The sequence below is a fragment of the Flavitalea sp. genome, assembly GCF_035489435.1.
GTDB lineage: Bacteria > Bacteroidota > Bacteroidia > Chitinophagales > Chitinophagaceae > DATHKG01.
In genome coordinates, this window is record NZ_DATHKG010000082.1 from 1 (window position 1) to 45,907 (window position 45,907).

Consider the following 45,907-nt stretch of genomic DNA (forward strand, 5'->3'; position numbering starts at 1 on the left):
GAATCAAAGTTACCAGCTATCCGGTTATTGGAAAAGCGCTTGCAAGAATCCATTTGCAACAATCTTAACCAATCTTAGCTACCGAAATTTCGGTTGTGCATCATTGCATTTGCATTCTTTTCATCTAATTCGCAAGCAATCTGGTACCTGTGCTTTAAAAATATTTCCTATAGGGCCAAGGAAAAAATAACGATGGGTATTGCATCGATTGCTCGTTACAGCCTGGCAGTGATTCAACGCAGTAGTGATTCAGCGTTTTTAGGTGGCTGTGATTCAGTGTTTGCGGGTAGCAACGTTTGCGGGTTGCTACGTTTGCGGGTAACTGTGTTTGCGGGTGGCTACGTTTGAAAGCGGCCGTGTTATTTCTCCCAATCGAATGTAAGATCGGTTTGTACATTAGATCGGGCAGGGAATTGCAAAAATCAATATCAGCTCATTTGTCATCTACCGCTAATTAAGTGATTGGCTTATCCACAAGATTTAATGCTTATTGAATGATGGGACAACGAAGCCTGCTATATAGGACTGGTAAGAATTGTTATGTTAGTATGATATTCCCCCAAGTGGATGAGCTAGTTGGGAGCGGGATTGTGCCTTTGAGCGGCCTTCGTACCGTGGTCGAGTTACTGAAGCCGATCAGGGCGATACTGCAACCAGCACTTGAAAAAACCCTAACAAAGCTGATCAGGGCCCCGCAGAAGACCGGAGACAAGAACCACTCCCAGCATAAGCAAAGGTATTAACCACGGGACACAGCCGCAAAAAGGCACAATCCTGCTCCCAACGGTGCGAAGAAGCGACCAAAAACTGTCGCATAAGAATCCTGGTAACCAAAGAAAGCAAACCAGCACTTCATGCCGTAGTCGGAGTTACTGAAGCTGATCAGGGCAAAAAGCCGATCGGAGACAATCCCGCACGTGCGGGACATGAGCAAAGGTATTAACCACGGGACACAGCCGCAAAAAGGTACAATCCCGCTCCCAACGGTGCGAAGAAGCGACCAAAAACTGTTGCATAAGAATGCTCTAAAAACGACAAGCAAGAAAAGCAAAATGCAATTTTACCGACCAAATCTTTTCAGATTATAAGTAAAGCTGACCAGGAAATATTGCTGCAACACATCACTTTCAACATCTTCAATAAAAGTTTGTGATATATTACGATAAACGTTCGTGTTTTGTTTAAGGATGTCGTAAATCACAAAACGAAGCGTACCCTGCTCCTTTTTAAAGATTTTCCAATTGGCAGCGGCGCTCCAGTTCGTAACATGCTTGCGAAAACCCGGCGTGATCCTGCTATTATAATTGCTATTGATATCAGTTTCAAGTATAATCCTTTTGGTGACGTTGATATTAATATCAAGTGATAAGTTCTGTGTAATGCTGGAAGATGCCTGGCCAGTTTGCTCAAGTGAATACTTTGTGTCATTGTACCGGATTGAATAACGTGGGTTGATGTCAAACTTATTCTTCAATTCAAAATTCAGCCCGACATTTTGAGAGAGACCATAAGAATTGGCAAGATTCTTTATTTTATTACTGTACACCGTGTTTCTTCCGAGGTTCACGGATGAGCCCGAATTAACGCGAAGGGTCCACTGCTTTTTCTTCCAGTTTTTTCCATAACTTATATATAATGAGCCATTATAATTGCCGTTTGTATTTACCGGTCTCGAAATCTGTCTTCCAACCGAATCATAATAAACTTCCTGGATAATCTGATTCGTAGTGATGTTGTAGTTGGCCCCGCCATAGAGGAAGATCTGCTTTTCAATTTTCTGGGTGTTTATATTCAAATTGAAAGTATGCGTGAACGATGGTTGCAAGTCAGGGTTTCCAACTCTTATATATAGTGGGTTACGGTTATCGGCAACAGGTTGTAATTGCTGTAGCGTAGGTTGTTGATTTCTGCCATTGTAATTTAAACTGATATGATCTGTATTGTTAAACTGGTAAGCCAGGTTTGCAGCAGGGAATAAGTTTATAAAATGCTGGCTCATCAGGCTCTCCTTCGTAACAGAATAATTGTCCTGGCGAAGGAAACTGATGCTGTTACCAACTGAACCGCGTATTTTTTTACTGTTATAGTTCAGGGTTATTCCCGGGTTAATTGACTCATTCTGATTCCGGAACGAATTGGTTAGCAAGCTATCGGGTATATCATATTTACCAGAAATACTATTCAGGTTAAAAGTATTACGATAGGATAGGTTAGTTGATTTAGCATATCCGGTTCGCAGAATCAGGTTGAGATTTTTTGAAAAAGGTTCTGACCATGAGAAGGCCATATTCAGAGCCGAGCCACTATTATCATCATCACTGCGTTGATTCAGGCTGTCTGCTTCTATAGAACCCCCGATGTTAAATGTGTTAACCCCTATGTTGTCACTCAAGCCGGTATTTTTGTTGCCATTGTATCCCAGGCTCAGGGTAATACCCCGGCCTTTAGTATTCAATCTCCGGCTTATAAACATATTTCCATTCAGGCCTTTGCCTCTGTTATTGGTCAGGTAGTCGGTGTTGCTTGAGTTAATCAGGATCCCACCAAGCGTTTGGGAATATGCGTTATTATCGCTGTTTGAGCGGCCATCACGACTATTCAGCGCAACCTGGAAGTTGATATTTGTGACGCTGTCAATTTGAGCATCGCCATTAAGTGAAATGTTATGTCCATTGCTTTTATTGATATTCACATTCTCTGAAATATAATAGAAACTGGTATCAGGCAAAATATTTTCGCGTATACGTCTTGTCCGGTTCAACGTTGAACTTTCATTATAAAAATAACTCCCGTTTAATCTGAATTTCTTTCCTGCTTCAGTACTGAAATTTAATCCGGCAGAACCTGATTCAGTAATGCCGGGGCCGTTGTTACCACCTCCCCTGTTATTATTGTTTCTTCCACCTGAATTCATCCGGTTTGTATTATTTACATTACCGATAAAACTCAACTGGTTTTTGCCTTTAAAATAATTGACATTGGCAGCCGCATCATAGCGTTCCTTTGATCCATAACCAGCAGTTGCCCGCCCGAACCAACCACTCTTCTTATCTTTTTTAAGCGTTATATTAATTGCTTTGTCTTCAGTTCCATCTGTGGTTTTATTGAAGATGGCTTCCTTTGTTTTGTTGTCCGTCACCTGTATCTTATCAACAATATCTTTGGGAAGATTTTTTGTTGCCATTAGCGGATCATTCCCGAAAAACTCCTTGCCGTCAACTGTTATTTTTGACACTGTTTTTCCATTAACAGTGATGTTACCGTCTTTATCCACTTCGACACCAGGCAGTTGTTTCAGCAGATCTTCTACCACGGCATTGGTTTTCGTATTAAAGGATCCGGCATTAAATTCAATCGTATCTTTCTTGAAAATAATAGGAGGTTTTTCTGCAGTTACAATTACTTCATCCAATTCGGTATATGATTTCCCAAGTTTGATTGTATCGAATTTCAATTCCTTCTGCACTGAATCCAACTTGAATGTCTTTGCAACGGTACGATATCCATTATAGCTTATGATAACTTTAAAATTTATCTGTATAGGTACATTCTTAAGCTGGAAATTTCCCGCCTTATCAGACAAAGTGTAGTTCAGGAGTGAGGAATCTTTTATTTCAAAAACCGATATGGTTGCAGATTCAAGCGCTGTGCCTGATGTTGAGTCTGTTACAATTCCCCTGATTACGCCGGCCTGGCGCCTTTGCGCAGATGCAGAATATTCTGCTACCAGGAAAATTAAACTTATCAGGATCAGGCAACGCATTAATATGGAGCGGATAAGGTTAGAGAAGTGTGCAAATTAACCAGTAATACCGTAAAATTGTAATCTGGTTTAATTATCAAAAATGGGGGAAGAAAAAAATTATTCGCCGGAGATCATGGCACAAGTGCTGCAATCGCTGCCGCTGCATCGTCCAACGGAGATAAGATCCTATGCTGAGCTTTGCGATGAGATAAATCATCTTATAGTAGCGGACTTTCATTCACTTGTAAATATTCTTTACAGGATGGATGTGTCTGAAACCCGTATCAGTGCCGCATTATCCGGTCACCCCGGCACAGATTCGGCACAAATCATTGCTGACCTCATGCTTGAAAGACAAATTGAAAAGATAAAAACGCGAAAACAATTTAACAGCAATGGAGATATTGCAGAGGACGAAAAATGGTGAAGACTTCCTAAGTTTGCGTGATGAACCTGATAGAAGTGAAAAACCAGGTACAGAAGAAAGAATTTTTAAATCTACCAAAGAGACTATTTAAGAAAGATCCCAACTGGATAAGTCCGCTGGACTCTGACGTAGAGGCAGTTTTTAACAGTGACAAAAATGTTTTCTTCACTCATGGAGTTTGTACCCGTTGGATATTGCAAGATGAAAATGGATTAACAATTGGAAGAGTAGCCACCTTCATCAATTACAAAAAGTCAGATACGTTTCCACAACCGACAGGTGGCATCGGCTTTTTTGATTGTGTTGAAGATGAAGCCGCAGCACATTTTATTTTTGATCATTCAAGGGCATGGCTTGAAGCAAGGGGCATGGAAGCAATGGATGGTCCTATAAACTTCGGTGAAAATGACAAGTTCTGGGGCTTGTTGGTATTGGGTTTTACTCCTCCAAGTCTTGGCATGAACTATAATCCGCCTTATTACGAGAAGTTTTTCAATTCGTATGGATTCGAAAAACTTTTTGACCAGCTCACTAACCTGCTTGATGCCACCAGGCCTATGCCTGACCGGTTTAATAAAATTGCGGATTGGGTGATGAAAAAACCGGGTTATCGTTTTGAACATTTTAGTCAAAAGAATAAAGCCAGGCTATTCCGCGACTTCCAGGAAATATATAACGATGCCTGGTCAGTGTTTGAAAATTTTACCCCGATTGAACTGCCAACAATAGAAGAATCTTTCCGCCAGATGCGTCCCATTATGGATGAGAAAATAATTTGGTTCGCTTATTATAAGGACGAACCAATTGCTTTTATCGTTTGTTTGCCAGACGTAAACCAGATATTAAAACATGTTAATGGCAGGCTTGACCTGATTGGCAAGTTCAAATTCTTTTGGTATAAAAAATCCAGGGATATCAACCACCTTCGCATTATTATCATGGGATGCAAAAAAAGATTTATAAATCATGGCGTTGAATCAGCGCTTATCCGTTCATTGGGGAACGTAGTGTTGCCCAGGCGAACAATCAAAGGTGTGGAGCTAGCTTGGGTTGGTGACTTCAATTCAAAAATGCTTGCAATTCATAAAGCAACAGGCGCGGAGCTTGATAAGATTCATAGGACGTATAGATTTAGATTTAGTGGTAAGTTGTGAGTTGTAAGTGGTGAGTTGTAAGTGGTGAGTTGTAAGTGGTGAGTGGTGAGTTGAGTGATGAATTATGAGTGATTTAATGAATGTTGGACCATAAATAGCAAATATTTATTGAATGGGGCACAACCCCCGATACGGGGTTGACTTCGCATAGCCCGGGTTGCAACCCGAGAGACAGGGTGAAATCACGGGAAACAGGGTGAAACCACGGGGGAATTGGGTTGATAAAAAAAATCTGCATTATGCAAATAATATCAAATGCTGCAATGGATCCGATGGTTGATGGAAGGCAAATGGTATTTGTGCCGGGGCGATCAACTGCGATGATGATTGCATTATGTTTTTTTGTGTCGATGAGCTTCGGTCAGGCACCTGAAGCCGCAGATAAAATAATTGCTGACGCACAGGCAGTGGCTGCTAAAGAAAACAAAAACATTTTTGTAATCTTTCATGCTTCATGGTGTGGTTGGTGTCATAAAATGGACACTGCTATGAATGATCCTTCAATAAAAAAATATTTTGACGACAACTATGTTATAAGACATCTTGTTGTTTTGGAATCAAAAAGCAAGAAAAATCTTGAAAACCCGGGTGCCCTTGATCTGATGAAAAAACAGAGCGAAGAAACCTCAGGTATTCCTTTCTGGGTCGTGTATGATCAGCGCGGGCAAAAACTTTTCGATTCAAGAGAAAAATTAGCAAATGGCCAAACGGGAGAGAATGTTGGTTGCCCGGCCAGCGAAAAAGAAGTGGATCATTTTATCAATGTACTCAAGGCCAGTTCAAAAATTAATGAAGAAGGGCTAACGGCAATCAGGAAACGTTTCCGAAAAATTGAAGCGGGTATTTAATTCATAGTATTTGGTTCATGGTATTTGATTCATGGTATTTGATTTTCAAATGATTCAAAATACGGTACAGGATTTTTTTATTGTACATCATTAAGCAACTCATCAACTCTTACAGGTTTATATCCTTTTGCCTTAAGAAACTGCAATAATTTTTCCAGGTGATAATAGAATTTATCCGTTCGTGCGGGGTCAGTTCCTATGTGCATAAGCAGGATAAACCCGTTCAAACCACTGGGCGAGTTGGCTTCATAGTTAACTACAGAACTGAAAATCTCTTCACTGGTTCTGTATCCTTTCATCAATGGTGTTGTATAATCAGTGCTGGTTCTTGTACCGGAAGTAAAGTTTATTAACTGAAGAGAAGTTTTTTTTGTCCATGAAGCGATAGTATCATTGTACCATTCATATGGGGGCAGAAAAAACTTTGCGTCAGTTTTTCTGATACCAAAGGCGGCCATTTTTTTATAGTTTTCCGTCAAATCGTTGTAAAACATTTGCTCTGTAACCAACAGGCTGTCACGTTTCGTCCAATCACAATACAAAAGGTGTCGATCCGAATGTGGACCGAGATAATGATTAGCGGCTTTTATTTTTGAGATGAGGTTCCGGAATTTTCGATTTGCGTAAAAATTACCGGTCAGGAAAAATGAAGCTTTTGTATCATGTTCATTCAATGTACTGATAATATGTTCCCCTCCATCCGCAAACTCATCACCGGTGAACACTATAGCCATTTGTTTCGAGTTCGTGTCACCACGAACTATTGCACCATGGCTCCAAACTATTGCTCCATGATTTTTTACATATAAATCATTGCCAGGAACTACTTCTGCATGATCAGCGCTGAAGGCTTTTTTTTTAAAAGGTTTGTGGCCTGAGCTTCCATGGCAGCGAGCAGGTAAACCAGTGAAGCAGTACCATCCATAGTCGGTTCGTTGGTACTATAGTCTCCAAAATCATCGTGATAAACAACGAGACTGCTTTGGAAGGCCGCGTATTCATCAGGTTCATACAATTTTATCCCGATAAGATTATTGTATATACTGCCATAAACCGGGCCATCTACCAGTCCGCCATCGATCGGGTATTTTCCTATTTTTGTGAATGCAGAATGTGGATCAACCGGTGTGTCACCATGAGAGGGTAATCCGTATACCATACTGGTACCCCAGGGATTACATCCGAATAACCAATCGAAGTTCGACTGCTCCAGTTCTGCATAAGTCTGATCTCCGGTCATTTCACGGTACCAATAGCATTGTATTGCGAATGATGTAGTCAGATTGTTACTGCACCAGATAAAAGGAACACCACGGTAAAAGCCATTTTGTTTTGCCTTTGTCCATACTGATTCTATTCCTTTTTTATAATAGCCCTGTAGCTCTTTCTGTTTTTTGCCGGCAGAAAGCTTTGCAAGTTCATAGTGACCGAGGTTGATAAATGGATACCATTGGTAGTGGCTGGCTGTGTCTTTGCCCAACCATGGGGTTATCTTTTCTTTTTTTGCAAAACCTTCCGCCTCTCTCAGATATTTTGCATCTTTAGTAAGTGTATACATTGTTGTTGCAGCGAGCTCCATGTCATCGGTCCAGTTCGCTTCAGCATACACATATGGTGATAACACAGATGCTGTTTGTGCAAACCCTGGTTTGGCTTGTCCGAATGCATAAGCAGAAGCACTGCGTTTTTGAAGCAAAGAAGCATAAGCTGAATCCTTCGATTGCAACAGTTGATAGCCCAGGCCAAAGGCACTTGAATATTTTCCTGCTGTGGAAGCAGTACCTGTTGTGAGATTCATTTTCTTTCCTTGTTGCTGTGGTTTGCCTGAGAGGAAATAAACGGGTCGCTCATAACCTCTTCCATAAAATGAATCAAGCTTTGGAATACGCAGGCCACGATGGTCGCGATCGTCTCCCAGCTGGTTGAACATGATATTATCAGAAGGATGCATTTTTAACAACCAGTCCATGCCCCATTTTGCCTCATCTAATACATCTGCGGTACCATTGACTCCACTTAGTCCATTGCCCAGGTGTTTATCTGTAAACACTGATGGAAAATCGCGGTAAGCTGCGAGCAAATGATAAGTAGCATTTGCAGATGTGCTAACATATTGCAGGTAATCTGAGGCATCGTGCCAGCCACCGACGGCATCAATATGGGTGCTATCGGGCATTGGTCCATACAAAGTGTACCCATCGTACATATGACAGGAATCTTTAAGGAAAGGATTGAAACCGCTTCTCTGCTGTCGCATATATCTAAGACAAAAATCGGCTGCACCTTTATAAACATCCTGTGAGATAGTAAATTCAGGGGATGACACGCCACCAGCTACGATTACATACCTGCCCGGTTGATTGAATTCGGAAAAATTTAGTCTTCCGGTATTTGTAAAAGGTCCGTATGCACCAAACTTTTTTACCTGTTTAGATTGATAAACGGTTTTACCGCTTAACACATCAACTATCGTAAATTCAGAAACAGCCGCACCAACCTTAGAACACCACACTGCCACCTTTGTTCCTGAAGGTTTATACCCTAGCAGATTAATACGAATCCAGGCTTCAGGTTCGGCTGGCCCCCTAAAAGCAAAAAGGCCGAGGCAAATACTTATGGCTACAAACAATCTTTTCATATTGGACATAATAACGGAAGGCAAATAACAGAACGCATATAACGATAAATAACCGAAACTATAACTAAAATAAATATTCTAATAGTCAAAAACCCTGATAAATATTCTAATAATCAGAAACCCTGAATTTAGAAAGATCAGGTTTATGTTTTCTGTTTCTTTCGAGTTCATAGTCATAAATGATATTACCAATTTCTTTGAAAAAAGGGTAGCCGGTTTGTTCGTATTCGTATTTGTTATCATTCAAAATGCCATCGCTGTTCACATAAATGACACCACTGAGCATAAATTCAACCTTATTTTTGAAATCAACGATATATGCTACATCTGTAAGGAATCCATATGACCAGCCGGTTTTATTAAAAACCCTGATATGCGGCGGGATTTTCGATTTACCGGATTTAAACATAAAGAATTTTGTATAGCTATCGAAATATTCGCTTGTGTCGTAATTGGGATATGATGATTCGTGGGGCAGCATGCTCATATAACGATACAGGAATTTATAATCATCTTTATTCAGATAGAATCTTTTTTGTTCAGGCATCGATTCAGGGAATAATACGGTCTGCATCAGCTGCTGCAAATCTGCCAGGGGGGCATTATTATGTGTTGTAAAATTCATGGGCGAATCAATGAGCTTTTCATCGCGATCATAATAGGCATTGCCAATATAAATCTGCCGTTTAAAATCAAAAAGTATCTTATTAAATGCTGGTGGTTGTATGTAAATGATATTGCTATTTTTAATAAATCTTACCTGGTTCGTATGGCGGTTCTCATCCTCATTCATGGTAACGAAACGACGGGTAATTCTAAAATCTTTGTAACCCATCGCCCATAATCTTTCATTCATAAATTGCTGGCCGTTAAATTCATAAAGACGGTTATATGCTTCATTATCACTAACCAGGAATACTTTTTTTATATAATGTGCCACAGAGGGCAGACCAGACTCAGCGCTGGTGTCCTTCAATACATCAGTCTGACGTGAATAGCTGCTGTCGGTTAACATCCCGTTGTATTTATCTATTCCTTTTGAAGACAGTTGATTCATTTTCTCAAGGGCGAGGAAAGCGACGGGCATTTTTACCATGGAAGCAGGATTGAAATATTCATTTTTATCAACCCGGTAATTGAAATGGGTAAAAGTTGGCCTGTTTCGTTTATCACGGTCAATGCGGGTATAAATGAGCTGATACCGGAAAATTTCAGGTTTGGAAAGTATGGATTTCAAAGAATCCGAAGCTTTTGAATAGATCAGATTCCTCAAAAATGTGGTGTCCTGTGCCTTGGATATTGATATCGAAAATACAAGACTACATGTAACTGAAATTGCCCAGCCTGTTTTCCCCCTGAAAAAATTCATGCATTCTTTAATTTAAATTGCCTTAAATGCCAATCCCGCTAACTTTAGCACAATTTAAACTTTCAGGCGGATGAAACATCCCTATAAAATTTCAAAGAGTCATTTATGATTATAGATATAACTGATCTTTCGCTGGTTCAGCAACAGCGATATCTTCAACACGCCATTGCCCCAAGACCAATATGTTTTGCAAGTACAATTGATCATAATGGTGATGTGAATCTTAGTCCCTTTAGTTTTTTCAATCTTTTTTCAATCAAACCCCCGATAGTTATTTTTTCACCTTTAAGAAGAATGCGGGATAATAAAACCAAACATACCCTTGATAATCTGCGGGAAGTACCAGAGGTTGTTATTAATATCGTTGATTATGATATGATACAACGGGTGAGCCTCGCGAGTTGTGAATTTCCGAAGGGTACTAATGAGTTTATCAAAGCTGGATTTACGAGCGAACCAGCAACAATTGTGCGGCCTCCAATGGTAAAAGAAAGCAAGGTTAAACTTGAGTGCCGGGTTACCGAGATCCGGGAGTTGGGAACAGAAGGGGGAGCGGGAAATCTTATCTTATGCCAGGTAGTCAGAATGCATATTGATGATTCCATCCTGGATGAAAATGGGATGATCGATCAACAGAAACTTCAACTGGTTGCCCGTTTGGGCGGAGACTGGTATTGTAAAGTTGAAATTGCGAACCTATTTAAGGTGCCAAAACCAAATACACAAATAGGAATCGGGATTGATCAATTGCCCGAATCTATCAGGAAAAGCCGGATCCTTACAGGAAACAACCTGGCACAACTGGCTAACGTTAGCGCATTGCCCGTTATTGAACCTTCCTTTGATGATGACAAATTGAAAAGTATCTTCCAGTATTTTAGTATAAATCCCGACGAAATGGAAAACGAGATTCATTTGTATGCAAAACAATTGCTGGAATCCAACCAGCTGGCATCTGCCTGGCAGGTTTTGCTGGCCACCGCATAAGTTACCAGATAAGTTTGATGGCAAATACACTCAAACTGCCTGATAAGACCAGGAATTACTTCATAAATCCGCTGATACATTCGTTAAATTCTGAATAGACTTCTTTAATCTCCGCCTGATTAATCTGAGCTAAAATTTCATTAACTTACGAGAAGCGATATTTAAGTCGACCTTCCAGTTTATGAAGCGCATTCTTGTTTTTATTTTGCTGCTCTGCTTCATTCGGGCTACTGCTCAGCAAATTACTGATACACCCGAAGAGTATCTGCGAAAAGGCAGGAAGCTCGAAACTACGGCCTGGATACTGGTAGGTTCAGGCGTAACTATGATTACAGCAGGAACAATACTCGCTCTAAATACAGAATGGGGCGACCTGGACTATGATGATGCGTATCACGGCCGCCAGGAAACGATGAAGGCGACCGGGTCCGTGGTCCTGATCGGCGCAGGTGTTATTGCTTCAATCGGCAGTATCCATCTTTTTATCATGGCAGCTAAAAACAAAAGCAAAGCAGCTTCGTTTTCTTTTACCAATCAACGTTACCAGCTTCTGTCGCAGGGAAAGATTTCGACAGCTTCACTTCCTGCATTAACATTCAAAGTGAATTTATAGATCATTTCAAATCATCAATCAAAACCGGGATCCAAATACTTTTTTAAGGATAGCTGTTGTACGTGCAACGGGGTTTTCCCTGATATTGATTTCTTCCTTTTCAATCTGATCAAACAATGCATCAGTTGCTTTGCTTACAACATAGGAAGGCAGGTCAGGATTGATTTTATTAAATGTAGTTGGAATGTTATTATAGAGGTTTACAATTTCACTGTAGTATTTGGTCGCGCCTAATTTGTCTAGCGACTGCTTTACAGAAGGAGAGAAGGCAACCAGTAATTTTTCCCTGGTTTTTACCCTGAAATAATTGGTGGCAGCATTTCGCTCTCCTTTAATAATATTGAATGCATCGGTTATGGACATTTCCCGGATAGCATCTACAAATACTGGTTTGGCAAATCCTACGGCATCTTCAGCGGCCCTGTTGATCTGCAAAATGGCTTTGTCCACTTCTTTACCCAAGCCTACCTTCCTGAGTGTTGATTCGATTTTCTGAGCATCTGCGGGTAACAACACTTTATAAAAATCGTTTCCGAAAAAAGCATTCTCCTTATTCAGATTAAAAATTGCGGTGGTTACTCCTTGAGAAAGCGCTTCCCTGATTCCCTGGCTGGCCTCAGTTTCAGTTACCGTGCCACCGGATCCAATTGTACCGTTAGTCGGAAGAGTTGACAAAGTTTCACATCCCATTAAACAAAATAAAACTGCAACGAACAGTAGACTTCTAATAATCATAGTTGACATTTAATTATCATAATTCAGATTTAATAAGTTACGGACTGCATAAAGTGTACCTGCCTACGCTAAAGCTTCGGCAGGCAAAGCCCTCCTACGCTAAAGTTACGGTGGGCAAAGCTCTCCTACGCCAAAGCTTCGGCGGGCAAAGCTCTCCTACGTTGAAACTACAGAGAGCAAAGCCCTCTTTCCCAAAAGCTAATTCGGGCTTCGCCCGACGAAGCCTTGGCGTAGTCGGGAAATGATCTATTTTTGCAACTCAAATTTTTTAAATGCATCTATCAGAACAGGAGATCATCAGGAGGGAGAAACTTAAAACATTACAGGAAATGGGTATAGATCCGTTTCCGGCACCTACATACCCGGTTAATGCTTACGCAAATGATATAAAGCTTCGTTTTAGGGGAGAGGAAAATAAGGAAGAATTTGCTAATGTTTGCCTCGCCGGTCGGATTATGGGCGTTCGAGACATGGGAAAAGCTTCGTTTGCTGTTCTCCAGGATAGTTCCGGAAAAATTCAGATTTATCTTAAGCGTGATGAGATCTGTCCTGGTGAAGACAAGACCCTTTATGATAAGATCTGGAAACACCTGGTTGATATTGGTGATATCATCGGAGTCAAGGGATATATTTTTACAACCAGGACAGGTGAAACTTCTGTTCACGTAACAGAACTTCAGTTCCTGACCAAATCTCTTAAGCCATTGCCCGTTGTAAAGGAAAAAGAAGGCGAAACATTCGACCAGGTTACCGATCCTGAATTCAAGTATCGTCAGCGTTATGCCGACCTTGTTATAAATCCTGATATCAAAGAAACATTCCTCAAGAGAACGCGCCTGATCAATTCTATGCGCGACTTTTTGAATGAACGTGGTGCAATCGAAGTAGATACCCCGGTATTACAGGCTATACCCGGAGGAGCCGCTGCGCGTCCTTTCACTACGCATCACAATGCGCTTGATGTGCCCTTCTACCTGCGAATTGCAAATGAGTTATATCTCAAGAGACTGATTGTTGGCGGGTTCGACTGGGTATATGAATTCAGCCGCAATTTCCGTAACGAAGGAATGGACCGCACGCATAACCCTGAATTCACCGTTCTGGAATTTTATGTTGCCTATAAAGATTATATATGGATGATGGATACTACTGAACAGATGCTTGAGAAAGCCGCGCTTGCTGTGAATGGTTCCACCATCGCGATGGTTGGCGATAAAGAGATCAATTTCGCTGCACCTTATCGAAGGATTACCATGTACGATGCAATTAAAGAATATACCGGTGTTGATATTTCAGGAATGAATGAAGAAGAATTACGTGAGGTTTGCAAATTGCAACACGTGCATGTAGATAATACCATGGGAAAAGGAAAGATGATAGATGAGTTGTTCAGTGAAAAATGCGAGGATCATTTCATTCAACCGACCTTCATCATTGATTACCCTATTGAGATGAGCCCGCTTACAAAAAAGCATCGTTCGAAACCAGGGCTGGTGGAGCGTTTTGAACTAGTCGTTAACGGAAAAGAGATTGCTAACGCATATACGGAGCTAAATGACCCCATTGATCAGCGCGAACGATTTGAAGACCAGGTTAAATTAATGGAAAGAGGCGATGATGAAGCAATGTATATCGATTATGATTTTCTCCGGGCCCTGGAGTACGGTATGCCGCCAACTTCAGGAATCGGTTTTGGGATCGATCGTATCGTTATGATGATGACCAATCAACCGTCCATTCAGGATGTTCTTTTGTTTCCGCAAATGCGTCCTGAACAAATGGATTAATAAATATCAAAGAAATAAGTCGCGCATCAGTTTTTGGTCTGGATTTACGGCATATTTTGAAAAATCAGTTACGCCTTCTGTTTTAAGCACATCTTCATCAACAAAAAAATTGCCGGTGCATTCAAACGATGATTTTTTCAGAATGTAAAATGCGGCATCAGCTACTATTTCGGGATGCCGGCTCCGCTGCATTAAGAAATCACCACCAAGAAGGTTTTGAACAGCGGCTGTGGCAATTGTTGTTTGAGGCCACAAAGCGTTTGCCGCAATACGTGAGGGGCGCAACTCTTCGCTAAAGCCGAGCACCATCATACTCATACTGTACTTGCTGATTGTATAGGCAACATGTTTTCCGAACCAGGCCGGGTCCATATTTAATGGTGGCGATAAATTCAGGATATGAGGATTTAATGCTTTCCTCAGATGAGGGATGCAGGCTTTACTCATCAGGAAAGTTCCACGTACATTGATACTCTGAATAAGATCAAAACGTTTTGCTTCAGTCTTTTCTGTTTCTGTAAGGCTTATTGCACTGGCATTGTTTATTAGGATATCAATCCCCCCGAAAGTATCTACTGTTTTCTTAACCACATCATTAATACTTTCTTCAAACCTTACATCTCCCTGCAGCGGCAGACATTTGCCTCCTCCTGCTTTTTCTATTTCCTGAGCAGCAGTAAAAATGGTCCCTTCGAGTTTAGGATGAGCTTCGGCAGTTTTACCCACGATGGCAATATTAGCACCGGCTTTGGCGAGGCGGATTGCTATCGCTTTTCCTATTCCCCGGCTACCGCCCGAAATCAAAACTGTTTTATTTGCAAATTCCATATATCAGAAATTTAAGTATACGAACAAGAATGTACGACAATTTATTGACGAAGATTGTGAGGCGCAAGCCTTTATATGTTACCTATATTGTTACTGAAAAACTATCGTATAAATATAAGCGCTTTTAACTGGAAAGATATACGTCCCTTATACGGATTGACTGTTGGTAGAACTACGAGCAAACCAGTAAATCATGAATTGTTAAAATCCAGCATTAGCGCTCTTGCATCCGGCACACCACGGTATTATGTTTGTGATGTCAGATTGATTGATGCGTGAACAACCCAATATCCTGAAAAGCCAAATCAACATCCTAAGTAAAACCAATCCAAAGTCCAAAGAAAAACCAATGTTCCGTTTATCACTTAATCAGGCAACAATCCAAATGTCCCGTTTAGATCCAAATCCGTGAGAACTTAAAATTTGTACCTATTGATGACCAAACTATGTTGGTAAGGTTGTACAAAGTTCTTAAACAGCCCTCTGATCCGGGGCTGTTTTTTTTCTGCTATGCGAACACCTGGTTTAGTATCCCGGCAAGCCTTATCCCACCCTTCAACAATTGGCCGTTAAGCATTTCAAGGTTATCGAAGTTGTATTTATAACTAAGCTTTTGATTATCTTCTTTTATACCGGCATAAACTTTCCGGGATTGCAAATAGGTATCGAAAACCCATTCAGCAAGTGGTTGTTTTTGCCAGGCATCACGTTGTTCCTTACTGGTATGGTTAAGCGCTGCAGCATATTCCGTATAACTAAGTTGTTGAAATTCGACTAGTTGCTCATCCCAAACCCGGTGCAGGTTTGAAGGTTGATTGAACCATTGAACCCTGACCCTGTTTCCGCCCAAATCAGATAAACGCGCCACATGCATAGGCTGATGCAAATCGCCGACGATATGAATCAGCAATCGCAGATAAAGCAGCTTTTTTTCTGGTCCCATTTTTTTTGCTTTTAGACTATCAACGATCATGTTCACTTTCGTATAGGCATCAACGGCAGTATCGTTTTTTAATCTTTCTATAAACTGATCATGGTTCAGGGAGTCATTGATGTTTATAAAATGCCAGTTATATAAATAGTCATAAGCAGGATCTGATTTATAAAAGTCGGCCCAGTTACTGGCCATGGCAAGGGATTCAGTTCCAAGAATCTTTGCGATTTCCTTTCTCGCCTTCGCCGTCAGATGAAATGAGGCGATCTCACCAACTACCCGGTGACCAATCACCCCCCAGGCAAGACCCTGGAAAGGCAGATACAAAGCAACAAAGAGTATAAAAATGAATTTCAATTTTGATTCCCTGAACCTGGTTATGTTCATATATAAATTTCTTTAGTAAGTCTCGCAATTATTCTTTCTATATCATACCGAAGTTGTGTATCTCATGCCTGCTTTATATAATCAGGCCAGATCCATTGCTGGTTTATTTTGAAGAACATCTTCAATTTTCTTTATCAATTCAGGGGATAGTTTTTTTAATGTATCAAGCGCCTTGAGGTTATCATGCAACTGCGATGCTTTGGTTGCCCCAAGGATTGCAGATGTTACATTGGGATTATATATGGTCCATGCAATAGCAAGTGAAGCAAGTGTTACATCAAGTTCTTTTGCAATGGTAGCAAGGTTCTTAACCTTAGCAATTTTATCTTCCTGCACCCAGCGTTTTTTCAACCAGTCGAAACCTTCTATCGCCAGTCTTGAGTCTTCCGGGATACCATCGTTGTATTTTCCGGTAAGAAAACCTGCTGCCAGCGGACTCCAGATCGTGGTGCCCAGGCCAACGTTTTTGAAAACAGGCAGATAATCCATTTCCATCTTAAACCGCTCGAACATATTGTATTGAGGTTGCTCCATCACCGGCCCTATCAGCTTGTATTCCTGTGCAACACGATGTGCTTCCATTATTTCAGCACCACTCCACTGGCTTGTGCCCCAGTAAAGAATTTTTCCCTGTTGAATAAGATTGTGCATGGTCCACACAACTTCCTGTATTGGAGTATCAACATCGGGGCGATGACAAAAGTAAAGGTCAAGATAATCTGTCTGCAAGCGGGTTAGGGCTTCATGGCAGGCCTCAATAATATGTTTACGACTCAGCCCCGTCTGATTCGGCTTGCTGTCTTTACGGGATCCGAAATAAACCTTCGATGATAATAAATATGAAGTCCGATCCCAGTTTTTCTTTTTCAGAACCCGGCCCATCATGTTTTCGCTTTCACCAAAAGCATATCCTTCGGCATTGTCGAAAAAATTGATGCCATTATCGTAAGCTATGCCCATTAATTCATCCGCGCTGTTGTCTTCAATCTGTTTGTGAAAAGTTACCCAGCTACCATAAGATAAAACGCTCAGCTGAAGTCCTGATCTGCCTAGTCTTCTATATTCCATACCAATATTTTTTTGTAGTTATGTTTATTGCAATCCTTCTTCTGATGCATTTACACGCCCGCTGTTTCCATAGGTTTCTCTCCAGCTAAGATCCTGGGCCGCACGAAGGCCATTACGATGGTACAGGATATTTCCATTGCGTTGGTGCAGTTCGGCTGGTTTATCGGTATAAAATTCTTCCTTATTCTGATCCCACCAAAGCTCGCGCGATTTCAAGGTGTCACCTGATTGCAAATTAATCACCATCACGCTATCCTTTAAAAAGATCTTCTTTTGCGACTCAAAGTATTTGGCGTACATCGCATCAAGTGTGCTTTCGATTTTTATGGAATCATCATAAAAATCAACATGCAGGGAGTTGGGAAATTCCATGAACGACGAATCCGATCTATCTAATATATACCTCCGCATCAGTGGAGACAGTAACCGCGCTTTTACCTTGCCAGCTTCGCTGAGATAGCTTTCGATCTGCTTTGCTTCTTCAACACCATTTTTCTTCTGCCGGAGATTATCAACCTTTTTAAGATCGTTTTCACAGCCTGAAATAAAAAAGCAGCCTGTGATCAGTGCTGCAAATATTGTTGAACCTCTAAGAAATCGAGGCGAAAAACGCATAGTCATCGCATCCGTTAATAATATTTTCTTTTCACGAACCATATATCACTCAAATTCAGTCCAAGGGCGAGAGCAAAAAAGTTTTCACGAATCGTATTGGTCTTATCTCCTCTTTTTCCAAATTCCAGCGTCAGATTTATAACAGCGAATTGCTTGGTATAAGCTGGTGGGCGCATAGGCAGTCCCAGGCCTAAAGATACCGAATAAGTTGGCCGCTCCCCGTCTACATTCACATAGTCCGAACCAAGGTTGAAGCCGGCGCGGTAAGCGACGCGGTTCCAATAACTTTTAGCGTTAAAGGCGTTAGGAATAACCTGGCCACCCACATGTACCTGCCAGCTATTCTGAAGAAAATCTTTTTCTCCATAGAAGCGGTAATCAAGCCAGTTGGTTTGAGTAAAGTCTGCACCAAGCATCCATTTCGATTCCTTATCTACCATCAGGCCGAATCCGAAACTTGAAGGATATATGATCTTCCCACCGATTCCTTTCTCTCCATAAACACTATCAACCTGAACCGGCCCGTTTTCCTGCGGAATGAAAGTTTCATTGAGAACATCCTGGGAACCGTTCAATGTTTGTTGCAGGTTTCCAAATGCGCCAACATGAAGACGAGTGGTGTTTTTCAGCTTCACCGTGTACTGTAAACCCGCGTTTATTAGTGCTCCGCCATAACTGGTTTTCGTTGAATGGGCGGATTGGTAATATAGAACAGTGTCATTAAGCAACTGCTGGGCATTTCGGACGTTTTTTGATCCAAAAAGGTAGCCGAAATTGACTCCAACCCGTAAATTTTTGAATCCGAACCCCGTACCGGCAAAAACCTGTTGTGATCCACCATCGCCCTGGAACAAAGTCTGTACAGAATCCTTTAGTGTACCGTTATTTAAAAATTGTCTGCGTTCAATCTGGTAACTTACCCTTGTCATCGGCCGTAGTCCGAAAGCTAAACCCCAGTCCCTTTTGCGGCTAAGGGGAATACCAATAGTTACGTATGAAATATTAGGACTTGCTGAAGAAAATTTTCTGGGCGGGTCAATCGCCTTGAGAGTGCTCGTGTTTACTTCCAAACCAATATCAAGTACAGTCGCTTTGAGTCGGGAATAAGAAGCCGGGTTGGAAAAGTTCACTGACTGATAGTCTCCATAGGCTGCGGAAAAGCCACCCATGCCCCTGTTTATTATATTTTGAAAAGGAACGGGGGTACCCAGACCATATCTTGAAAAAGGAGAATTTTCAGTTTGAGCGGTTGCCAGCGAAACCCCTGAAAGGAACATAAATGCTAACAGCCTGATTTTCTTATACATTATCATACATTATTATACTCACAGATAGCATACAGACCTTTATAGATTAGATTGGGGTCTGCAAATATCTTCTTTTTTAGATGGCGGACAAAAAAGGTCGTATCACCCCCGGTTAAAACGACGTTAAAGTTGGTGTATTTTTCCTCATAACTCTCTATAATTCCGTCGATTTCCTTAGCCATGCCAAGTACGACTCCGCTCAAAATATTTGTGCGGGTGTCGTAGCCTACAAGGGGGAAATTCCAGTCTTTTTCTATTAATGGCAACAAATCGGTAAATGTATTCAGTGATTTGAACCGCATCTCAAGTCCCGGTGAGATACCTCCACCAAGAAACTGGCTGAACTTGTTTACAAAGTTGTAGGTAATTGCAGAACCCAGCCCAATTACCAGGTTATTCTGGCCGGGGAAAAGATCAACAGCAGCTACAACAAGCCCCAAACGGTCGGCGCCGATGGTTTCAGGTTTACCAACCGGTGTAGTGACAGGAATTTTGGAGAGATGAGTAAGTTTATGAAACCTGGTTTCTGCGGCCAGGATCCGCTCAAAGGCCGGATTGTGGTTTATAACCGAAGAAAGTAAGGTTTTTTCTGGCTTCCAGGTGTCCAGAATTGCTCTTAGGGATTCTTCGCTGTCATCCTCCATTACCAGGAGTTCCTTCATTTCACGGCCGACAAAAACCGCGCACTTCTTACGGGTATTGCCAAAATCAAAGCAGCAGCTAATGGTCATGATTGATTGATGATGATCCGACGGGCCGGGGCCTGCCGGAATTTTGTGTTTAAAGCGCGAAAATAAACTTTAAGCACATTTCTCAAAGATTTATATCGAGATCCAGCGGTGAGAGGTTTCGGAAATGACCGTTGAGCTTCACTTTTTCTTTTAAAAGCTCCATTTCCATCAGCATAGGGAGAACCTTCTGCAGATGACGTTTGATGTATTCCTGGCGCTGAATTTCCTGCATCAGGCCCAGTAACTCATATTCTTCATCGAGCGACATTCCGGCATGATGACCCACATCATAGGAATTAAGCTCTAAGTCCGGTTTCTTGAAATCTTTTGTAATATTCAGCAAACGATGGAGTTCCTTGATGCCTTTAACTATCTTCTCCATCAGGTCCCGGTTCGCTGTTACCATCATATTAGGAGGATAATTCACAATGGCGCCGCTGTATAATTTGTCGGGCACAAGTTTAATCATTTCCAATACACGGAATATCGCAAGGCCTTCCGTTTTTATGTCCATCTCTCCATTTTCGTAAACCTGCACTATTTCTGTGACCTGAACCAGGGTTCCCATTTCCTGGAGCTGATTATTCACCACAGCAGGCACTCCAAACGGCTTTTTAGCCTCAAAACTCTCTTTTACCAGTTGTTTATACCTTGGTTCAAAAATATGAAGTGGTAATTTTTCTCCGGGATAAACAACCAGTGATAATGGAAATATCGGAATGAAATTCGTCATCTATATCTATTCAGAACTAGCTTAACAAAAGTAAGAACCCTTAGGCACAAATTACTTAGTTTTACCAACGGGTTGGCACCATCCCCGGTACAAAGATTCAGCAGATGAAAATCTCAGGTTTTACTATTATTAAAAATGCATTACGGAATGATTACCCTATTATCGAAGCGATTACTTCAATACTTCCGGTAGTAGATGAAATGATTGTTGCCATTGGAAATTCAACTGATAAAACAGAAGAGCTCATCAGAAATATAGGTTCAGAAAAGATCAGGATTGTACATTCAGTTTGGGATGTAAGCCAAAACAATAAAGGCGGTACCATCCTCGCAGTGGAAACCAACAAAGCTTTTCAGCACATATCACCTGATAGCGACTGGGCATTCTATATCCAGGGCGATGAAGTATTGCATGAAAAATATCACGATTCTATAAGGCAGGCAGCTGCAAAATATAAAGATGATAAAAAAGTAGATGGTTTGCTTTTCAAATATCTGCATTTTTTTGGCACCTATGATTATGTGGGCGACAGCCGGCGCTGGTATCACCGGGAGGTACGGATAATCAGGAATGATAAAACTATTTCTGCATATCGCGATGCCCAGGGTTTCAGGCGGAATGGTGAAAAGATTAACGTGAAACCTATAGCCGCCACCATGTACCATTATGGATGGGTAAAAAGCCCAAAACAGATGCGTGAAAAACAAAAAAATGTGATTCAGTATTGGGAAGACCAGGAAGCCACAAAAAAAAGACTGCTCGCAACTGATATATTTGACTATAATGAATTTGATTCCCTTCAGCGTTTCTCAGGAACACATCCCCAGGTTATGAAGAAAAGAATAGCTGAAAAGAACTGGGAAATTGACATGGATATTTCCAAAAAACACTTCACAATAAAGGATCGATTCCTGTATTGGATTGAAAAAAGGACCGGCGTGCGTCTTTTTGGCTTCAAGAATTACCGGATTATCTGATTTTTCCACCATTCACTCAAAAAAAATTCCTCCTGCGCAACGCTTATCAGTTACAGGAGGTCATGGATCTATATTTGTCCATATAGAAACCGCGCACAAATACCAATGATCATTTTACCTTATTCTAAACAGTACCTTATAATAGACTAATCGACGGTTCTTTACAAACCCATCCCGTATATACGGGATGGGTTTTTTCATTTTCCCTGAAATTTAACGCTGAAGAAATCGGATTGAGGAGTATTTTTGCATTATGAAAAAGTGGGGTCGGTTTATAAGCATTTTAACTTTTTTCTTTTTCACTGCGATCTTCCAGTTGCAGGCTCAATGCTCTATTTGTACAAAAACCGCCCAGCAATTGGGTGAGGGTCCTGCAAGAGGCCTTAACGGCGGAATTTTATACCTGGCTGCAGCGCCAATCATGATCCTTGGTTTTATCGGTTACAAATGGTACCAGAGTAATCGTTCTTCTTAATTATTTTCTGATCTTTCCTCACGGGGCTTTATCTTGTATGCACCAAAATTATATGCGTATGAGATGGACAGTTTTACTTGCTTTTTTGCTTCCTTTTAACCTGGTCGCGCAGAAAATGCCGACCATTGAAGAAAAAATTACCAGTTACAAAAAATTACCCGGGTTTTTTAATTTGTATTGGGATGAAGTGCAGGGCAAGATATGGATGGAAGTAGATAAGACAGAAACGGAAATTCTTTATGCCAGTTCACTGCCAGCGGGCTTGGGATCGAATGATATAGGTCTTGATCGCGGCCGCCTCGGTTCCAGCAAAATCGTAAGGTTTTCAAAAACCGGTCGCAAACTGATGATGATCCAACCGAATTACGAGTATCGGGCTGTGACTGGTGATGTCCCTGAAAAAAGGGCAGTTGAACAGTCTTTCGCACAGTCCACCATCTGGGGTTTTGTAATTGAAGCGGAAACCGGTAACAGGTACCTGGTAGATGCTACTGACTTCCTTCTACGCGACGCCTTGATGGTTTCAGCTTCACTAAGGCGGATGAGACAGGGGAACTATAGTTTTGATAAAACCAGGTCGGCGATTTATCTAAATGGAACAAAAAATTTTCCATTGAATACGGAGATTGAAGCAACTATCACTTTAACCAGTTCAGATGGTGAAGCGGGTAATTTTCTAAGAGCAGTCACGCCATCGCCTGAAGCTATAACACTCAGAATGCACCACTCGTTCGTGCAGTTACCGGATAGTAATTACAGGCCGCGTGTTTTCGATCCGAGATCAAGCTTTATACCCGTTTCATTTTTCGATTTCAGTACACCAGTCACTGAGCCGATCGAAAAACAGTTTATTATAAGACACCGGCTTCAAAAGAAAAATCCTGCTGAAGCATATAGTGAGGCCATTAAACCTATCGTTTATTATATCGATAATGGAACTCCTGAACCGATCCGCGGTGCCTTGCTTGAAGGTGCCCGTTGGTGGAACCAGGCTTTCGAAGCTGCTGGTTTTAAAGATGGATTCCAGGTCCGTCTTCTTCCGGACTCGGCAGACCCGATGGACATCAGGTATAATATGGTCAACTGGGTACATCGTTCTTCCCGTGGCTGGTCATATGGAGCTTCAGTTGTTGACCCGCGTACTGGTGAAATCATCAAAGGCAATGTAACCCTGGGATCTTTGCGGGTTCGCCAGGATTACCTTATTGCAACAGGATTGCTTGCACCTTTTATCACCGGGGTTCCGGCAGATAACAAAATGTTGAAAATGGCTGTCGAGCGACTAAAACAACTCTCAGCCCATGAAATCGGCCATACACTTGGATTAATGCACAATTATGCTGCAAGTGTAAGCGACCGTGCAAGCGTGATGGACTATCCACATCCGACAGTAAAACTTGATGCGAATGGAGAGATCTCATTAAATGAGGCATATGATAATAAAATCGGAGCCTGGGATAAAGTAGCTATAACCTGGGGTTATAAAGAGTTTACAAATAATCCAGCTGAAAGTATTGAGCTTAATAAGATACTTACGGGGGCTGCGGGGCAGGGTTTGCAATTTATTTCTGACCGGGATGCCAGGAGCCCGGGTGGCTTACATCCCCAGGCTCATTTGTGGGATAATGGCAAAGATGCAGTTACTGAATTGAATGATGTGATGAAGATCCGTTCAAAAGCATTGTCCCAATTTGGTGAAAAAAACATCAGGACCGGGGTACCAATGGCAGTACTGGAAGAAGTACTTGTACCTATTTATCTTTATCATCGTTATCAACTCGAAGCTGTTACCAAGATTGTGGGCGGTATGTATTATACATATGCTATCCGCGGCGATGGTCAGCAAATAACAAAGGCTGTCAGTAAGGAAGAACAACTGAGAGCATTAAACGCAGTTATAAACTGCCTGGATCCCGGGAAACTGGTACTACCACAGCAAATCCTGAATATCATTCCCCCGAGGCCGGCAGGTTACGAGGGTGGTGTGGAAATATTTAAAAAACGTACAGGGCTTGCATTCGATGCGTTGACACCCGCAGAAACTGCAGCAGATCTGCCATTATCATTTTTGTTTGATGGTTCGCGGCTTACCAGGTTGATTCAATACGAATCAGGTTCTGATGGGCTTGGCCTTTCGGAAATGATTAAAACGCTGATCGATAAAACCTGGAAAGCACCTCGTAAAACGGGCATGCAAAAGCTGATTCAATTCCAGACTGAGCAAATCCTGCTCACCTATTTGCTTGCTTCGGGTGTAGATCAGGGCAGTTCAATACAAGCCAAAGCAGTAGTGCAGCTGAAAACAAAAGAGTTAAAGAATTACATCAATGCACAACTGAAAATTACAAAGGATGAGAATTACCAGGCCCATCTTGAAATGGCATTGGAAAGAATGAAGGCACCGGAAAAAGCAACCCCGACCATACATTCACCAATTCCCCCGGGCGCACCAATTGGTTGCGGTGATATGGACTAGCCGGGAGTTTCGTCAAGGGTTTTTACAAACCGGAACAGATTGAATCTTCCTTTTTTGAGTGCCAGCTCTATTGCTGATTTAATTTTCGATTTATCATAGCCTTTCATCTTCTGTTGTTGCAGCAGGTGAAAGGCTCTTTCTGCAAGTAGCCAGGATCTTTTTTCAGGAATGGAACTGTTTAGCTGGTGATGATTTATTTCATGTAACAGTTCATCAATACCATGCTTAGCCGAAGCAATTGTTTTTATAATTGGGGGATGCTTTTCATGTAAAGGAGTTGAAGTTTTCATCATCAGTTTCAGGTTCCTGGTAAATGTATCAGCTTCGGGCCGATCCGCCTTGTTTACCACGAAAATATCTGCTATTTCCATCAAACCAGATTTCATGGCCTGAACCCCATCCCCTGACTCAGGCACCAAAACAACAACAGTCGTATCAGAAAGCCCGGTTATCTCAATTTCACTTTGACCGACACCAACAGTTTCAACGATAATATGATCGAAAGGAGCTGTTTTTAGTAATTCGGTGATCTCGATAATCTTAGGATGAAGCCCGCCCAGCGAGCCACGGGTAGCAAGTGACCTGATATAAACTTCGGGATGGTTATACCAGTTGCTCATCCGGATCCGGTCTCCCAATAAAGCGCCAAGATTAAAAGGAGAAGAAGGATCTACACATAACACTGCCACTCTTTTTCCGGCGCCAATAAATTTTTCTATCAGTGCATCGACAATGGTACTTTTACCTGCACCCGGTGGACCTGTTATACCGGTAATTCGGATAGCATCATCAGGTGTCAGCGATTCCAGCATTATTTCGTAGCCGGGAGCTTCATTTTCAATCAATGAAATCGAACGGGCCAGGGATTTTATATCGCCACTTTTTATTGCCCCAAGGTATTTTGAATATGGATGAGTCACTAAGTCCTTGATTGATGAATATTCCATGCTCCGTTACTTTTTCGCAGCTGTGGCAATTAGGTACACAAACTGAAATTTGATAGCTTGCACTGTTCAAAAGATTGTTCGGACACCCGTCGCAAAATAACATCAAATTCAAGATGATTCCGGAAAATATTATCATTAGCAGAACAGACAGTATAGGGGATGTGGTGCTCACTTTACCGATGGCAAAGATTATCAAAGAGAAGTATCCGGATTGCAAGATTGCCTTCCTTGGCAAAGAATATACTAAGCCGGTTATACGCGCTTGTGCCTATGTGGATCAGTTTATCAGTCTGAATGATTTTATGAATAAACCGCTGGCTATTGCAGGCCGGCAGCCTCAATGTATCATTCATGTATTTCCGCATAAGGCAGTGGCCAAACGTGCGCGTGAGTTAAAGATCGCGTTAAGGATAGGAACAACAAACCGCCTGTTTCATTGGACAACCTGCAACAAACTTGTCAGGCTCAGTCGTAAGAAATCCGATTTGCACGAGGCTCAGCTTAATCTCAAATTACTTGCACCTCTTGGAATTACCGAAACATTTCCGCTTTCAAAAATCGGGGAGTCCTTTGGACTGGAGCGTATCCAGCCTCTGGGACCGACTTTGTCATCACTGGTTCATCCGGAAAAATACAACCTCATTTTGCATCCGAAATCGCAGGGAAATGGAAGAGAATGGGGTTTGAGCAATTTCATCGCCCTCATCAATTTACTCGAACCACAACGCTTCAATATTTTTATTTCGGGAACTGAAGCAGAACGGGCGATGCTTCAACCTGTTTTTGATCATGTTAAGGATCGTGTTACTGATATTACGGGTAAAATGGATCTCTACCAGTTTATGTCATTTATAAAAAGATGTGATGGACTGGTTGCCAGTGGAACGGGGCCATTGCATATCGCAGCTGCGCTTGGCAAAGATGCTTTCGGGATCTTTCCGCCGATCCGACCCATTCATCCCGGTAGATGGGCGCCTCTGGGTGAAAATGCAAAAGTTTTTGTTTCAGAAAAAAACTGTTCGGATTGCAGAAGATCTCCATCAGCCTGTCATTGCATGGCAGATGTTGAACCAGTCAGATTAATGGATGCTTTGGAATTAAGATTCCAGGCTAAAACCGGCTCTTCACGCTTTGTTTGAATTTTTTCCACTTAACCCTTCCCCTGGAATAACTGGTCTGAAGTTTATCGTTTATGCCAGGGTTGAACAAGGAGGATTGAACATAAACGGTATCGCTAAGATCCTGGTACCACATTGTATATGAGTTATCCCTCATCCATGTTTCAATCAGTAGAATATTGGGATTCACATAAGCCTTGGAATGTGTTTCAACTGATATAATTTTAGGTCTGCTAATCATCTTATCAATCACATACCATTCGCAGCCTTCGATATCTATACTGATCAGGTCTATATCACCTGTGTCTATTTCAGAAAACAACCTGCACTCGGTAGTAAAAACATCAGCATCATTTTGTTTATACCGGTCGTTAATTATTGCAGGTGTGGATTTTAATGCAGTTACGAAAGTCGACTGATCATATCTTGATAACTGAACCTGTCCATTACGATCAAAAATGGCCACGGGATGAACGATTACATTATCGTCTTTGAAATAAGTAACAATTTTTGCTGCTGTTATCGGGTCCGCCTCGACCAGGGTGGCCCGGATTCCTTTTTTTATAAAGTCTATAATATTTGAATATTCCGGAAGAAAGACACCCACCTCGCAAACATGGTTAAACGAGATATTTTTGTGAAGTAACTTCTTATATAATTTTTTCATCGGGAAAACTTAGTGTTGATGCAGAGGAAGGTACCTTTTTTTATACTGATCAAGGCAATTTACATAAAAAAAGCGGCAGTTTCCTGCCGCGTCGTCCGTCATCCCTGGTTCTCCGTATTGATTACTTTTCCCTGTTCAACAGATAACCAACAGACAAATTAAAAGTCCTGTTTTTTATTTTTGCAGCTTCGTGTTTATAAATATCTACAAAGCCTGACTGATAAGATAGGCCAGCAACAAAGCCGTTTGATAATTCAACACCTGCAAGCAGGTTGAAACCGAAATCACCTTTTTTGTAATCGTCATTTGTATCACCAAACATTTTCTTTGACTTTCCATTTTGCTCGATTTTGCCACCTGTCGCAAAACTTATCACAGGCCCTCCACCTCCATAGATTTTCCCGAAAGATAAAGGGTACTTGTAAACAACATTCAATGGCAAATCAATGTATGTCATATTGAAGTCTGTTTTTGTTCCGCTGTAAGAGCTGGTATGTTCAGCGCCTTTGCCTGTAAACATGATTCCAGGCTGTGCATATACGTTCTCCACAATCTTCGTGTCTGCAAAAACACTGATGTGAAATGTTGTCCTTGCTTTAGTGGATTGTTCATAATAGTCTTCATGATCCACCCTGTTTTGATTGGCAACAGTGAGACCACCCTTTATACCTAAATTTAATTGTGCCTTAGCCAATGTTATTGTAAAAAGTGCAAGTTTTAATATTGTTAATTTTTTCATGATAAAACTTGTTAAGAGAGTTATGAATTATGAGTTATGAGTTATGAAAAAGAGATATGAATGTCTTAGTGAAAAATGATGACTCATTGAAGAGTTACTTTTTCCGGGTCATCTCCCAGGTACCTCCGTTTGTTACACTGTGACCATAACCCCAGTTCCCGAGAATTTTAGCCAGCCCTTTGTTATAAGATCCAATGACTGAAAATTTTTCATTGTTGGCATTTTTGTAAGTGCCCTGAAAAATGTTGTCGCTAACACCCCAGATGCCTGTTCCGGCCACTGCTCCTGTTTCGTCAAGCCGGTTAAGCGTTCCGTTCGGTTTGATTTCGAAAGAATAAAAATTTGTACTGTTATTCGATTCAGTTACAGACTTGCCGGCCCAGACACCATCAAGTGAACTGGGAGCTGATGTTGAATCGTCGCTGCTTTTTTTAGAACAGGACACAAATGTTAATACAAGTGCCAATGAGAGAATAGTAAACTTGAAAAGTTTCATTGATTAAGGTTTTAATGATGATTTGAAATCGTTGATAAAACAAAGCTATCATCATAGCAAACCTTTTAAAAGATGTTTTGAGTATTTAGCAAAAATAAAAGTGCGTTTAACAACAGCAAGCCGTGATTTAATAATTACATGTTATAACGTTGATGAACAAGCGTTATTTAGTGATGAGTTATGAGTTATGAGTGAGTTATTTAAATTTTCAATGATGAAATATCTCATGACTCGTAACTCATCACTCACTCATAACTCATCACTCATAACTCATCACTCATAACTCATAACTCATAACTCATCACTCATAACTCATAACTCAAAAAAAATGACTCAAAGACAATGACTCAAAAAAAATAACCCCCGACGCCGGGGGTTATTTTTTTCTATCCAACTAAAACCAACTGAGAAAAAATTACTGATTATTTTTCTTTTCTTTTTTAAATGTTGTCCAGCCATAGCTACCAGCTGATTTCAAAACAACAATTTGATCTGCATCTTCCAGGGTGATGTAATAGTTTGTTTCATCATTGGTTGTGATCTCAAACAGATCTGTGATCCAGGAGTTCTTATGATTCTTTTTGATATCGGTCATAAGATTGATTGGCAACTGGCTTGTTGTAAGATTTCTTGTGATACCAAGTAATTCACCAGCATTAGAGTAGTAAGCAATCATAACCTGGTCATTTATCTTGAATGTTGCCTTTACATATTGCTTGCTATTTTCCCATTTTACTTCCTGGGCCTGGCTGAATTCTTTCTTGAACGAATTAACAGCTTTTGCATTTACAACTTCTTCATTGGTGTTTGCGAAAATATTACTGAGTGATAATGACAGTAACAAAGCGAGGGTTAAAATTCTGTGTTTCATTGTGTGTTTTTTATAAATGTTTTTTTAATTGTGTGGTTATGATAATATGACGACGTTCTTTTAAAAATGTTACAGCCTTTTTTTGCTTTTTATTTTTCTTTAACAAAATCAGTTGCTTTGCCGGCGGGAATAACTGATTTTGCTATTGTCATTCATATGTTTCTCATTGACGATGCAAATATAACACGAAGGTAAAGCTAAGGCAATCACATATAGTGGTGATATTTAGTAACCTGTTGCGGTATCCATGTAGCTTGCATTTCTCGCAATGCCCTGTAACTATTGACCACACTGCATTACAGGCATTGCTTGCAAGGTACAGCTGTAACGATCAGGTTGTCTATAACGTTGATTGAATTGTATAGTAAGGCGATCCAATTGTAGACAAGCATGATTGAATTGTCTATGGATATTTGTTCATCTGCATGTCACACACTAATCACATGTATCGAAACCGTACAGTTTCAACGTAGATAGTTTGCGCATGACATAACCCTACAAATTTATGGTCGATAGTTTGCGCATGACATAACCTTACAAATTCATCGTCGATAGTTTAAGCCTTATTTAAACTATAAAAATTCATAACCGGTACTTTGAGGATGATTTAAACCGTGCGATTGCTTTGCAGACATTACCTATGAAATAAACCGTTTAAATATGAGAGTCACCGTTCAACACTGGCCTCTCTATAGAACCAGGCGATTACTGAGTCCGAGAGTAATTATTACTAATAATTATTAATACAAAAAAGCGCCCCTGAAAAGGGGCGCGTATTGGTTGTTAAAGAAGGGGTAAAAAAGGGGTAAAAAATTTATTCAACGCTTAACTGCAAATCACCGGGAATGATGCCTGGTCAAAACCTGGAGAAAAGTTCCATAAACTCCTGGCGCCTGGAGCGGGAAATACTAACGGTTGTTCCATCATCCATTATCACATATCCACCCTCGCCCCGGACAAATTTTTTAATCCGGTTAATATTAATCAGGAACGAATTGTGGACCCTGAAAAAATCAGGACCGGAAAGAGCCTCGTCGATATCCTTTAATACCTTGGAGACCATGATTTTTTTACCTGTGCTCAACACGATATTGGTATAGTTACTTTCCGCTTCACAATAAATAATGTCACCGGTTGAAACGAAAATCATCCCATCATTGGTTGTAAGAGCAATACGCTGAACGGTTTGTTTTGGGGTTTGACGAATATTTTCAAGCAATAATTTTATCTGGTCCGGCGAAGGCGAGGATCTTTTTGCCTGCAACCTGCTGATCGTTTCCTTAAGGTCGTCCGGATCTACCGGTTTCAGCAGGTAGTTCAATGCACTGTATTTAAATGCTTTGATGGCAAACTGGTCATAGGCAGTGCAGAAAACCACATCAAAAAACAACTTATCAAATTGCTCCAGCATGTCGAACCCGTTCATATGAGGCATTTCAATATCCAGGAAAACTACATCCGGACGGTGGAGGTGGATCGCTTCCAGTCCCTTTTCTGCAGAGTTACACATTGCCTCGATCTTAACTTCGGGACAATAGGTCTTTAACAACCACTCCATCATTTCAAGGCTGTTGCTTTCGTCATCAATCAGAACACATTTTATCATATGATTATTTTGAAAAGCGTTTATTGTTTTAACAAGTGTTTGCTTTATTGTTTTCTGCATAAGAAGAAGTTTACAAAATCGGAATTTTTAATACCACTTTCGTCCCTTCTGCGGTTTCACCTTCCGTTTTAAGATCAATGATATCTACACTCGCAGTGAGTTCAGCATATTTATTAAGCAGGCTAAGCCTGTTTTCAGTTAGTTTCATACCCAGGGATTTCCGGGTTGTGGCAGATTTGCTTCTCAGCTCTTTTGCCTTTTCTCTCCCAACACCATTGTCCTCAATTACCACCTTTATCATGTTTTCCGACAATTTTGAGACGTAAATCAACAAATACCCTTCTGTTTCTTTATGAAGCAACCCGTGCCAGATGGCATTTTCAACGTATGGCTGGATGATCAGCGGAGGCACTTCCACACTATCAGCACAAACCGATTCATCAACCACAATACTGTAGGTAAATTTCTTATCAAACCTCAGCGCTTCCATTTCTATATAAAGTTTCAGCGCTTCCAGCTCGTTTGCCAGGATCACATTTTTATTATTTGAGTTGTCAAGAATCAGGCGGATCAGTTTTGCGAACCTGGTAAGATAAAGGGAAGCGGTTGCCTGGTCGCTCTTGACAATATACCTGTTGATCGAATTCAGACAATTGAATATGAAATGCGGATTCATTTGAGCCCTGAGTGCCTGCATTTCAATCTCAGCCATTTTGTGCTGGGTGTCCATAAGAATTGCCTGCGCCTTCTCCCTCTCCTTTTCTGCCCTGATCCTGATGATCTTATTAGCACACAAAGATGCAATAGTGTTAAGAATAGACAAATGCTTTTGAGTAAAGAACCCTTTTATTGAGTGTTCGCAGTCTACAACGCCAAGCACTTTACCATCGGAGATGATTGGAACCGTGATTTCAGATAACCTGAAGGCGTCGTCAATGATATAACGGGGATCCTTTGATGTATCGTCAATAATCTCAGCTTTACCGCTCAAAGCCACGCTTCCGACAATCCCCTTCCCGAGTGGTATTTCAATAAGGTTGGTTATTTGATTTTCCGCGGGACTTTTTGGTCCGTGAGCAGCAGTTTGAACAAGCACCTGTCTTTTTTCATCAAGCAGGTAAATAACACAATCTTCAAATCCTAGTCTACCTATACAACTTCTCGCCACCTCCCAAAGAATGGTTTCAACGGTCTGTGCTTCATACATGTTGGTAGCGAAGTAATTGATTGCCTGTTCCATTTCAATTTCTTCGCGCTGTTCAAGTATCTTTTTGTTGCGGTTTACAAATAGCCAGAGAAATGATCCTGCCAGGACAATAATACAAGCTGTGATGAACCACCATCGTTGCCATATTGGGGGTACGATGTATACAGATACCGAATTGTTGGATTTTATCCAGTTTATGCCGTCGAGACTGGCACGCACTTCGAAACTGAAATTTCCTGTGGGCAGAGATGTATAGTGTGCTTCCCTGATGTCAATACCGGTATGCCAGTCCTTTTCGTAGCCTGAAAGTTTATATTGGTAATGAATATTTTTGGACCCATAAAGGTTCACAGCTGAAAAATAAAATGAGATATCGTTTGACAAATATGTCAACCGCAGACTGACATTGTCAGTAATGTGCCGCGTTTCACCATTGAATTTCAAATCCTGGATACTTAAGGTAAGTCTGGAAGGTATACTTACGAGTTTATCGGGATGGAAGTAATTCACCCCGCTACGGCTGCCCCAGAGCATCTCTCCATCATTGGTTTTAAATGAACTACCAATCCTGAACCCTTCAATGCTAAGCCCGGAATTTTCTTCGAAGTATTGCATCGAACTATCAGCAGGATTGAATTTGATGAGGCACCTGGTGTTTGCAATCCAGATTGTACCACTGATACTGTCTTCAAGCAGATCCTGGCAGTAATTATATCTTAGCCCTTTGTTGTAAGTGTAATTCAGGATATGATCCGTCGGATCGAGCACTGTAAACCCGGTGTTGCTACTAATAAAAATGTTTCCTTTTTTATCCCCGGTTATTGAATAGACTGAATTCGAAGGGAGGTTTTCCTTTGTCGAGTAGTTCCGGATCGTTTGCCGCAGGGGATCATATACGTAAGCACCGTGGGAACTGGTGCCTATCCAGATTCTTCCACGCCTGTCTTCATATATTTTAAAAACCCTTTTCTTATCCAGCTCTTTAAGCTGTGGATGATTACTGAATGAAGTGACCTTGAACGTTTCAGGATCTAATGCGAATAAGCCGCCAAGTGTTCCTACCCACAAACTGCCGTTGGATAACTTAACCATTTCCATCACTCCCCTTGATGCTGCCGCGGGACCAAGGCTGCTATCTCTTGGGATGTTTTTAAATTTATTGGTATTTACATCAAACAGTGTCAACCCGCCGCCATTTGTCCCAACGAGAATTTTGTTGTTGTGGAGCGGAAAAATCGATCGGATCTCATAAGGCCTTACTCCAAATTCTGTATTTGTATGGTTGGTATAAAACTCTGATTGATTTGTGGTCCGGTTCCACTTTATCAGTCGATCCATTGCACCTATCCAAAAGACTCCATTGTCACCAGCCGCAATGTCTGTAAGATAATTATCAAACAGGTTGCCCTCTTTATCTTTAAATACACGCGTGTAACCCGCAGATTTATTTAGTACGTTACCCAAATTAGCCCCGGATGTATAAGTGCCGACTATCACTTCGCCTTTTGAACCGGCTAGCACGCGATAAGTATAGTTAGATGACAAAGAATGCGCATCAAGCGGATCATGTGTGTGTTCCGTAATCTTCCCATCCTGGCTAATAACAACCAGGCCATTGAGGTCCGTGGCAACCAGTAAGTCACCGTTGGAAGCTTGCCTTACTTCTGTGAGATTACTATTCAAAAGCTGGCCGTTCAGTTTGTGTTTTAACTCATATGTTTTTACGGTTTTACCAGTCCTGATATCAACAATTAACACATGTCCTTTCTGCAAACCAATAGCAATCTGGGACTCATTGATTTTACAGGCGCTTAACGGAAAACTGAAGGCGCCCTGGTAAATAGTTTTATGTGTACTATAGTCAATAATGGTAACGAGGGTGTCTACGCAAAAAATGAATTTGTCATCAGCAAACTTTTCAGTATCCCAAAACACACGGTTCAGCGCTGGCGGTATCCAATCCAGTTTTTTCCATTTATTAATTGAACTATCATAATAAAACTGGCCCTTATCTCCGAAAAGAATTATTCCGTATTTTTTTGTTTCAAAGATGCTGGGACAACCGAATTTTTGCAAGGTATCGTTAATGGTAACCCTATGAAAACGACGGTTCTTATCAAGCCAGCTCGCACCCTCGGGAGTTCCGATCCAGACATTATTTTTACTATCAGCCTTAACCTCCACAATCACATCTGAAGGAAGCTCGGGGTTATGCTCCTTGAAATATGTGCGAACTGTATAGCCATCATACAGATTCAGTCCCTGTGAGGTTCCAATCCATAAAAATCCATTTTTATCAATAGTAAGTGTGCGGGCGTTGTTTTCAGAAAGACCGTGAGAAGCATTCAATTTGGAGAAAAGCAGGGATTGCCCGTACAGCATGTTGATGTGCAACAGGCAAATACAGCTATAGGCCAGTAACCTGTATAGCTTACGGGAGATCCTCATGAATAACTAAATTTACCTGCTATTCATGAATTCAGAACAGAAGCTTGAGCCGGAGGTAGAGATTTTGAGCCATTGGCACTGTTTGGCTTGTAAAACACCCTGAATCCGTGTCTGAATAGTGGATTGGTGCCGAAAATTCTATTAAAAAAGGGATGTTGCCTTTCGGAAACATCCCTTTAAATAAAATATTTGTAATTGAACTGATTAAGCTTCAGCTCCCATTCTCTTCTGAACTCTTTTTCTCTCATCTTCATCAAGAATTACCTTACGAAGACGGATATTTTTTGGAGTTACTTCGATGCACTCATCCTGCTGGATATACTCCATACATTCTTCAAGTGTCATCTGGATCTTTGGAACAATTCTTACTGAATCATCACTACCACTTGCACGCATGTTGGTAAGCTTTTTTCCTTCAGTTGCATTTACAATCAGGTCACCTGGTTTGATATGCTCGGCAATGATCTGCCCAACATATACTTCATCACCCGGATCCACAAAAAACGAACCGCGATCCTGCAATTTGTCGATAGAATAGGCTGTTGTAGGAGCCTGGTTTTTAGCAATCAGCACACCATTGCTACGACCCGGAATTGGTCCTTTCCATGGTTTATATTCATTAAAGCGGTGAGCCATTACTGCTTCACCGGCAGTGTTTGTAAGCATTTGTGAACGAAGGCCGATCAGACCTCTTGATGGGATTTCAAACTCAAGATGTTGCATTTGACCTTTAGTTTCCATCACATGCATTTCACCTTTACGTTGTGTTACCAGGTCAATTACTTTACCACTGTATTCAGCAGGCACATCAACCACCAAAGTTTCATATGGTTCATGTTTTTTGCCGTCGATTTCCTTTACGATAACCTGTGGCTGACCAACGGTCAGTTCATAACCTTCACGACGCATGGTTTCGATAAGAATTCCAAGATGAAGTATACCGCGTCCGAAAACGAGGAAGTTATCACCCCCGCCATCAGTGTCTTCTACACGGAGTGCAAGGTTTTTTTCAGTTTCCTTCATCAGGCGGTCACGAAGGTGACGTGAAGTAACGAATTTACCATCTTTACCAAAGAAGGGTGAGTTGTTGATACCAAACATCATGCTCATGGTCGGCTCATCAACGCTGATAACTGCGAGTGCTTCCGGATTTTCAGAATCGGCAATGGTATCACCGATGTTGAAATCTTCAAGACCAACTACCGCACAGATATCGCCTGCTATAACTTCAGTTACTTTTTTCTTTCCAAGTGATTCGAAAACATATAATTCTTTAACTCTCGATTTTTTAATCACTCCTTCAGCCTGCATCAAAGCAATAGGCTGACCTTCACGTATAGAACCGCGGGCAACACGACCTACGGCGATACGGCCAAGGAATGAAGAATAGTCAAGGGAAGTGATCTGCATTTGCAAGGGACCTTCACTTACTTTCGGTGGCGGTACATGTTTAATAATACCATCGAGCAAAGGAGTAATGTCAGCACTTTGTTCGTTTGTATCATTGAACCAGCCATTTTTTCCGGAACCATAATAAGTTGCGAAATCCAACTGGTATTCAGATGCATCCAGGTTGAAGAACAATTCAAATACCGCTTCATGAACTTCATCAGGACGGCAGTTTGGTTTGTCAACCTTATTAATTACAACAATTGGCTTCAGGTTTAACTGCAGCGCTTTTTGAAGCACAAAACGTGTTTGTGGCATAGGGCCTTCAAAGGCATCTACCAGTAACACAACTCCATCAGCCATTTTCAACACACGTTCAACTTCACCACCAAAGTCAGAGTGACCCGGTGTATCGATCACATTAATTTTTACACCTTTGTATACAACAGCAGCATTCTTACTGAAGATGGTGATACCACGTTCTCTTTCGAGGTCGTTGCTATCCATTATAAGATCACCGGTGTCCTGGTTAGCCCGGAACACATTAGTCTGGTGTAAAATTTTATCCACGAGTGTTGTTTTGCCGTGGTCAACGTGTGCGATAATTGCTATATTTCTGATTTCCATAATGCGCTCTATAATTGCGGGCCTTTGCCCAATTGTTTCGGATTTTCGAAACGTGCGCAAAAGTACGAAAAATCAGCCGGAAGGCAAGCCGGAATTGAAAACTTCTTACTAAATTAAACTAAACCCTTATGTAAATCTTGTTGCGGTCCATCCACCATCCTACAAGCCAACAAGTTAGCATAACTGAAAGGGCAAATACCAGGGAGCCGGTATGGCCTCCGAAAGGAAGGAAAAAGGTTCGGAATATCCAATTGTAGACTGAGATGTTCCCTTCGACCTGGAAAAAATACATAAGTATGGCGATTACTTCTGACAGGAGGTAAATGAATAGCGGGTTTTTGCCAAAAACCTGGAAAAATTCAGTCCACCTGGTCTTCTTTAAAAAATCAACTATATATATGATCGAAGCCAGGATCATGCAGTCAAGCCCCACCGTGAGCAGTACAAAAGAACTGGTCCAGAGTTTTTTGTTTATTGGAAACAAGAGGTCCCAGCAGTAGGCGATTGCAAGAAGGGCAGCTCCCGCAAGGAGTAGCTTACTGAGTGTTTCATATGTTTTACCTTTCTCAAGAATGTATTTGCCTGCGAAATAACCTCCTGTTACATTCACAATGGCCGGAATCGTACTTAAGAGCCCCTCGGGATCGAAGGCCACCCCCTCTCCATGATAGAGATGGTTCTCACCTATCAGAAACCGGTCGAGTTGTACACCAGCGTTTGTGTTCAGGCCCAGTGGGTCCGCGGATTCGCCGAACCAGATCATGACCGCCCAATAAATCAGAAGCAATGCTGCTGAAATGCTCAGGATCATTCTTGGTTTCAGATAATAAACCATCAGGGCTGCAATGCCATAACACAGTGCTATCCGCTGCAAAACTCCGAAAACTCTTGTTTTCTCAAATGGGCGCATACTGAACCCGCCGGCCTGGTTGTATTCAACGAAAGGGAACCAGTACATCAGGTAACCAAGAAGAAAAATGATGAAAGTTCTTTTAAATATTTTCCAAAGTACCTGCGATTGGGTCATCGTTTCCCATTTCCGGGTCGCAAATATCATTGCATTGCCAACAGCAAACAGAAATGAAGGAAACACAAGGTCAGTTGGAGTGAAGCCGTGCCATGATGCATGTAGTAAAGGCGAAAATGTAGTTGATCCGTTTCCCGGTGTATTTACAATGATCATAAAACAGACCGTCATACCGCGAAAAACGTCAAGAGCCAGGAACCTTTGAGACAAAGCCATAAACAGTTATTGAATCCTGAATTTAAGTGTAAACTTTGAAACCGGCAATCTGGAGTTTATTGAATTCAGGGCCCTACTTTTTTGATGCCTGCTATGTTCACCAGGAAGTTTTCAATCTCCCTTTGTACTCCGGTTACATCATGAGACCTGATATATGATCCGATTACATGGGTGCCGGTGTTCGGCATGGCAACTGCAACCTTCTTTGAAGCCGGGGTTGCAAGTTCATCAAACATCCGTTGCATGGCAGAAACCTTAACGGTACTGTCCTGGTGTATCTCATCCTTGTAATAATATAATAACAGTGCTGGTTGTGTGATTTTTTTAAAAGTTTCTTCAGTCATAGTTGTTTCAAGCAGTTCCTGCAGGGCAACTGCAGCTTCAAGCCTGTATTTTGAAGACCAGTATTGCATATTGATTGGTCTTGTATCGGGGGAAAGAATATAGGGTGAACCCTTTATCAATTGTGCAATTTGCAGGCCCCATGGATTATTTAATATCCAGGCATTCGGATCATTTATTTCGATGTTTGGTGATAAAAGTACAATGGCAGCCACATCATCCGGATATGTTGCCGCCAGCTGCAATGCATTTGTGCCACCCGTGGAAGTACCAACAAGTATTACCTTATCTCCAATCATATGTCCTATGGCCAATGCTTCCTTAGCTGATTCCCAATAGCGGTCAGCAGTTAATTGCATCATGGGTTCGGTGGTATCTATTCCATGTTCGGCGAGGCGGGATAAGTAAAGATTAAATCCGAACTCCCTGGCGATATTGCGGTGAACAGGCGCACCTTCTGCCTGGGATGCACTAAACCCATGGAGGTAAACAAGTGAATATGGTGTTTTTTTCTTGAGCGAATCATTATACCAGATAATCCTTGCTTCGTTATCAGGTTTTATTTTATGCTGTGATTCTTTTTTCCGGATATAGGTTTCAAGCGGGTATGCCTCTGCAGGAATTGTTGGTATCGACCTGCTGTATACCGGCGTTTGAGGTGCGGGTCCTAAAACATAGGCTATAGCAAGGACTGCAAAAAGAACAAGAAGCACCCATAATATTTTTCGCATACTGGTAATTGTGTTACTAAACTACAATTATTTAATCATTCGTATCTGTCTGCCGGCTGTAAGATTAACTTATTAACTTGCCGGTTAATACTCCTGCAAGTGTCTTTAAAAAAGGTTAACCGCGGAATTTCCAGGGATGAGTTTCCTGTTCCTTCAGATCCAGGTGGAAGAAACAGAAAGTTCATCTTTCTTATCAATCCTATTTCAGGCAGCGGTAAGAAAGAGTTACTAAAAGAACTTATATCCCAACGAATTGCAAAATATAACTTTCCCTTTAAGATCGTTTCAACAGACAAAGACGGAAATTATGCGGCCCTTGCCAATAAAATACGTTCAGAAGGTATAACTGATGTAATCATCTGTGGTGGTGATGGTACCGTGAATAGTGTTGTATCACAGCTGATGGACATTCCGGTGAATATCGGCATCATTCCAAAAGGGTCGGGAAATGGCCTTGCGCTCGCAGCAGGCATTCCCAAAGCACCATCCAGGGCGCTTGATATTATCCTGAAAGGAAAAACCTCGTTTATTGATGGATTTTATATCAACAACCGGTTTTCTTGTATGCTTTGTGGTATGGGTTTCGATGCACAGGTAGCGCATGATTTTGCAAAACAGAAAAGGAGAGGACTGCAGACTTATATTAAAGTATCCGCTATAAATTTTTTTAAGGCAGCACCTTACTCTTTTGAAATCAACTGCAGCGAAGGTAGTTTTCTTGAAGATGCCTTCTTTGTTTGTGTTGCCAACAGTAATCAGTTTGGCAATAATTTTACCATCGCTCCAAAGGCGAGTCTTAATGATGGCTTGCTTGATATTGTAATTGTCAAGAAAATGAGTAAACTGATGGTGCCTTTTTCTATCATTAGCCAGGCAACCGGTATCAATGCATTGCAAAGAGTAAGCGATCATATCAAAAAGAAAAACATTATATATTTTCAGACCAACGAATTAACCATCAGCAATCCAGGTCTGGCGCCATTACATATAGATGGTGACCCGGTTGAAACCGCAGAAAAGTTTCATATCAGGGTTATCAAAAAAGCCTTTCGATTATTACATCCCTGATCAATCAGGGAATGCTTTATATCAACCAGAGAATACTTTACAGCAATCAGAGAGCTCTTAATAATAATCAGAGAATACTTTACAACAATCAGATGGCTCTTGATAACAATCAGAGATTTCTTTACAACGATTAGAGAACACTGTATAAAAATCGAAGATCCCTTTATTTTATGTATTGATAAATTGCATTAGAGCAATTATTGCATACCTACAGAGGGGAGTGGTCGAAGTATTTTCAGGAAATGATCAAAGGCCTGCTGGTTGTTATCATTGTCAAGCGCATCAGCAATATTTCTTTTTTCTCTTTTGGTAAGATGAAAGCTCAGTGCTGCCCTTCCATCTTCTTTTTTGGGCACATACTGGAACGAAATCTTATGTAGCTGCTGACCAATAACCGCCTGGGTTAAACCCAGCAGGTCATCCTGGTTGTATTCCTGCATCTTATACCAGTTAAACTGTAGCAGTAGCATAGGTTTTGTTACCAGCTCTGTTACATCTGTTGATTCATAAGGATTTTCCCATCCCCCGCTTTTCCTGTCTTTGATTTGTATAAAGACCAGCCCACCTGTGTTCTCCCGGATCCAGTCCCGGAAAACCTGTACAAACCTGATAGCAGATTCCTGCCCATAATTGTCGCGTAGACCCGCATCCATTACGTCTATTACAGGGGTAGTGGGTAGCCAGACATTTGGCAACACATAAGGAAAGGTTGCATTCATTCTCAAAGCTGTTAATACCCGGAGATTCATGGGATCCTGTTTAGAAAACAGTGCCTGGTAGTCAACCCCATCTGCATCAATGGCCATCATGTTCGTGGTATCATGTACTGGTTTCATCAGAAAACTTACGGGTTGTGTACTGATAATTAGTTTTCTTCCATCCCTTGTAATAACAGAATTAAAAAACATCAGAGGCACCCTGGCCGATGCTTCATCTGCAGTAAAATCACGCAATTGTTTGTTCAGAATACCATGCGTGTTTTCATTTAGTTTTTGCTCAAAAGCATAACCACGATCCTTGATATACTGGTAATCGCCCACCTTAAACTTTTGAGCGGGAGAAGCAAGATCGCGGGCTACAAAAGAAGTAAACAATGCATTTAAAAGATCCTGCGAAATATCATCAACATAGCTTCGATCCTGCATGTTGATTTTTTTTCCCGCCAGCTTTTCCTTATAGAGTTCCCTGAAATAAGTAGCTCCAAGCATCCCGCCCGAAGCACCCGTGATCAGGAATGTCTTGTCCATCAATTCACCTTTACTTAGGCTGTCGAGTCTCTGCAAAACATTCATCGTAAAGCTCGCACTGCGGTTGCCACCTCCGCTTGTATTGATAATATACATTATCGGCTTATCTGTTTTTTGTTTTGCCTTCCACCGGTTAAGGATACCGATCATATTCTTTTTATCACGCTGCACATTTTTTTCTGACATGATGTTCATGATCTGATCCCTGTCATAAACAGGTCTTTCCTCCCTGTTATTATAGTTAAGGCCATAGGCTTTATTACTTGGATCGATTACATCATATTTATAAAGCAGGTTCATGATTGCAAACAACAATATCATCACAGGCAGACTATAGCTTTGCAGGAAATATGAGAAGGCTCCGGAAACTGCGATCAGTATCGCAAAAAATATGGTGATGCCGGAAGCAGCAGGTAACTGGAACAGGGGTTCATCTGACCAGAAACCGATTAGGATCAGAAACAAAAAAGCTATAAATATTGAAAGAACCGCAGCAAAGTGATGCCTGCTGAATACTGATTCGATAAATTCATTGCTATAATGTGAAACGTCTCTGACCTTTTTCAATCTTTTAATTGAATTGAGATACCACTCAACCTTGATGAGCCGGCTGCCATGTAACTTACTTTCTCTTTTTTTGAATTGTACTTTTATAAGTTCCGGGTTTGTAATAACGGGTGTGAGTCTGCGTATGATACTTTTGTCTGCGCGAAAAAAATAAAACAAAGAAATGCCTATTATCAGAGTGAGCCCGGTCAGAAAACCACTTGTAAGATAGATCACTTCAGTTGCAGACATCAGTTCTTTCCTTGTATCGAATACAATGGCCTCGATAAAATAATAAATAAGGAATGTCAATGGTATTATCCCGTTGTTAATACAATATTTTAAAAACGGTTTGGTTGTGGTAGCAAGAAAATGAAAATGGCGGCTGAACAGGATAAATGTTGTGATATTCCAGCTCATGATAAATATGCCAATAGAGATGCCGACTATAGCCGCACTTACAAAATTTACTTCGCCCAGGTATTCGGGTGCAAGGAAAAGCGAATCAGCACCGTAGTTTTTCATAAAAGAACCACTGACTGTACTAAACAACAGGTACCAAAAAATTAGTAGAATCTGGAACTTTTTTAAGTGTAACAGCACCAACTGAAGAGGAAAAGAATAATATAGTCCACGGAAATATGACTTCATGCAGGGTCTGGTTTCAGTCGCCGAAAGCTCATCGGCTCAATTAAGCGTTAATTTACAATAATCTAAACGAAATCGACAGCTACAGATTATGGAGACTGCTTAAAAGATTTACCCGTGGTAAGATACCAGGGCACAATCATGCTTAAAACAAGGAGCATGCCGGTTATTTGATGAAGTTGTGCTATCCATTCAAACGCGCCCCATTTACCGGGAATAATACCGGGACTGATGATGACAGAAATAATACCGAGCAACGCCTGCACTATTACAAAAATGAGTGGGAAAATAGCAGCTTTTTTAAGATAAGGAGTAGCATTGGTATTGCGGCTTATTTTTATCAGGAGTTCAATGATCAGCACCAGCAAAAGATAAGCAAGCATTCTATGAATAAAATGGATAGTCTGCGTATTCTCCACGAAATTCAGCATCAGAGGTGTTTCACTTAAGATATTCGGCGGAACAAAATTTCCATTGATATCCGGCCAGGTCGGGGCAGCAGTTGCGGCTTTGTGACCAGCCATTAATGCGCCATAAATTAACTGGAAAAACAAGACCACTAATATCGCAAGCACGCGGTTTTTTATTTTGGGCACTGAAACGCGCTGCGTGGCAGGAACAGACGATTGGAGTGCAAGCCAGAATGTATAACATATAACTCCAATTGCATAAACAAAATGCAATGCCAGCCTTGTTGGCCTAACATATATTGCATCGCCGCTTAATCCGCTTACAACCATGATCCATCCTACGGCCCCTAGCAGTGCCCCAAGTGGTAGTAAAATCAATAAAGGTCCATACATATCCTTACGAAGATGCTTACGTGCAACCAGGTATATAAAGCCTGCAACAAAAACAATTCCTATCAACCTTGCCCAATTGCGATGAAGCCACTCCCAGAAATAAATAAATTTAAAATCAGATAAGGTAAAGTCCATATTGAGCAAGCGGAATTGCGGGGTTGCTTTATATTTTTCAAATTCCTGTATCCAGCGACCTTCCGTTAAGGGCGGCATTGAGCCTTTTACAACATTCCATTCTGTAATAGAAAGTCCGGAGCCTGTTAACCTGGTGATACCACCGAGTATTACCTGTATCATTAACATAAAGACACCAATATATAACCATATGGCTACTGCTTTTGTCGATCGGCTTTGTCCAGGTGTTTGCATTGCGGGGGCAAAGTTAGGAAGGAAACGTTCATCAAAAGTTTTTTAACATAACGGAAATGTAAAAGGGTATTCTGGAAATGTTAAAAGTATTCCGGGTATGTAAAAGAGTATTCCGGAAATGTAAAAGAGTATTCTATCCCTATGAAGGGAATGCCTATCCACCCGTTAAAGAATAATTATGAAGTATAAATCACAACCATAATTCTCTGATTAAAATATAAACACCCATAATCAAAATGAACCAACCGAATGCTTTTTTAAGTATTTCCCCCGGAATACGATCACTTAGTTTGCTACCGATGATAATGCCAATCACAGCGAGCAGAGAAAAAATTAACATCAGCGGCCAGTTAAACTCTTGCGGGGTTATGCCGATACTAAAAACAAAGCCAAATAATGAATTAATGGAGACAATCAACAGGGAGGTACCGACTGCGATCTTCATAGGCATCCGGATTATTAAAACGAGCGTAGGAATGATAAGAAATCCGCCACCGGCACCAAGCAGACCGGTAATCAACCCGATTAATAAGCCAGGGAGAACCAGCACCAGGCTCGGTTCGTGCCTGTCGAATTCATGAAAATATTTTGAATCTTTCGGGGTTGCGTTATTTTCAGAATGAGGTATTGCCAACTCGTTCCTGATCATCGATATGGCTGCTGCAAACATCAGCAGGGCAAATACAACCATCAGCAATACGTCTTTGGTAACGGCGATGTTACCGAGATCAAACAGATAGTCCGGAATTGCTGGCAGCAAAAAATGCCGGGCGATAAAAATTGAAAGTATAGATGGTATACCAAACAATGCCACCGCCCTGAAGTCGATCAGTTTTTTTGAATAAGCCTTGGCTCCGCCTACAAGGCTTGTAATACCTACGATAAAAAGCGAATAGGTAGTTGCCATCAGCGGGTCAATGTGTAACAGGTAAACCAGCACTGGCACAGTAAGTATTGAACCGCCACCTCCGACGAGCCCGAGGGAAATTCCGATGATCACAGCCAAGAAATAAGCCAGAATATCCATGTATCTAAAATTTATCCACTTTGTTGTGGATAAGAAAACAGCGGGTCAAAGATGTAAAATTAAAATGATTCGCCGGGCATGTCTTATTTTTGAAATGAAACAAGGAACCTGTGCAGGTATATCATCAATACGAATATATGGAAGCTGGCTGCGACGAAGCTGGTCGTGGTTGCCTGGCAGGTCCGGTCTTTGCGGCCGCTGTTATTTTGCCTCCACTTTTTTTTCACCCTTTGCTGAACGATTCCAAACAAGTTAAGGAAGAAGATCGCACGATACTTCGCGGGTTTATCGAAAAATATGCGGTTTCCTATGCAGTAGCCAAAGTTGATCATGATGAAATTGATCGCATAAACATACTTAAAGCCTCATTTAAAGCGATGCACCTGGCCCTCGACCAGTTGCAAAAGCGTCCCGGATTTTTAATCATAGATGGAAACCGTTTTACAGCTTATAATACAACTCCCCATGCCTGTATAATACAGGGCGACGGCATTTATGCATCTATTGCGGCTGCAAGTATCCTGGCAAAAACGTATCGTGATGAATATATGATAAAGCTGCATGAGGAATATCCGCATTATAAATGGAGCTCTAACAAGGGCTATGGTACACGCGCTCACCGTGATGCGATAGATACTCATGGTATCTGCACTTATCATCGCAGGAGTTTTCAATGTGCGAATATATCCGTTGACCAACTGGAGGATTAGTCTATCTTATCTTTTACAGCCTTATCTTTTTAGCGGATAACATTGTTGCCTGATTTCGCTTTTTGTGCTTCGTTGATTTTGCGCGTTCATGGCGCTCACTCGGTTCTTCACTCCGCCGGATGGGCCTTTCGGTTGGTTTGATTTGCCACTGTGATTCCTGGTTAATACCATTGTTCATGTCCCGCACGTGCGGGATTGTCTCCGATCGGCTTTTGTTCCCTGAT

39 protein-coding genes are annotated in these 45,907 nt (G+C 41.3%); 12 read left to right on the forward strand and 27 right to left on the reverse strand.

Annotation, left to right across the window (positions count from 1 at the left end; all coding sequences use genetic code 11):
- Nucleotides 1-739 precede the first annotated feature (739 nt).
- Nucleotides 740-928, reverse strand: coding sequence for a hypothetical protein (locus VK664_RS12120; RefSeq protein ID WP_461398925.1), 189 nt, complete (start codon nucleotides 926-928; stop codon nucleotides 740-742).
- Nucleotides 929-1,060: 132 nt separating this feature from the next.
- Nucleotides 1,061-3,763, reverse strand: coding sequence for an outer membrane beta-barrel protein (locus VK664_RS12125; protein WP_461398926.1), 2,703 nt, complete (start codon nucleotides 3,761-3,763; stop codon nucleotides 1,061-1,063).
- An 82-nt stretch (nucleotides 3,764-3,845) separates the two neighbouring features.
- Here VK664_RS12125 and VK664_RS12130 point away from each other — a divergent pair, with 82 nt between their 5' ends.
- The 3 genes from VK664_RS12130 (at nucleotide 3,846) to VK664_RS12140 (ending at nucleotide 6,174) form a co-directional block, all read left to right on the forward strand.
- Nucleotides 3,846-4,172 carry a hypothetical protein gene (locus tag VK664_RS12130; protein WP_461398927.1) on the forward strand — a complete coding sequence of 109 codons (327 nt, stop codon included), beginning with the start codon at nucleotides 3,846-3,848 and terminating at the stop codon, nucleotides 4,170-4,172.
- 20 nt (nucleotides 4,173-4,192) lie between these two features.
- Nucleotides 4,193-5,326 carry a GNAT family N-acetyltransferase gene (locus VK664_RS12135; protein WP_461398928.1) on the forward strand — a complete coding sequence of 378 codons (1,134 nt, stop codon included), beginning with the start codon at nucleotides 4,193-4,195 and terminating at the stop codon, nucleotides 5,324-5,326.
- 239 nt (nucleotides 5,327-5,565) lie between these two features.
- Nucleotides 5,566-6,174 (forward strand): thioredoxin family protein, encoded by a 609-nt coding sequence (locus VK664_RS12140; protein WP_461398929.1) that lies wholly within the window; start codon nucleotides 5,566-5,568, stop codon nucleotides 6,172-6,174.
- 77 nt (nucleotides 6,175-6,251) lie between these two features.
- Here VK664_RS12140 and VK664_RS12145 read toward each other — a convergent pair whose 3' ends face one another.
- The 3 genes from VK664_RS12145 to VK664_RS12155 form a co-directional block, all read right to left on the reverse strand.
- On the reverse strand, nucleotides 6,252-6,908 hold the full coding sequence (locus tag VK664_RS12145; protein ID WP_461398930.1) for a polysaccharide deacetylase family protein: 657 nt from the start codon (nucleotides 6,906-6,908) through the stop codon (nucleotides 6,252-6,254).
- 89 nt (nucleotides 6,909-6,997) lie between these two features.
- Nucleotides 6,998-8,812 carry a glycoside hydrolase family 9 protein gene (locus VK664_RS12150; RefSeq protein ID WP_461398931.1) on the reverse strand — a complete coding sequence of 605 codons (1,815 nt, stop codon included), beginning with the start codon at nucleotides 8,810-8,812 and terminating at the stop codon, nucleotides 6,998-7,000.
- 106 nt (nucleotides 8,813-8,918) lie between these two features.
- Nucleotides 8,919-10,181 carry a serine hydrolase gene (locus VK664_RS12155; protein WP_461398932.1) on the reverse strand — a complete coding sequence of 421 codons (1,263 nt, stop codon included), beginning with the start codon at nucleotides 10,179-10,181 and terminating at the stop codon, nucleotides 8,919-8,921.
- A gap of 105 nt (nucleotides 10,182-10,286) precedes the next feature.
- Between VK664_RS12155 and VK664_RS12160 the strand changes: the two genes are divergently transcribed.
- Nucleotides 10,287-11,168: a flavin reductase family protein gene (locus tag VK664_RS12160; protein ID WP_461398933.1), complete on the forward strand. Its 882-nt coding sequence runs from the start codon at nucleotides 10,287-10,289 to the stop codon at nucleotides 11,166-11,168.
- 181 nt (nucleotides 11,169-11,349) lie between these two features.
- Nucleotides 11,350-11,781 carry a hypothetical protein gene (locus tag VK664_RS12165; protein WP_461398934.1) on the forward strand — a complete coding sequence of 144 codons (432 nt, stop codon included), beginning with the start codon at nucleotides 11,350-11,352 and terminating at the stop codon, nucleotides 11,779-11,781.
- Between the two features lie 18 nt (nucleotides 11,782-11,799).
- On the opposite strand, the gene VK664_RS12170 is transcribed toward VK664_RS12165, so the two are convergent.
- Entirely contained in the window at nucleotides 11,800-12,516 is a 717-nt protein-coding gene (locus VK664_RS12170; RefSeq protein ID WP_461398935.1) for a DUF4197 domain-containing protein, read from the reverse strand.
- A gap of 272 nt (nucleotides 12,517-12,788) precedes the next feature.
- On the opposite strand from VK664_RS12170, the gene lysS reads away from it, so the two are divergent.
- On the forward strand, nucleotides 12,789-14,303 hold the full coding sequence (gene lysS, locus VK664_RS12175) for a lysine--tRNA ligase (protein ID WP_461398936.1): 1,515 nt from the start codon (nucleotides 12,789-12,791) through the stop codon (nucleotides 14,301-14,303).
- Nucleotides 14,304-14,309: 6 nt separating this feature from the next.
- Here the strand turns inward: lysS and VK664_RS12180 are convergent, their stop codons facing one another.
- The 7 genes from VK664_RS12180 to VK664_RS12210 all read right to left on the reverse strand — a co-directional run bounded on the left by VK664_RS12180 (nucleotide 14,310) and on the right by VK664_RS12210 (nucleotide 20,906).
- On the reverse strand, nucleotides 14,310-15,131 hold the full coding sequence (locus tag VK664_RS12180; RefSeq protein WP_461398937.1) for an SDR family oxidoreductase: 822 nt from the start codon (nucleotides 15,129-15,131) through the stop codon (nucleotides 14,310-14,312).
- Nucleotides 15,132-15,639: 508 nt separating this feature from the next.
- Nucleotides 15,640-16,452, reverse strand: a complete 813-nt coding sequence (locus VK664_RS12185) for a S1/P1 nuclease (protein ID WP_461398938.1) — start codon at nucleotides 16,450-16,452, stop codon at nucleotides 15,640-15,642.
- 81 nt (nucleotides 16,453-16,533) lie between these two features.
- Nucleotides 16,534-17,520 carry a potassium channel beta subunit family protein gene (locus VK664_RS12190; protein ID WP_461398939.1) on the reverse strand — a complete coding sequence of 329 codons (987 nt, stop codon included), beginning with the start codon at nucleotides 17,518-17,520 and terminating at the stop codon, nucleotides 16,534-16,536.
- A 24-nt stretch (nucleotides 17,521-17,544) separates the two neighbouring features.
- Nucleotides 17,545-18,177 (reverse strand): LPS export ABC transporter periplasmic protein LptC, encoded by a 633-nt coding sequence (gene lptC, locus VK664_RS12195; RefSeq protein ID WP_461398940.1) that lies wholly within the window; start codon nucleotides 18,175-18,177, stop codon nucleotides 17,545-17,547.
- Nucleotides 18,150-19,442: a hypothetical protein gene (locus VK664_RS12200; protein WP_461398941.1), complete on the reverse strand. Its 1,293-nt coding sequence runs from the start codon at nucleotides 19,440-19,442 to the stop codon at nucleotides 18,150-18,152. The genes lptC and VK664_RS12200 overlap by 28 nt, the downstream gene beginning before the upstream one ends.
- Before the next feature lie 2 nt (nucleotides 19,443-19,444).
- Nucleotides 19,445-20,173, reverse strand: a complete 729-nt coding sequence (locus VK664_RS12205) for a type III pantothenate kinase (protein WP_461398942.1) — start codon at nucleotides 20,171-20,173, stop codon at nucleotides 19,445-19,447.
- An 82-nt stretch (nucleotides 20,174-20,255) separates the two neighbouring features.
- A complete protein-coding gene (locus tag VK664_RS12210; RefSeq protein WP_461398943.1) occupies nucleotides 20,256-20,906 on the reverse strand; it encodes an LON peptidase substrate-binding domain-containing protein in 651 nt (216 codons plus the stop codon).
- A gap of 104 nt (nucleotides 20,907-21,010) precedes the next feature.
- Here VK664_RS12210 and VK664_RS12215 point away from each other — a divergent pair, with 104 nt between their 5' ends.
- The 3 genes from VK664_RS12215 to VK664_RS12225 all read left to right on the forward strand — a co-directional run bounded on the left by VK664_RS12215 (nucleotide 21,011) and on the right by VK664_RS12225 (nucleotide 24,834).
- Nucleotides 21,011-21,883 carry a glycosyltransferase family protein gene (locus VK664_RS12215; RefSeq protein WP_461398944.1) on the forward strand — a complete coding sequence of 291 codons (873 nt, stop codon included), beginning with the start codon at nucleotides 21,011-21,013 and terminating at the stop codon, nucleotides 21,881-21,883.
- A gap of 253 nt (nucleotides 21,884-22,136) precedes the next feature.
- Nucleotides 22,137-22,358, forward strand: coding sequence for a hypothetical protein (locus VK664_RS12220; RefSeq protein ID WP_461398945.1), 222 nt, complete (start codon nucleotides 22,137-22,139; stop codon nucleotides 22,356-22,358).
- Nucleotides 22,359-22,416: 58 nt separating this feature from the next.
- On the forward strand, nucleotides 22,417-24,834 hold the full coding sequence (locus tag VK664_RS12225) for a zinc-dependent metalloprotease (protein WP_461398946.1): 2,418 nt from the start codon (nucleotides 22,417-22,419) through the stop codon (nucleotides 24,832-24,834).
- On the opposite strand, the gene meaB is transcribed toward VK664_RS12225, so the two are convergent.
- On the reverse strand, nucleotides 24,831-25,781 hold the full coding sequence (gene meaB, locus VK664_RS12230) for a methylmalonyl Co-A mutase-associated GTPase MeaB (RefSeq protein WP_461398947.1): 951 nt from the start codon (nucleotides 25,779-25,781) through the stop codon (nucleotides 24,831-24,833). The two genes, VK664_RS12225 and meaB, sit on opposite strands and share 4 nt — an antisense overlap.
- A 113-nt stretch (nucleotides 25,782-25,894) precedes the next feature.
- Between meaB and VK664_RS12235 the strand changes: the two genes are divergently transcribed.
- Nucleotides 25,895-26,920, forward strand: coding sequence for a glycosyltransferase family 9 protein (locus VK664_RS12235; protein ID WP_461398948.1), 1,026 nt, complete (start codon nucleotides 25,895-25,897; stop codon nucleotides 26,918-26,920).
- On the opposite strand, the gene VK664_RS12240 is transcribed toward VK664_RS12235, so the two are convergent.
- The 9 genes from VK664_RS12240 to VK664_RS12280 all read right to left on the reverse strand — a co-directional run bounded on the left by VK664_RS12240 (nucleotide 26,892) and on the right by VK664_RS12280 (nucleotide 39,265).
- Nucleotides 26,892-27,566, reverse strand: coding sequence for an FkbM family methyltransferase (locus VK664_RS12240; protein WP_461398949.1), 675 nt, complete (start codon nucleotides 27,564-27,566; stop codon nucleotides 26,892-26,894). The genes VK664_RS12235 and VK664_RS12240 overlap by 29 nt on opposite strands.
- Nucleotides 27,567-27,687: 121 nt before the next feature.
- Nucleotides 27,688-28,305: a porin family protein gene (locus VK664_RS12245; protein WP_461398950.1), complete on the reverse strand. Its 618-nt coding sequence runs from the start codon at nucleotides 28,303-28,305 to the stop codon at nucleotides 27,688-27,690.
- A gap of 94 nt (nucleotides 28,306-28,399) precedes the next feature.
- Nucleotides 28,400-28,801: a hypothetical protein gene (locus VK664_RS12250; protein ID WP_461398951.1), complete on the reverse strand. Its 402-nt coding sequence runs from the start codon at nucleotides 28,799-28,801 to the stop codon at nucleotides 28,400-28,402.
- A gap of 415 nt (nucleotides 28,802-29,216) precedes the next feature.
- Nucleotides 29,217-29,672 (reverse strand): hypothetical protein, encoded by a 456-nt coding sequence (locus VK664_RS12255; RefSeq protein WP_461398952.1) that lies wholly within the window; start codon nucleotides 29,670-29,672, stop codon nucleotides 29,217-29,219.
- Between the two features lie 856 nt (nucleotides 29,673-30,528).
- Nucleotides 30,529-31,338 (reverse strand): LytR/AlgR family response regulator transcription factor, encoded by an 810-nt coding sequence (locus VK664_RS12260; protein WP_461398953.1) that lies wholly within the window; start codon nucleotides 31,336-31,338, stop codon nucleotides 30,529-30,531.
- A gap of 10 nt (nucleotides 31,339-31,348) precedes the next feature.
- On the reverse strand, nucleotides 31,349-34,933 hold the full coding sequence (locus tag VK664_RS12265) for a two-component regulator propeller domain-containing protein (protein ID WP_461398954.1): 3,585 nt from the start codon (nucleotides 34,931-34,933) through the stop codon (nucleotides 31,349-31,351).
- A gap of 204 nt (nucleotides 34,934-35,137) precedes the next feature.
- Complete coding sequence (gene typA, locus VK664_RS12270) at nucleotides 35,138-36,949, reverse strand: translational GTPase TypA (protein ID WP_461398955.1); 1,812 nt, start codon at nucleotides 36,947-36,949, stop codon at nucleotides 35,138-35,140.
- A gap of 118 nt (nucleotides 36,950-37,067) precedes the next feature.
- Complete coding sequence (locus VK664_RS12275) at nucleotides 37,068-38,192, reverse strand: acyltransferase family protein (protein ID WP_461398956.1); 1,125 nt, start codon at nucleotides 38,190-38,192, stop codon at nucleotides 37,068-37,070.
- Between the two features lie 65 nt (nucleotides 38,193-38,257).
- A complete protein-coding gene (locus VK664_RS12280; protein ID WP_461398957.1) occupies nucleotides 38,258-39,265 on the reverse strand; it encodes an alpha/beta hydrolase in 1,008 nt (335 codons plus the stop codon).
- A 99-nt stretch (nucleotides 39,266-39,364) separates the two neighbouring features.
- Between VK664_RS12280 and VK664_RS12285 the strand changes: the two genes are divergently transcribed.
- The gene (locus VK664_RS12285; RefSeq protein WP_461398958.1) at nucleotides 39,365-40,333 is read left to right on the forward strand and encodes a diacylglycerol/lipid kinase family protein; all 969 of its coding nucleotides are present in this window, start codon (nucleotides 39,365-39,367) and stop codon (nucleotides 40,331-40,333) included.
- Between the two features lie 197 nt (nucleotides 40,334-40,530).
- Here the strand turns inward: VK664_RS12285 and VK664_RS12290 are convergent, their stop codons facing one another.
- The 3 genes from VK664_RS12290 to VK664_RS12300 all read right to left on the reverse strand — a co-directional run bounded on the left by VK664_RS12290 (nucleotide 40,531) and on the right by VK664_RS12300 (nucleotide 44,973).
- Nucleotides 40,531-42,777 (reverse strand): patatin-like phospholipase family protein, encoded by a 2,247-nt coding sequence (locus VK664_RS12290; protein WP_461398959.1) that lies wholly within the window; start codon nucleotides 42,775-42,777, stop codon nucleotides 40,531-40,533.
- A gap of 86 nt (nucleotides 42,778-42,863) precedes the next feature.
- Nucleotides 42,864-43,946, reverse strand: a complete 1,083-nt coding sequence (locus VK664_RS12295; RefSeq protein ID WP_461398960.1) for a COX15/CtaA family protein — start codon at nucleotides 43,944-43,946, stop codon at nucleotides 42,864-42,866.
- A 190-nt stretch (nucleotides 43,947-44,136) separates the two neighbouring features.
- Nucleotides 44,137-44,973: a sulfite exporter TauE/SafE family protein gene (locus VK664_RS12300; protein WP_461398961.1), complete on the reverse strand. Its 837-nt coding sequence runs from the start codon at nucleotides 44,971-44,973 to the stop codon at nucleotides 44,137-44,139.
- A 110-nt stretch (nucleotides 44,974-45,083) separates the two neighbouring features.
- Here VK664_RS12300 and VK664_RS12305 point away from each other — a divergent pair, with 110 nt between their 5' ends.
- Nucleotides 45,084-45,683, forward strand: a complete 600-nt coding sequence (locus VK664_RS12305; RefSeq protein WP_461398962.1) for a ribonuclease HII — start codon at nucleotides 45,084-45,086, stop codon at nucleotides 45,681-45,683.
- Between the two features lie 13 nt (nucleotides 45,684-45,696).
- On the opposite strand, the gene VK664_RS12310 is transcribed toward VK664_RS12305, so the two are convergent.
- A partial coding sequence (locus tag VK664_RS12310) for a hypothetical protein (protein WP_461398963.1) occupies nucleotides 45,697-45,907 on the reverse strand: 211 nt, incomplete at its 5' end.

Bases quoted from the DNA above. Each gene is read 5' to 3' on its own strand.
- VK664_RS12120 (WP_461398925.1), bottom strand. From the start codon at position 928: ATGTCCCGCACGTGCGGGATTGTCTCCGATCGGCTTTTTGCCCTGATC.
- VK664_RS12125 (WP_461398926.1), bottom strand. From the start codon at position 3,763: ATGCGTTGCCTGATCCTGATAAGTTTAATTTTCCTGGTAGCAGAATAT.
- VK664_RS12130 (WP_461398927.1), top strand. From the start codon at position 3,846: ATGGGGGAAGAAAAAAATTATTCGCCGGAGATCATGGCACAAGTGCTG.
- VK664_RS12135 (WP_461398928.1), top strand. From the start codon at position 4,193: ATGAACCTGATAGAAGTGAAAAACCAGGTACAGAAGAAAGAATTTTTA.
- VK664_RS12140 (WP_461398929.1), top strand. From the start codon at position 5,566: ATGCAAATAATATCAAATGCTGCAATGGATCCGATGGTTGATGGAAGG.
- VK664_RS12145 (WP_461398930.1), bottom strand. From the start codon at position 6,908: ATGGCTATAGTGTTCACCGGTGATGAGTTTGCGGATGGAGGGGAACAT.
- VK664_RS12150 (WP_461398931.1), bottom strand. From the start codon at position 8,812: ATGAAAAGATTGTTTGTAGCCATAAGTATTTGCCTCGGCCTTTTTGCT.
- VK664_RS12155 (WP_461398932.1), bottom strand. From the start codon at position 10,181: ATGAATTTTTTCAGGGGGAAAACAGGCTGGGCAATTTCAGTTACATGT.
- VK664_RS12160 (WP_461398933.1), top strand. From the start codon at position 10,287: ATGATTATAGATATAACTGATCTTTCGCTGGTTCAGCAACAGCGATAT.
- VK664_RS12165 (WP_461398934.1), top strand. From the start codon at position 11,350: ATGAAGCGCATTCTTGTTTTTATTTTGCTGCTCTGCTTCATTCGGGCT.
- VK664_RS12170 (WP_461398935.1), bottom strand. From the start codon at position 12,516: ATGATTATTAGAAGTCTACTGTTCGTTGCAGTTTTATTTTGTTTAATG.
- lysS (WP_461398936.1), top strand. From the start codon at position 12,789: ATGCATCTATCAGAACAGGAGATCATCAGGAGGGAGAAACTTAAAACA.
- VK664_RS12180 (WP_461398937.1), bottom strand. From the start codon at position 15,131: ATGGAATTTGCAAATAAAACAGTTTTGATTTCGGGCGGTAGCCGGGGA.
- VK664_RS12185 (WP_461398938.1), bottom strand. From the start codon at position 16,452: ATGAACATAACCAGGTTCAGGGAATCAAAATTGAAATTCATTTTTATA.
- VK664_RS12190 (WP_461398939.1), bottom strand. From the start codon at position 17,520: ATGGAATATAGAAGACTAGGCAGATCAGGACTTCAGCTGAGCGTTTTA.
- lptC (WP_461398940.1), bottom strand. From the start codon at position 18,177: ATGGTTCGTGAAAAGAAAATATTATTAACGGATGCGATGACTATGCGT.
- VK664_RS12200 (WP_461398941.1), bottom strand. From the start codon at position 19,442: ATGTATAAGAAAATCAGGCTGTTAGCATTTATGTTCCTTTCAGGGGTT.
- VK664_RS12205 (WP_461398942.1), bottom strand. From the start codon at position 20,173: ATGACCATTAGCTGCTGCTTTGATTTTGGCAATACCCGTAAGAAGTGC.
- VK664_RS12210 (WP_461398943.1), bottom strand. From the start codon at position 20,906: ATGACGAATTTCATTCCGATATTTCCATTATCACTGGTTGTTTATCCC.
- VK664_RS12215 (WP_461398944.1), top strand. From the start codon at position 21,011: ATGAAAATCTCAGGTTTTACTATTATTAAAAATGCATTACGGAATGAT.
- VK664_RS12220 (WP_461398945.1), top strand. From the start codon at position 22,137: ATGAAAAAGTGGGGTCGGTTTATAAGCATTTTAACTTTTTTCTTTTTC.
- VK664_RS12225 (WP_461398946.1), top strand. From the start codon at position 22,417: ATGAGATGGACAGTTTTACTTGCTTTTTTGCTTCCTTTTAACCTGGTC.
- meaB (WP_461398947.1), bottom strand. From the start codon at position 25,781: ATGGAATATTCATCAATCAAGGACTTAGTGACTCATCCATATTCAAAA.
- VK664_RS12235 (WP_461398948.1), top strand. From the start codon at position 25,895: ATGATTCCGGAAAATATTATCATTAGCAGAACAGACAGTATAGGGGAT.
- VK664_RS12240 (WP_461398949.1), bottom strand. From the start codon at position 27,566: ATGAAAAAATTATATAAGAAGTTACTTCACAAAAATATCTCGTTTAAC.
- VK664_RS12245 (WP_461398950.1), bottom strand. From the start codon at position 28,305: ATGAAAAAATTAACAATATTAAAACTTGCACTTTTTACAATAACATTG.
- VK664_RS12250 (WP_461398951.1), bottom strand. From the start codon at position 28,801: ATGAAACTTTTCAAGTTTACTATTCTCTCATTGGCACTTGTATTAACA.
- VK664_RS12255 (WP_461398952.1), bottom strand. From the start codon at position 29,672: ATGAAACACAGAATTTTAACCCTCGCTTTGTTACTGTCATTATCACTC.
- VK664_RS12260 (WP_461398953.1), bottom strand. From the start codon at position 31,338: ATGCAGAAAACAATAAAGCAAACACTTGTTAAAACAATAAACGCTTTT.
- VK664_RS12265 (WP_461398954.1), bottom strand. From the start codon at position 34,933: ATGAGGATCTCCCGTAAGCTATACAGGTTACTGGCCTATAGCTGTATT.
- typA (WP_461398955.1), bottom strand. From the start codon at position 36,949: ATGGAAATCAGAAATATAGCAATTATCGCACACGTTGACCACGGCAAA.
- VK664_RS12275 (WP_461398956.1), bottom strand. From the start codon at position 38,192: ATGGCTTTGTCTCAAAGGTTCCTGGCTCTTGACGTTTTTCGCGGTATG.
- VK664_RS12280 (WP_461398957.1), bottom strand. From the start codon at position 39,265: ATGCGAAAAATATTATGGGTGCTTCTTGTTCTTTTTGCAGTCCTTGCT.
- VK664_RS12290 (WP_461398959.1), bottom strand. From the start codon at position 42,777: ATGAAGTCATATTTCCGTGGACTATATTATTCTTTTCCTCTTCAGTTG.
- VK664_RS12295 (WP_461398960.1), bottom strand. From the start codon at position 43,946: ATGCAAACACCTGGACAAAGCCGATCGACAAAAGCAGTAGCCATATGG.
- VK664_RS12300 (WP_461398961.1), bottom strand. From the start codon at position 44,973: ATGGATATTCTGGCTTATTTCTTGGCTGTGATCATCGGAATTTCCCTC.